Here is a 55,199-nt window from a genome sequence, read left to right as displayed (position 1 = left end):
CCTTTATCTCAGAGCCAGAAATATCTTCAATCCGGTTCCCATCCAAATCCTGAAGGGTATCGTAAAAGCACTGTTCGTCCGGATAATTGCTGAACAACGTTCCAGTAATTATTGTACCATCTGCCAGGTGTGCGGTGCAACCCTTGAATAAGGTATCTGGAGTAACCGTATCGTTTGTGAGGTCGATTAAAATCTCTGTACCGTAAACGACCTTATTTACAGCCATCTAATCACCCCGCAATCGTTACCGTAGTACCTCCTGCCGAATTAGCAGATTCGACGTAGGCAATCGGGTTTATCACGACTTGGGACAGATAATCAATACCGTTATCAGGAAGAACCGTTTGCTTTACTGTAGAAGGTGTTGCCGTCTTTGCCTGAGCCGTAACATCTGAAGAAGGTTCACAATCGCCTTCCACCCCCAAAACATTGACGCCTTTCTTAATGTTTCCAGGAATGAGTTTAGCCTTTTCCGTTGCGTCAAGCTGCACTGTTCCTGAGCCGTCATGATAGCCAATGGGAACCGTGTAGACAGAATCTTTATCTGCAATCGTCTCGGCAACGGCTCCGTTGTTTTTCATAGTGCCGGATATCTTACTTCCTCTCGCGTATGCGATTTGCCCGTTGAGGATTTCAGCGGCAGTCACAGTGGCGTCTGTAGAGTCCACGTCAAATGAACAAGCGCCTTCAATTACTTCACCACTCTTATCGTGGGCGGTGTACCCAGTCAGCAGTTTATCTTTCGTAACACTGTCCCCGGTTAGATCAATCAAAGTGTTGCCGCCGTAAATCACTTTATTTATTGCCATTTGTATCCACCTCCTTCGCAATATAAGCGGTTGTTCCGTTGGACTCATTGCTGGTTTCCCAATAGGGAATCTCCGTAACCAGAATATCATCCTTTAGCACTTTATTTGCTGTGTTCAAAATTTGGGAACCGGTTGCTTTTGGAACAACTTTGTAGTCGCCAGAATAAGTATCGTATTCCTTTGTCACGCAAATAGCCCCGTTCAGACTTTCGCCGCCGGAAAGTGTTCCCCGTAAAACAGACTCCCCAGACATCTTCCCGTTTAAAGAATCCAACGCCTGTATACCGCTCATATCAGCACACCTCCTCCGCTATTTTAATTTTAGAGGTAGTGATGAAAGTATCCACTTCACCAGATGCTTTCGTTAATTGGATATCGTATACATAAGTTCCGAAAGCGAGGTCTTTCGTATCTTCCGGATTCAGAATCAGTTTCATAGTATCGATCGGAATATCTTTTACCAGCAAAGTATCTTCATCCGTATAATTGGCTTTCATCGCAAAGCGAATGGAATCCCCTTCAGATGGTTCATACGGATTCCCCTTTGAATCGGCAACGGAAATCTGAGCCATGAAAGTATCGCCCCGCGTAAGAGTAATGGTTGTTCCGGAAACCTTATAGCTCATAGCTCGCCTCCATTTCTGTCGAGCAATCGAAAACGGCTATACCCGCTACAATAATAAAAGCCGCCCACATATATAGGCAGCGAATCATAGACGAGTATAGCCGTAAGGAGATTGCATTTGTGGTGTTACTTGGTATCCTTGTTGTAGCTTGCGGCGCTGATTCCCAGAAGAACACCCAGGAAAGTATCAACAGCCGTAATGGTGCCGACCACCTGCTCGCCATAAGGCAGATTCCAGATTCCAGCCAGCGCAAAATATAAAGTGCCGGCTGCCGGAAGCAGATACTGGGCAATCCATTTCAGAGTGTCATAGGTTTTGTTACTCATCTTCATGATTTGTTTCCTCCTTGTATTGTGACTTGTGTATGGGTAATTTGTTTACCTCGTTCATGATCCGCTTGGCGGAGCCATTTCCACCCATCTTCTCGTAAGGCTTATAAAGATATTCGTAGAGATTTTCGTACTCATCCGAGGTAATGTATCCTCTCTCGATATACGCCATCCCCAAATACATAATCCGGTCATGCCCAAGCCCTATGAGCATTTCAGTTTTCACGTCTTTTTTCTCAAGCCGTTTTGTTATGTAGGCCCACAGCCCAGAAGACGCAAGAACTGAGCTAAATATAGTAAGTAGTATTTGAAACCACTGTTCCATGTCATACCTCCTGTAAAATATTTTGTGGCGACCTATCAAATATAACCAGCTTCTTGTTTACGACTGTTACTGTCTTGTCGAATAGGTCTTCATATAGCCGCATAAGGTTTTGACGCTGCTGCCTGGATAGAATCTTGTAGAAACTTCCCATCCAACCACGGAACATATTCTCTACATTCTCATAGAGGACTTCTCCGTTTTCAACCTTAACAGCCAGTTTCTTCAATTTTCTGCGCATTGCTGTAACCCTATCCGGATTGATTCTTTTAATGATTTTTCCATCTTTGGTAAGTGTATATTTCACTTGCAGGAATTTGTATGTGCTGGATATCTTAACGATACGAGTCTTCTTTTCGTTAATATGAATGCCCAGCTCCTCAGCGATTGCCCGAATATGGTCAAGCAAATCCAGCAACTCCTCTTTGCTTGGGTTCATGATATACCAGTCGTCCATATAACGACCGTAAAATTTCTCACTTCTTACATACTTCACATAATTGTCAATACGGTACGGATAATAGATACCGATAACTTGTGAAAGCTGATCGCCAATATTTACCGATTTCGCCATCCACTTCTCGCCGGTTAATTGTTCCTTGGGTATTTCCCGGTAATTTAGCTTATTAAACGTATCAGTCATGCAACTGGCGTATTCTTCGTCAGTCATGTAAGAAACATCAATCTTGAACCCATCAAATATAAGTGTCAGAAGCCAGTCAATGAACTCATCATCGTCAAAGAGTTTTAACAATTCCCGCTTCGCTATCTCATGAATGATATTGTCGTAGAATTTTGAGAAATCTCCGAACAGAATCCATCCTTCATTGCCATACTGCTTGTAGTACCGCCGAAGATGCACCTCAAAACGCTCTCTTTGGTGCGAAATTCCTCTACCTTTGATGGAAGCGCCATTATCATAGATGATATGCTTCTTAACCTCTGGCAACAAAATTTCATCACATAAAGCATGGCGAACAATACGGTCTCTGATTCGGATACTTGTAATAGGTCTTACTCGGCCCCGTTCGGACAAAGAAAACTCCTCCACAGGACCATTTTCCAAAGTCCGATTGAGAAGGTCTTCCTGAATGGAGAAAATATACCTCAAGAAATTCATCATGAACTTCTGCGTCGTTTCTTTCCATTTGCTGCCTTTCACAGAAGCCTTGTAAGCCCTATACAAGTTGTTGGCGTCAGACAAAATCTCTTCATACGTCATAATTATTCACCGTGATAGCAATACTTACCGTAGTAAATTGCGTCCAGCTTTGTCATTTATCCTTGATGGAAAGGACAACGTCTCCTTCTCGGTTGGTTAGACTGAGAATCCGGACGAACCCCATTAGAGTTCGAAGCGTTGTTGTAGTTCGTATTGCCATTGTTGTTCACATTAGCGAAATTAGCCGAAGAAACGACGCGTTTTAGACATTGCCCTGCAAGTATGCTTTGATTTTGTTGTCGCGCTGACGCCATTTCTTTATCAAACCGATTTCTCGGTCGATAGCATTAACATATCTGCCATAGGTATTAACGTCCACCTCGAAGATTTCCACGATTCGCTGAAGCTCTTTGAGAATCTGCTCGCAATTTATAATCGCATTGTTCTGATAGTCCCGCCGCTGTTCATACTCACGCATAGAAGTGGGGTAGGTCGAATTAGCCGCTCTTACGTTGCTCGTCAATTGGGATGCCAACTGGTCGATTCGATTTTTGAAATTGGTCATCAAATATCGATACTTCGCAAAGTCTTCTGTCTCGTCCTTTCCATAGGCATAACGGACCCGTACCAGATGGTCTAAATCTTTTACCCCGAAACTTCTCTGCATGAAATCAAGCAGCATGTCATGTAAATCTATCGAGAAGGTAATGGCCTCAAATTTGGATTCCTTCCGTTTGCTTGCCAGGACACTCATCAATAAGCGGCTCCGGTAATCTCAGCAAACTCTTCCTCGGTAATCCAGCCCTTTACTACGGCATTACGAACGCGGGTTACATCCCACAGCTTCTTGTTGTAGTAACCTCTTACTTTGTCGTAATTCTTGCTATGTTCCATGGTGCTCTCCTTTCTTTACTTAAAGCTCGACATCGCACATCATCGCGATATACTCAACATCAGACTTAAGCTTTGCCTGTTCCAGTTCTTTCTGCGGAATATCCCGCAGGACAAACCACGATTTTTCATTGACGGTCGTTACCTGTACCAGATCCATATTCTCATGAATTTCTTCATTGGTTCCGTCACTGATGATAACCGGGGAACACGTTCCGTCAAAGATGGAAGCGTCAACGGCCTCCTCGGAAATGAAATTGTTTCCGTTCATGGTAAGGTTGTCAAGGACGGTTCCATCGGCAAGGGTGATTCTATAAGTTTTCTCATCCATTTTGATTCTTCCTTTCACTAATTTTTTCTGTTATAACACAAAAGCTCGTCACCTGAGTACGGTGTTTTCTTTCGGAGCGAGGGGGCACGAGGCCCCCCAGATTCAGCTAACCAACCAAACCGAAGACCGGACGAACCCCACGAGAGTACGAAGCGCCGGCGTAGACCGCAGTGCCAACGCTGCCCACACGAGCGAAATAAGCCGAAGAAACGACGTCTCTCAGCCACTGAGTCTGTCTCTGCGGATTGATAAATCTCGGATAAAGCTTCATCAATGCCAACTGGGTTTTGTCGATGGTGTAACGGTTCGGAACGAAAGAACCGTCTCCAGCCGGAGTAAATACCAGACTTCCGTACATCATAATCTCATTCGGAAGCTCAACCGTAGAATCGTACCAGGCGCCGGCAGAAGGATAACCGTTGGTCACGGCATTGGTCAGATATTCCCTGTGGGTGAGAATGTTGGCAGAACCGAAAGCTGAGTTCACCAAAGTCTTTGCATTGGCAAGATTGTCTGTGTACATCTGAGAGCCGACATAGCCGCCGGTAGTGATGTTAGTTTCGTTCATCTTTGCGCTATACAAAATGCCATCCGGCATAATCACCAGATGAGGGGTTGTACAGGCCGTATCACCGTCATTCAGCCAGTAGTTGATATCAACGATTCTCCAGATCCTGTCCCCGATAGTCCAGTAATCCCCGATAAAGAATCCTTTAAATGTACCAGCCTTAATCTGGGCTTTCTGAGCCGTTGTCAAAGCCGTTCCAAGATTCTTTCCGCGGAAAATATTCCGGCGCTGCTCCACAGAGATAACCGAGTCCAAAATCCCCCAGAAAGCATCGTTGACGGTAATACCCTTATTGCCGTCCGCAGCAGAAACCATCAGCCTATCCGTCGCGGAAACCGACGAAACCTGTGTGAGCTGCGAAACATCCATCTTGGCAAGATAGTCCTGGGAAGAACTAACTGCCACAAGTGCCGCAAGCAAATCCCTTGCAAGGATTGTTTTTGTCCCGCCGTCCCCGTCCACAAGTAAGACGTTGTTGGCGAGGAGCTGCGTTACTTTTTCGTAATCTGTAATTTTCATTACTTAATCCACCTTTCTTTTTAATCGGTAACAAATATAGCCTGACTGGAGATCGGGTTGTTCCCACTGTCAAGAATTTGTTCAGTTGAATAAGACCGACCGTTCAAACCTCTGGAACTACTGTCTTTAACAGCATCTTCAGTAGAGTCTAATACAGAATATAAACCTCTTCTTGCATTATCTCTGAGGTATCCAGACACCTGGAATTCTTTCGGTATGCCTTCCATGAATTTAGCTAACAGACCAGAGTAAGTCCGGCTCTCAATCGGATTTTCGTTGTTATCCATAACCGGGTTCTTCTCTGCATCTGTAATCGCCTGTAAAAATACGAAGATATTATCAAACATAGGCGCCTCCTTTACTTTGTGACAAATATGGTTTTGCCTCTGATAACATCACCTTTATCATCAAGGAGCTGCTCTGTCTGATCTGCATCCGGGTTGTTCACATACAGCCATGTACCGCCATCGGTCAGAATCTGATAAACTGTGAATTCCGTAGCGAGTCCGTCAAATGCCTGTTCGATAGCTTCCAACCGTCGTTTCACATCTTCGAGTTCCTTGCCAACGTCCGAATCTGTTTCAACAACAAATGTAACTCGTTTTCCCTCAATCGGCTTACTATCCCCATCCAGAATTGATGTGTCAGAAGAGTCGTTCAAGCCATCATAAATCGAGTGGGTGTTTGTAAGCTCATTTTGAAAATCTGCAAGCTTATTTATCCGCTCGTTGAGAAGGACAAGCTGATTAGCGAATGCCGAAACATCCTCGCCATCAATGAGATCCTTAATGGAGTCCCACCAGTCTCGAAAATCCTTGTCGATAGAGTTCTTCCAATCGGTAAACTCTTTGGTGTTGGCATTCACATAATCATAGAACCAGCCACTCCAAAGAGCTTTCCAGTTGGCGTTCGTCTCCTGCATTTCCGTAGTTTGACTGCTGAAAAACTCCTCCCACTGATGTTCCCAGTTCAGATAGGCTTCCTGAATCTCCGTTGTCTGAGCTTCAAACCATATCCTCCACTGATTTTTCCAGAAAGAGCTGTACTCTGTGAAATCATCTGTTACAAGCTTTTTCCAGTACGCCAACTCCCTGCTGCTATTGTTGACATAGTCGTAAAACCACTTTTGCCACATATCTTTCCAGTAATCAGCAGTATCGGTAATTTCATTCACATGCGCGTTATAAAACTCCTCCCACTGATGTTCCCAGTTCAGATAGGCTTCCTGAATCTCCGTTGTCTGAGCTTCAAACCATATCCTCCACTGATTTTTCCAGAAAGAATTTGTAGACTCCATGTCAGCAGTCTGAGCACCATAGAACGCTTTCCATTGATCTCCCCACTGCGCTACCAAAGCATCAATTGACATCTTTTCAAGCGGAGCCGTAACAAACGGGCACGCTGACGTGCCAACACAGTTTGTGATGTTTGCCTGTCTGATTGCTGTCACACCGGCATTTACACGGATATAGGCAAGCGGGTACTGCCAACGGTCATTCGTCTTTATCAGTGTCGGATTTTTCGGATTGGATGCGGGGGTGCCTTTGATAATCTTGATGGAATTCGCGCGCACCGATTCCCTGGCATCAACTTCCAGCACGATCGCGTCAATTCGGTTCAGAATCACTTCCGATAAGGGAAGGGTCAGAGGCAATAGGGCGTCATTCAATGTCCATGTGTGATTAAACCATGCTCTGCCGATTCCGACATTCACCATCATGCCTTCGGATTCCTTAACCATCATGGCGGTACCGTAATGCTGCAATACACCGTCCCGGATAATCCCATCAAAAATACGGGACATCTGAATTGCATCATATCTTCGGTCATGGTTTTTGGAATTGTAAAATCCATAGGTAACACTCATTATTCATCGCCTCCTTCCGTTGTTTTAAATGTTGGATATACGGATGCCCCTTCGGAATCTTCGGTCATAACGATTTCCACAATCCGGGCTTTCGTTTCATGCCCATACTCATTCGCAATCTGAACAACATCGCCGTTGAAGAAATCTTCACCATATTTGAACATGACGGTGGTTTCCACTTGACCCTCGAACGATGTGACATCCGTATTCTCCGCTAACTTTTCTCTCCCCCTTTGTTGCAGCAATGCCGTATACTCGGCATCGGTTAAAGTGACATCGTTGCCGACATCCGAAGAAATATCCCTTGCATCGGTAAAAAGCTCCCGGCGACTCAAGCCACTTCCGCCGCCAACTGTCGTGTATCTTCTTGCAGAACCCTCTCCCTCACCGCCAACCAGTGTAACATTTTTCAACGCTGACTTTGATTCAACATAATTGCTGTTGATGATGTTTTCGAAATTGGGGGAAAAGACCACATATGGATTTGCAGTCTGATCATAAGACCTGTCAACACCAGCATAGAGCTTGAACACGAATTGCTTTTTATCGTTCAGTGTAATCTTGAAACCGATATCACGTTCGCTGCAAATCTTGTTTATCACATCGTATAGATTGTCCCCCGTATACTGAGCATCAATTGTCAACTTTGTAATCGCCGGGTCCGTAGATGCTTCAAAAATGAAATTGCTGATACGACGATTGCTGTCGGAAGGAGAGATGATGTTTTCATTCAGGAGTGTCTGAATTCCATTTTGAAGATTTCCTCTTATGGTCCGTTGTCCCCAGACAATTCTCCTGTCTAAGATAGATTCCAGCGACCTACCGGTTACGGTGATATGATTTCCGTCCTCGGAATCCGAAGTGATTCTTATCTTTTCAATAATCATGCAATGCTCCGATTCCCGATTCTGCAAATAGTAATCCTGCCGTATGTAACTGAGAATGGTACTCGTCATGGATGTAAAAAGCTCGAAATCGCCATACTCATAATATCGGTCCGTCCAGATAAAGGACTCGTACACATCCACAATGGAGACCGCATCCAGATTTGTGTTTAAAACTATCAAATCCATCGCTATACCCCCTCGTAAATAATCCGATTCTCTATCTTGAACTGCAAGTTACTGCTTCCTTCTTCCGCGGTATACGCAAACACATTGTCGCCTTTCGCAAGCTGAAACCAATCAGCCGCTTTATCCAAACAGTTAAGAATGTTGGTTGTTTTTCCGTTCCGCAGAAGAGTAATGGACTTTTTCCCCTTGACGGTACAGATAGTGATTTCATCGCCTGCTACAATTCCAGAACCCGTAAAAGCCTTCATCTTATCAGTATCGATACGCATGATCTCACGGGTTCCGGTATTGTATATGGTGATGTTGCGGGCTTCGCCGATGGCGTGAATGGTAATCGTCACACCAATCTCGGCATCTCCGCTATACACAACCGTCTTTTCCATCTGGTTCTGAATCTCACCCATTTCCAGCAGACATTCGTACAAGGATTCGTTGCTGAAAGGAAACTCAAACAACGGCTCCACACCATAGAAAATCGTGGTGTTAATTCCGTCTTCCCCGGCAGAATAAAAGAAAGGATTCGGACACACAATAGAGACATCCGAACCCTCTTCTTTACTGAATATATCCGGTTCATTCGATTCGGTATACCCGTCAATTTCCGCTGAACGGTTATCTGTTTCAATCAGCAGCGTAAGTTTTTTCTTTATCGGAAAATACTTGTACGATAACTGACGTACATCCTCAATCGAATCTTTCCAAAGATACTTCAAAGAAATAACTATGTTCCGTTTCTGGAGTCTGGCAGAGTTGAACAAATCTCCGTCAGTTGTAGCGATTTCGGTTGTATTGATGTTCGCTTTTCCAGACCCCAGACCGGTTACAGAGGTAACCACAAAACCGGATTCCTCCGGCCTCGCAAGTACCAACTTAATACTATCGCCAAGATAGTTTGTAACAGTGATTGACTTAATCACGCTTTCACCATCCTTTCCATCGCCGAGAACTGATTCTTTGTCTGCCGATAAATCTCAACTCTCGACAGTGCCTTAGGCGAATAGTTATTTTGTGTAAATGTAAATGTGTTTCCTGCATTTGGAGAATTTTCTCCATTTTGAACATCCGCGGTCTCCTGTCGATTCATACCCGTACTGATGGATAATGCCCGTGTCCTGCTGAACATCGCATTCAACCTGCTTGTTCCGGCCTCTACATTTGACAAATCAAGAACTGGACGAATGGTCGGCTGAGTATCAATGTCGCTGTCAATAAAATCCTTGACCTTGGAGATTGCATTGCTAAGTCCCGTTCTCGCGGCTTTCGCCATTCCAGAACCGGCTTTGTACGCTTTCTCTGTGTAGTCGCCAATCGCATTTACAAACGCCACACCGAAGAAATCGCCAATCCGATAACCCACCTTGGAAGGGGAGTGTTCATCAAGTTCTTTCTCCGCCGCCCTAGCAGCCGCGGCCGCCATAGCTCTCGCCTTTGCTTCGGCTTTATATGTGTTCTCGCTGATACCTTTAGCAAACCCATCTACGAGATAGGAACCGGCATCATAGAACTGTCCATAGTAATCCTTGACCCCAGAGATGGCGCCGCCGAGACTGGAAGTAAATGCATTCTTTGCATCTGCATCTTTGCTCCTTACCCCGGCAATAAATTTCACCATGCACTGTTCTCCAGCGCTTTGGAATTCTGAATACTTGTTCTTGATAGCCGTTAAACAACCACTAATAATATTTGTGAATGTATTTCTGGCATCCGTATCCTTTGCTCGAACACCTGCGATAAATCTCACCATTGTCTGTGTTCCAACTGACTGAAATTCCGAATATTTGTTCTTAATCGCCGTCAAGCAACCGCTGATAATGTTCGTAAAGGTACTTCGGGCACTGTTATCCTGGGTTTTCACCCCGGCAATAAATTTCACCATAAGGGTAGAGCCGGCAGTCTGAAAATCTCGCTGCTTTGCATTGATAGCTGTAAGAACCGCCTGAACCAGTGTCGTGAATGTTGTTGTCAACGTTGTTTTCTTGGCATTTGCAGCATTGACGAATGTTGTCAGCATATTAGAAGCCGCTGCCGTTACCTTTGAATTTGCGTTATTAAACGCGTTGATAAAACCAGTAATTCCAGCTTCTCCAAGCTTTGTCAATGCAGAGCCGAAGGATGTCATTCCACTTGTATCCAATCCGGCCATACCTGTTGCCATATCAACCAGTCTATTTGTCTGTGTGATTACACTAGATAACAGACCAGTATCAATACCGCTGATATAGCCATAGTAAGAACTGAAATATGAGCCAAAAGAACTCATGTCCTTACCAAAATCGGCAAGCGTTTTATCATCGGAGAACCAGCCACCTTCTTTCGGCAAACTCTTTTGAAGCTCAACAATGGAAGTCGCAGCGTTTGTAGTTGATGTTACGATACCTGCATCAACGTTCTTCATGTAGTCCGAGTATTTCGAAAAGTTCTCGCCGAACAGCACTAAGCTCTCGCCAAATGCGCCAATATCATTGTCTCCCGTAAACCAGCTTACAACACCACCGGTATTTGGAAGTGTGTTTGCTAACTCGACCAGAGACTTTCCGGCTGTTGCTGAGTTTGTTATAGCATCTACATCTATTCCTGATATTGCATCGGAGTAAGATTTCATAGCCTTTCCAAACGGAACAAGCTGTTCGCCGAACATATCCATATCATTTTCGCCAGCGAAGAACCCAACTACTCCGCCACTGTTTGGAACTGTCTTTGCCAACTCTACTAAGGCTTTACCAGCCGTTGCTGAATTGACGATAGCGTCAGCATCCAATCCCTTTACAGCCGTTGAAAAATCCATCATAGCCTCGCCGAACGGAATCAATTGCTCGCCGAACGCCTTCATATCGTTGTCACCGGCAAAGAAACTTACCACGCCTCCTGTATTCGGAATTGTAGAAGCCATTTCGGTCATTGCTTTTCCTGCAATAGCCGCTTCCGTAACGGCGTTTGCATCAAGTCCTGCTATGGAAGCACCAAACGCCATCATTGCCTCACCAAAGGGAACAAGTTGCTCGCCAAATTCCTTCATGTCGTTTTCGCCAGTAAAGAAACCAATAACGCCCCCCGAATTTGGCAGCGTAGAAGCCATCTCTGCCAGTGTTTTTCCGGCAGTTGCAGCATTTGCCACGAGACCGGCATCCATACCAGCAATTTCTATCGAAAAGTCCTTCATCGCCTTTCCGAACGGAACAAGTTCTTCTGCAAACCCAGATAACGATGATCCGCCAGTCAACCAAGATGTCAAGCCCTGTAAAATATCAGCCGCTGTCAGAATGAGAATTGTCTCAGCAAGCGCTTTCACTCCATCCATCATAGAAGGCTCTATTTTAGATGCGCCCTCAATAAACGGCTGAATATTCGTCATAAATGCTGACAAATCCGCTCCGATTTGTGGGAACTGACTGGACACGCCGCTCATAAATCCACCGACAATACCGCCAATAAATTGACCGATTGCGGTACCAATGCCTTCCAGCAATTTTCCGCCTTCGCCAATCAGCCAGGACAGTCCAGGAATCTGTGCCAATGCACCAATAGCCGCCAGCACAAGCGCCAGCTCTGCGATAACAACACCCATTCCCAACACACCAGCCATCGCGCCCGGAACCAAAGAGGCAACCGCGCTTAACGCCAACATAATTGCTGAAAGCAGACCGATGCCAGCAATGCCTTTCACCAGTGTATCCACATCGATACCGCTAAGCGCATCAACAATGCCAGAGAAGAATGCCATAAGAACATCTATGGCAACCTTGATAAGCTCCGGCAGATTTTTTGCGATCCCCTCCAACACTTTAATCAGGAACTGGAAGATAGAATCAACAATTGACGGCGTATATTTCACAAGTGCTTCTAACACTGCGGCGATTAACGCAAGTGCGCCATCCGCAATCTGAGGAACACATTCCAAGAGAACATCAAGCAGTGACAAAACAACAGCCTTGATAGCCTCACCAATGGCAGGCGCGCTCTCCGCAATTACGCGGCAGAATGCGATAATACCTTCTCCGATTTTCTCAAGCACAGCAGGAATCAGCGCTGCTACTCCTGTAATAATAACCGTCAGAGATGCAACAATAGCAGTTGCCCCAGCAGCTCCAGCCGCAGCCAAAGCCGTAAAACCTACCGCCAAAGCGGATAACCCCGTTCCGGCTGCCAAAAGTCCGGCTCCGATGGCAAGGACCCCAACGCCGATAAGAGCAAAAGCACCGCTTAATCCCAAAATTGTCGGTACGAGTGGAGTAAGAACGGCTCCAGCAACACCAAGAACGGTAAAAGCCCCGGCAATGGTAACCAAGCCCTTTGCGATGGATACCCAACTCATAGCACCAAGAACAGAAAGAACCGGCGTCAATACTGCCAAAGCAGCCGCAGCTACAAGCATAGCAGCAGAACCGCTAAGAGTACCTTTCATAAAGTTCAAACCAACCGCAAGTTCTGTTAAAGCAACGCCCATAGTCACAAGACCTTTCGCGATCTGCTCCCATGAGAAATTCCCCATCTTACCAAGAGAATGCGCTACAATTTCAAGCGCTGCTCCAACGATAACCAGCCCAGTTCCAATACCGACCATATTCTTCGGCATCAGTTTTGTAGCAATGGCAACTTCCGCTAAAGCACCGCCCATGGCCGTTAAACCCTTCCCAATCTGCTCCCATGAAAACTGAGCGAAATCCGACATTGCCGAAGCAAATATCTTCATCGCCGCTGCAATCTCTATCAAAGCAAGACCGGAAGAAATCACATGTTTCGCATTCCCTGTAAGATTGGTAAATGCTGCGACTTCGGCAAGCAGTATGCCAACACTGGTAAGACCTTTCCCGATTTCTTCCCATTTCATCTCGCCAAAGTCTTTGCAAACAGAGGCAAGAATCTTCATCGCCGCTGCAAGAATTACCATACCCGTTGCTGTACTTATTGCTTTTCCGCCAAACTTTGCCGTGTTCAAGAAAATGTCTACTTCGGCAAGCAGTACACCTACTCCAACTAAACCTTTTCCCAACTGCTCCCATTCCAAATCTGCAAGATCTTTTACAACGGAAGCAAGGATTTTGACGGCCGCTGCAAGAATCACCATACCCGTTGCTGTAGAAGTGGCTTTCTTGCTAAATTTTGCGGTAGCCATAAAAGCATCGAGCTCGGCAAGCAATACTCCGACACCAACCAAACCTTTTGCCAACTGCTCCCAACTTAAATCTGCTAACTTTTTGACTGCGCTGGAAAGAATGAGGACAGCTCCAGCAAACACGATCAGCTTTGTAGAACCTTTCCCGGTAAATCCGCCAAGTTTGTTGAATACCGCCATCGCACCAATTAAATCGGCGAACATAACAGTCATCGCACCAAGCGATGCCGAAAGCTTCTCGCTGTCAATCAAAGAAATGACCACAATAGAAGCCGCCAAAATTCCTATTGCCGTTGCAATTTTAAGCAAGGTACCCGCTTTCAATTGCGTTTGATATGCTTCAAAACAGCCCCTGACACCATCAAGAATGCCGGTCACTCCGTCCAAAATCCCCTGCAAACCTTCAAGCGGTTCGGTAAAGCTTTTCAAGAATTTAGTTACAGCGAGCGCAATTCCGCCAATAGAAAGACCGTTCAGTAAGTCAATGGCACCGCTGAAATCGGCGTTGCTTACTTTTTCAATCAATGTATCAGCCAAACCGCTAAGAGCCTTTGCAATCCCTCCGCCAATCGCTTTAACGCCATTCCATAAAGCCTGAAGTAGCTGTAAAAACTTGCAGTTTGCCAACGCATTTCCCATCGCTTCAATAGCATTGAGAACTCCGTTTTTCATGTTTCCTGCGGACTCTCCAACATGAGACATCCGTTCGTGAATCCGTTCAAGAGTAGCGTGAATTAACTCCAACCCCGGAAGCTTGATTTTCTCTTTGACCAGATTCAGGAAATCTTTGAGTGATTCTTTTATCTCGTCCAAATCCGGAAGGTTGAATCTGTCTTTTATTTCTGCCGCAAAATCTTTGAACGCTCCGGCGGCTTTTCCAACAAATCCAATAACGCCTTGAATTGCCTTGTTAAAAATATCATTTTTCTTGATAAATTCATCAAGAGCCACAAGCCATTCGCCAATACCTCCGGTCACGGTCAGAATTCCGCCGCCAAGATCATCCAATCCTCCAAATAAGGGAACAATCGCATTGAATACCGCCGAAAAAGCCTGTTTCACAATATCCAGAACCGCAAACAGTCCTTTGAAGGTATTTTTCAGATTTTTGGATGCGGATTCGCCAAGCTTCAAATGAGAAGTGAACTCTTTCAATCCAACCGTAAGATTGTAAAGCCGCTCAGAAGTAATAGGCGGAAATATTTCACGAAATCCTTCGGATATTGGTTTAACAACACTGGCGAGACCCTCAAAAGCATTTTTAGCTGCCTCAATCAAAGCGGTACGCCCGCCCATATCTTTCCAGCCTTGCAACATGGAATTGCGGGCATCCGACTGAGCATCGATGAACCCGCCGATTGCGTTGCTCAAGCTTGTCCACAGCGTTTTCGCTTCCTCGAAGTCACCGAACAGAATCTCCCATGTCATAGCCCAGCCGGAACCAACCGCTTCTTTCAGCGTGTCCATCAACTGAGTAAAAGTTTTTACTTCCTGGGCAGCAGCAAAAGCCTTCTTACCGATTTCCGTTGTTTCATCAGCATAGTCCCGCAAGGTATTGACAAGAACATCCGTCGTCATCCACTGATACTGCAAACTATCGTTGAAATTCTTCGTGGCGTTGATTGCCTCGTCCATAGTGGAACCCTGATTATTCTCCGTTAAAACACGGTACATCCCATCCGCGGTCTTTTCCACTGTTCCGGCTGCAACAGCTGCTTCCAAAAGCTGTGTCTTGAATTCCACGGTCGCCATATTTGCGTTTTCAATGGATTTCCAGTCAATCAGCTTTACATAACCCGCCGATAAAGCCTGCGCGAAGTTATACATAGCTCTGGAAGCTTCATTCGCGTTTGCACCAGAAATGGCGGCTTCATTTGATATACCCTGAATCGCCATTACAGCATCTTCCAGCTTGACTCCGGCATTTGTGAATTTACCGATGTTTGAAGTCATATCCTGAAACGAATAAATCGTTTTATCCGAATATGTATTCAACTCCTGAAGATATCCGTTTACTTCTTCCAAAGAAGCACCGGTACTCATCATGATTGTCTGAATCGAACCCATCTTCAGTTCGTATTCTTCAAATCCCTGGGAAATCGGTTCTATAGTAAGCGAATGAAGCATCTGCTTTCCGGTATTGATAACCGAATTGGTAATGTTAGCGAGAGCGGTTACAGCCATGACTTCAAATGCTGAGAATTTGGCATGAACCGTTTCCACTGCACTGGTAAGCCCGGACATATTGCAGTTTTTTGCCGCGGAGTTCACATCCTCCAGGCCCTTTGCAGCACCGTCTAAATTTAGACTGCGCTTCAGCTTGTCAAGCGTCGAGAGGCTGGTCTGGACATTCTGCTCGAACTGTTTGTTATCGAACCGCATTTCGACAACTCTTTCGTCAACGGTCTTGCTCATAGCTTCGTAACCTCCCTCCATGCTTCATTTGCGATTTTGTCAAAAATAGGCTGGATAGCAGGATTGATATAATCTCGACCCTGTACCCAGCCGCCGTTTCTTGTTCCATGCCCGTATTGCAGAATGATGGCAATTGGAACTCCATTTTGAATGTTTGAGTTATAAAACGAAATCGTTACTGACCCGCTTTTATTGTTAATCTCGTATCGCCACGAACTGGCGGTTTTTCCGGAATCGACAGGTGTTGCAGACGCAAGGGCGGCTACTCCCTCTCGACCGTACTTATCAAGGTCTCCGAGTTTAACAACCTCTTTTGCCCTCTCTAAATACCTTGTCAATTTAGAGAAGTCGCCCTTTTGTCTGAACGTTATCATATGAAATTCTCCTCTACATAAGCGCATTTACCCGGCTCTGAACTGCGGAATAGTCATAGCCGGCCTTTTTCAGCCGGTTCTTCCGATCTTCACCGACGCCCCATTTTCCCTGTATGACTTCACGGGCCACAGCATCAACCGATTTCTTGGAAGAAGAGACGAGAGCGTTGACGCGGTTCTGGATCTCACTGTAGTTGTAGCCGGCCTTGGTTAGCGCCTCTTTGCGGGCATCTCCGTTACCCCATTTCCCGGCAATCACTTCCCGCGCCACTTCGTCTACGGACTTCTTGGAAACCCCAGCCTTTCCGGAAAGGATAGCGTTTACACGCCCCTGAACCTCAGCGTAATTGTAACCAGCCGCAGTAAGGGAATTTTTACGAGCATCGCCGTTACCCCAAGCTCCATGAATCACCTCGTTGGCAATCTCATCTATGGTCTTCTTCGTTTCCGGAGAAACAACGGTTGAAGTGCCGGCTGCATACTTCGGACGGGCGAACCCACGGATATACCCCCAGCCGACATTGATAGTACGGCGGTCAACCCTTTCGCCCTTATTACCCTCGATACAGACAATTGTGTCACCGTAGACCTGTTCCACATAACCAATATGGTCGGCATAACCATCATTCGGCTGTGTGGAATCGTCCCAGTTGAACAGAATTACGTCGCCGACCTCAGGCTTCACAGATCCGTCCTCAATCCAGATGCCTTTTTCCTCGAAGATTTCGATGTGCTTTTCGCAGCCCACTTCGGTCCCAATCAGGTCAACAGCTCCCGCCTTAATTGCACAGGCGGATACGAATGCGTCGCACCATTCGTCGGTAGTCTTTATTGCATAACCGCGAGCAAGCGGCTTGTGGGAATTGTAAGTATCCAAAATCTCTTTGAACTTCCCGTTTGCTTCGGAATAGCCAAGCCAGCCACGGGCAACATCCAGCACAGCATTTGCCGTTACCCCAGTTACAACTGTGCCGCTTTCTTCTACAAAGTAGTAGTTCATGTCAACATTTCCACTGATTCCCGGAACGCTGCCCTTACTGCTGTATTGATGGAAAGAGCAGGAATAATCAGCATCGCCGCTCCAATCGGCAAGCCACTTGACATATTTGTCAAGCAGATCGTGGTCATACCAGTTCCGGTAGTAATCGATGTTAAAATAAATCCCGGCCTTATATCCGAAAGATTCCACCGTTTCACAGAAAGCTTTCGTATGTGCGTTGCATTCAGCTCTCCCAAGTGTCACGCCGGAAGCCGCTGCCTTTGTGACTGTGTCATACTCGAAGTCGAAGAACACGATAGTGTCTTTGCCGAGGCCGGCTTTCTGGAGATTCGCGATACATGATTGCGCTTCCTGCTTCGCCTGTTCAGCATTGAGTGCATAAGAAAAGTGGTACACACCCATAACGGTAAGCCCCACTTCCTTGCATTTCCTTGCATTCTCAAAGAATCTGGAATCCGCTGTCTGTCTGTAGCCCTCTCTGAGAATTACAAACTCGATCCCGCTATTCTTAACCTTCCCAGCATCAATATTTCCTTGCCAGGTTGAGATATCTATTCCGCGTTTTTTAAACATGATTATCACCCCTTTGAATTTAATTGTTTTCTTCGTGCCGCATTCAAAGCAGCGTTGCGTTTCATGATTTCCCTTCTGCTTCTCTTTTTAGGCGGCGAATTTTTGATGTTGCACACCTTAATAAGAGTAAGAAGCCGGTTCAGATGCCACTTTTGACACTCAAACGGAATATTCAAAGCAATCATCCAGTAGTAAATAATCTCTGCCGTAACCTGTTCCCGGCTGGCTTTTACTGCCTTTTCCTCCGTAAAACGTGTGGCAGTCATCGGAGCGTCAATATACCGGTTAATCTGGTCGATACAAGATGTTGTCAGGTAGTTGTACACTTCCGGATTCACATTTTGCGTGAGTGTCATACATTGCACATAATCCAAAGTTTCCTCAAGCGTCTTTTCCTGCTTTGTAAGGAAAGGCTTGCACCATTTGGATTCCCATTTTGAAAGGGAGACAAGGGAATGCTCCAACTGCAATGTTTGCTCTTTGGGATAGATAAACATCTGATTTATTTCATCCCATTGCTCCTCGCCAGCAGGTATTGTAATTCGCAACATTCCCTCCACCTCCTCTTGCTTTCAGATTTAATTTGTTACCGGAGCCAACGCCGGTGCCGCTACACCCTGTCTGGAATTCGGGACGATGCCGTTCACAAACTTTGCCGCTGCATCCGCATTGGTTGCCAGCTCCATGAACAGGACAGAATAAGCCTCCGTTTCAGAAAAAGCCTTGGACAGCTCGTCAGACTTGATAAACCGTTTTCCATCCGGACTCTTTTCACCGTAGGCTTTAAGAATCAGTTCTTTGAAAATCTTGATAATGGCCGGGGTATCCTGTGCAGCCACAATTCTCCGAATCATCTCGGACAGCCCGCCGGTAGTTCCCATTTCCATCTCCATACACTCCGCTTCGGAAAGGTTGAAGTAATGATCTTCGGTACGCTCCGTACCGTTATAATCCGTATAGGTAATTGCTTTCTTTAACATGATAATTTTTCTCCTTTCAATAAAAAAAAGAGCCGCCAGCTTTTACACTGAAACGGCTCCCTTGTCTGTTTATATGTGCGATTGTAAATTAACCCGCAATCTGGGTAGTTTCCTGATAAAGCTTCAGGATTTCATCCGGCAGCGGCAGTCTTGCATCGACACCATCGTCTCCACCCTCAGTAGTAGGTTCCGTGCCATAAAGGATTTCCTCCAGCTTGGCCATGAACTTGGCATCGAACTTGGTGGAGTCGAACGTAAGACACGCCGTCGGTTTCAGCTTCTTGCCGTCGATGACCGTATTGATAGCCACCGGAGTCGTACTGATCTCCCAGGAAAGCGTGATCGGTTCCGGGCTGTCATTGATGGTGGAATAGCCTTTCTCGGACGGAGCCGCCAAAGCACCGTAAATCAGATGCAGCTTATAGCCATAGTCATTGTTGTCAACATCGTTGCCCAGAATCGTCCGGTAAGAGAGACCGAACGTCTTTCTGGACTGCTGTCCCGCAAACATGCCGGGCACAACTTCCACGGAACCATCGCACTCCGCAAATTCATCCGGATACATATACGCCTCGATAGTAGCTCCGAATTCCTCCGCCGACATGAGATTCAGATACTTAATATTGTCCGCGTAAATCGGAGAAGCCTCCGCTCCGGAAGGGCTTTCCGACACAGCACTCAGACCATTCCACGCAACGCCTTTATTGTAAACGCCACCAGTCTGAATAGGGTAAAGAACGCCATGATCGACACCGGTCTCATACAGACGCTCGCCAGTTTTATCCCAAACAAGTTTCATAGATTTGTTCCTCCTTTAAAAGAATATTTCAAAGACATCATGATTCAGATTGTCTTTTTCGTAATGCCGGTTATAGCCGCAAAGCGGCAAAGCAGCCACTTTACCTACAATCGGGCTATCCGGGTCTTTGTCAATGACTGTCACCAAATATTTTCGTTGAGATAAATAAACCCCGTCATTTGCATACTTCTTATCAATGTCTTCAAGACCGTATACAATGGCGGGGTATTTCATCTTAACAGAAGTGGGAGGCTGAAAATAAGCGCGACAGTCGAGACCTTCATTCGGACAACCCAAAATCTCACATAAAATATTATGTAGTTTCAGACGCCTGCTCATTATAAACACCTCCCACCGTAAGTATCAATCTCGGATACTGTACTTCCACGTTGGAAATTTTCCATTTCGCGCCCATAAACCCAACGTACCGCATAGCATGAAAATTCTCATTGGCAAACGGATCGGCGACAATACTAATCTCATTTGCGATGTTGATGTCATCGTTGAGTGTTTCGGTGCTTTGAAGCCTGCGCGTGTTTCGGGTCAGGTCGCCAAAGTACATATGCTCTGTAATCTTCTCGTCCCACACGCCGGGCCTTGTTTCCACCATTTCAGCGTAGCCGATTGGTCCGTAAAATTTCGCCATTTTGAATTTTCACCTCCAACGGATTGCTTAGCCGCTCACAGAAGGAGTTGTAGACTCGCTCCCGGAAGAAGTAGATTTAACCAGCTCCTCAATAACGATGGCTGATTTGATTCTGGTAAGCTGACCGGACTTCCTCGTTTCCAGCAGTGACTGAAGCTGATTGAACTTGATATCGAAATCGGTGAAATGCGTCACATCACCGCCCTTGGAGGCACCGTAACCATAGTCAGCCATATTCACACAAATTGCGTGAAGCGTATGCTTAGCTCCAGTGGCATCGGTACGAACCTTTCCCTCGAACTGAGTAACCTCATAAATATTGGCAACACCCAGCGCCGCAGCCAGTTCAGTATCGGTCTCGTAAATACGACGGCCGTTACGGTCACGGGCGAGAATCATGGTGTTGTGCATATCGGTAGTAATGAACAGATCAGGCTTGCCGGTACCGCGGAAGTCCTTGCGGGCTTTGCGCAGAGCTGTAACCATAGCTTCCGCATAGATGAAGCTTTCACCGAAATACTGCTCAGTATTGGCGCCCTGAAGTTCCTTAGCCATAGCAGCAAAGTCCACATCCTTGTGGATGGTATACAGCTCGTCATCAGTCCAGATAGGTCGGATCTTATCGGGGAAGATTTTCTCAGGATCGCTGTTGGGACGCTCATCACCCAGCATAGTAGCAACAGCCAGAGTTTCCTTCAAAGAAATCTGGTCGATGCTGTACTGGAACTGAACATAATCGAAATCTTCGATGTCCACCACATCATCACGATGAAGCTCAGAAGTAACATATACGGTCTGAGGGTCGGTGGTACGTCTTACCAGCTCATAGTTACCGGTAATCTTCTTCTCTTTTCCTTTCTGATAACCCTTAGCAGCCAGCGCATCGATGTTCCGAATGTCTACATGAGAAGTGCGAACCCGCCCGTGAGGGATTTTCTGAGTCTTGGCCATGATAGCATCAACCCATCCCATATCATTGGTGATGAGTTCGGGAGTGCGACTGGGATGAGCCTCAACATACTCCGGGAACATAGTGGTGATGTTTCCGTTGCCAGTCTGAACAAAACCGCTGATGTCAGCGTGCTGGAGTCCGTGCTCCTCACTGTAGATTTTCATAGCAAGCTTCAGAGAACCAACGTTGCTGGATTTGGCAAGCTCCAGAATTTCGCTCTGAGCCGCATGAGAGAGAACATTGTCCTGAGTCTCGCCCTTGTTGTCAAACACATTATGTTTCATATCTTCGTTTCCTCCTTTAGAATCGTCATTGTTATCTTTCTGCTCCCCGTTTTCACCGAGAGCCATACCGACCATAGCCAGAACCACATTCTGCTCTTTTTCATCGAGCTTCTTACAAATCCGGTCAAAGACTTCGCCGACAGTCTCATCGTCATCCGACGGTTTATCGTCCGGTTTCTTATCCTTAGATTCGCCTTTATCATCCGGCTTCTTGTCTTTGGGTTCGTCCTCATCATCCGAATGATAGAGCATGATGTTCTCGTTGTAGTTAATGATCAGCTCGTCCTCAACGGCAACGCCGTGATTCATAACCGTATCGATGTAGGCTCCGGGATTTGCGCCGGCCAAAACGAGGCTAACCTCACGGATAATACCGTGAACGACATCTTTTCCCATCTGTTTCAACTGATTTGCTGCGATAGACAAAGAGACGACATCTCCATGCTGAACCAGCTTTTTAGCAGTCTGACCGGATTCAGTATCATTGAAGGTGCAGTAGGCATAAACACCATCGTCCCTATTTTCCAGCAACGCATGTCCCAAAACATTATCCTGGGAATCATGCTGGTGGTTCCAAACCAGGCTTACAGTCTCGCCATCCTGCTGTTTAAAAGCATTCTTACGGATAATTCTTCCGTCGGCGCACTGTAAATCATTTCTTGTGGCCCAGCCACTGAAATCATATTTCGCCATTTTGAAATTTCCTCCTTACTTCTTTTTCTTTGATGATTTACCTTTGCGCTTGGATATCTTCGGCATCTCAGCAGCAATCTTATCAAATTCTCTTTGATAGATTTCCTCATAAGAAGAATCCAAAGACTCCTTTGCTGCTTTATATGCTTCTCTGGCCGCGGAGATTGCTGACTTCAGCTCATTAGCAACCTGCTTTCGCTCGGCTGAAGCATTTGCAGAATTATCCGCCCGTTCTTCTTTTGTTTGTTCCGACACCCGCTGCTTTTTCATAGTGGCATCAGAGCGAACATCTTCTTTACTGGACTGAGATTCTTCGCTTACCTTTGATTTTGCCGCTTTCGAATCCGAACGCAACTTAGCGATTTTCTCGTTACGCTCAGCTATCCGCTTTGCCCGTTCTGCTTTTGGCAAACTGTCCGGAATCTTTTCGGCCATAAGACGTTCTATAGCAGAATTAGTTTTGGACGTTATCCTTTCCTTCGCTGCCGTTGAAGTTTTTTCGATGTCTTCTAAATCAGATTTTTTATCCGAATCTATTGACTCCTTTTTACGAGATGCCCTTTTGGTTAAAGCATCGTTCAATTCCCTCAGGCGTGCGGAAATTTGTTCTCTTGTAGCCGATGCTCTTTCTCTAAGCGCTGTTATAGTTTGTTTTCGCTTTTCCTGTTCCTCCTCAACCTTAGCCTTCTTCTCGGCTTTGATTTCATTTTTGGTATAGGACCAGACTTTCTTTCCCTCATCCGAAAGCTTAGTAGCCGAACGTCGTCCCTTCAGTTCTCTGGTTCGCATATAATATTCGTGAGCTTTTTGAGGGTCATAATAGGGAGAAGCATAATGCTGAAGATCATTGTCCATCTACGAATCACCCTCCTCTTCCTCGTCATCAGAAATGTAATCGCCGATTATCTTTTCTATTTCAGCTTCAAGACTATCCAACAATTCATTTACAATGCGATCTTGCTCACTTTCACCAGTTGAAACTTCTTCATCGGTCGTTGTCGAATTTCCAGATTTGACCTCTGCTTCTGTCTGGTTAAGATTCTTATTCCGAAGTTCATCCGCTTTCGGGTCTTTCGATGGTTTCCACCCAATCGTCTGCCGCATCTCATTTGAAGTTGCAATCTCGTTGCGGGTCAACTTATCAGAAATCTCAGCCAACTCGGTAACAGGAACCAACTTGAACGGATCTCTAAAGAACATGATTGACTGCTTTTGAGAGCGTGCAGTTTTTGTCAGAAACTTTCGCTTCATTTCATCAACAATAGCAGAAACAATCGGCTCAATTGTCCGGTTATAGTAATTGAGCATCGTCGTTTCATCGGCGGTACCGTCTAATATACTCTGAGTGATTCCTAACTGGCTGTATAGCATACTCGTTAAGTATTCAATCTGGGTCATTAGATTGTTCCCGACAGAACGATTCAACTGAGTGATATGCTCGGTACCATCGGTATAAGCAATACCATACTTAGAACCCGACAATTGCTGTTCGATATCTTTACGCCGTTTTTCGGCCTGTTGACGCCTTGCTTCTGTCTTGATGACATACGGGAGCTGGATAATTAAATCCAGTTTTCCGGAACTGCTTTGCTCATCGACAACGTCCAAAAGATTCAACTTCCGGATTAACCGCTGCATTGTGGAATTTGGTTCATTGATAACTGCATACAGCGGATTTTCAATAATCGCAACTGCTTCCTTTGGCATGAGGATGTCTTCTTTTAAACCAGTATTCTCGTTGTAAACCTGAACACGAATATGCTTTGGATACCATTCGAGAATTTTTCCGGTTCGCATCTTGTCGATGTCAAATGAACCCGCTACTCCATCTTCCGGATCATCATCGGTATCGGTAGGCACAATAGCCACGCATCCTTCGTCCAGCATCGACATGACGACATCCTGAATAAAAGAACGCCCGGTCTGATCTATATTGGCTTCCAAAGAAAGACAATTGTTCAAACCGGACTTTATAACCTCAAGAAACCGTTCATTATCATCCAAACGGACATGCTGAATGTTAATCGCAGCCGCATCCAATGCGATACGATTATATACGGAAGTGACAATAGACCTCTCATTTCCTCTGGTAAGGCGGGGACGGTCTGGCCGGTAAGAATATCCGGTTCCGATATCGCGGTAATAGTTTTGCTGACCGTTACTTCGGAAAGCATTCCAGGCATGTCTAAACCTGGAACCAATCGCTACATCCATTTTTCTCATCACCTCCCTACGCCTTATCCAGCACTGTCTTTTTGTAAGCAACCCGCCCAGAAGCCCATACACCATTTCGAAGCTGCGCCATGTTATAACCTTCATCGGCGAGCGCCATCATAACGCCGATTTCCCCGCGTTTTGCTACGAACTGGACGACCTTTCCGGACGGAGACCGAATCTTTGAAGCTGACTGGCTCATAAGTTCAGCCATTTTCTTGTTATAGGCATTGATTGCCGATGAACTCAATTTTCCGGATTTATTTACAGCGCCGGGAGTTCGAAGTATTGCATTCGCGTATTGGCTCATTTCTTTTGAAGATTTTCGGCGAGCCTGCTCTGTAATCTTCTCGCTTTTCTTCTTGACCCAATTCGCATCTTTCTTACTGAGATTTCCGAGTTGAGCAGGGGTTCGGCGAACGCCCCATTTCTGTCCCAAAATCCCATGATGTTCCATCATCTCTGACAAACGCGCTCACCTCCTTTACTCAAACGCATCTCTGTTCAGTTTGTAAGCAATGTAGGCATCCATCATAGCTGCCACGGCATCAATCTTTTGGTCGCCACGCTTTTTGTAAAGCTTTCGGTTCCCATTAGTGTCTGTGATAGTAATGCAGTTGCCCATACAGAAAGACATTAGTTCTTCGTCAAATAAAAGCATCCGCTCCTCTGAAAGTTTCTTTAACTCTCCCAAAGGAACGGATTCTGTTTTTGCCCCCTGTATTACCTTTTCGATACCAAATGATCCGTTTTCAGATGCCCATCTTTCAACAAACTCTTTGGCGTTATAAGGGTCATACCCGAAACAACGAACATCGTAGCCTCGTTCAGCCACATGATTATCCAGATCTTCATATACCTGCATCATATCCAAAACAGTTCCTTCCATGACAATCAGGCTGCCTTCCGATATGAATTGCTCATACTTGCTGCGCATTGCAGAAGGAAGTTTCCGAAATGTCAGGTCCGAAATATACGCTCTGGTTTTGATTCCGAATGTCCCATTTGGCAAAGGGAACATAAAGGTAAAATCACAGAAGTCGTCGCCTCTTGATAAATCGCCGCCCATAGAACAAGGCATACCAGAAAAATCACGCTTACGATATTTCAAAGTTTCCTCATAAGTAAAGTAATAGGTATAACCTTCCATTGGTAGCCCGAACCGCTTTGCCAAAATATCATTCCTGGCGGCTGGGGCGTTCTCGGCTCTTTCCACATCTCGCTGATATACTTCAAACGTAACGGTTTTTCCAAGGTTAGGGTTAGCTTTCAGCCATTTGTTAGGCTCTGAAATCTCATCAATGGAATCGAGCTTATACCACCAAATGGACGTGTTAATTGCCGGGTATTCGCCCTTTAGGATTTTCATCAATTCCATTTTGATTGTATCGCCGCTGCCGTTCCGGACGGTTCCTTCGGAACTGGTTGCGATGATGAGGTAATCGTCGAGTTTCGAAGCGCCCTGCTCGATAGCGCCGACCACATCTTCCCTTACATCACCAGACAGCCATTCATCAATTGTCGATACTTTAGTTCTCAAACCTTGAAGTTTATCAATGGACATCGGACGAACCTCTATCAGAGAACCTGTGAAAAAATTTTCAATTCCCTTTTTAGTCGAGGCAAGCTTCACACGGTTCGCTTTAGCACCTGTGGTGTTCTGTAAAGAACCTTCCGTAAGGAACCGAAACAGCGGACCTTTTGCTCTTGTAATGGCTGTTTTTATTGGCTGTATCACTTCCTCCGCCTGTTTCATAGTCGGAGCCGTTGTTATTTGGTGAGTGGTAGAAGTATCAATATTTTCGAAATAGGATTGAATACAGGAATCGTACAAAGACTTGGCAGCTCCTCGCCCAACAATCAAATACTGTTTGTTAATAAGGCGCTTCTTGATAGTTTTTACTACAAAATGCCCGCCGGGACCATTCGGGTTCGGCTCCCATACCTCTCGCTCTTCAAAGTAATACCATCCAAATATCTGTTCGCCCCAGAGTTTGAATGTATCGAGCATGACAAGATTGCCCCCATCGGTTAAAGTAAGTTCTTCCTCGCAATATGCGATCCAACCCTCAACCGGACGGTCATCGTAATAAATTCCACGGTCTGCGATAAGTTCATCAATTCGGTTCATTTCCATCTCGATTTCACGGCAGACAGGTATTTCTCCGCGAATTACGGCATCTCTGAACGCGCCGTAATACTTCGGAACGGCAGTGTTCGACAATGCCATAATTTACTCACCTCGTTTCCGCTTTTAATCGGATGTGCCCGAAATAATTTTCTTAATCTTATCGTAGTTGTTGTAAATCGTCAGCGCAGTAGATGTTACAGTTGCAACGGTTGTGCCGGCTTTAATAACGTTGTTAAAATACTGCTTACCTTTATTTACATTGCTCGACGATAATTTGGAATACTGCTGTTCCATCTGAAGACGATTTAAACGGCTTCTAAGTTCTGCATCGCTCATGGTCTTAACAGACTTGGAACCGTGAGCTTTCTTATAATCCTCATGGGAATCATCCGAAGAACTCTTTTTTGCTGAGCTTTTTCCCCGTCCCAACTGTGCAGGGGTTCGGCGAACGCCCCATTTCATTCCGAGAATGCCATGGTGGGTCAAGGTATTATCCATTTTGAATTTCCTCCTCTCCACTCGGATCAACCGCAACGAGAATACGCCACTCAAGCTCTTTTATCTGCTGGTTCATACATTCGATAACCGCAGATGCAAGCGGTGGGTCAAAGAGAAGTTTAACCTTTAAATGCATATAAGATTTTATAAATTCAATCTTAGATTTCTCAGGAACGAAATCCGTCCACTCAGCGTCCTCGTCCTCGATGGAAAATCCATCGGAAGGACCGACGCCAAGCTGAGTTAAAATTGAAAACACAGAATTGATATGCATGATGAGGTCAGCATCATATACTTGGTATTCTTCTGCGATTCCGAGCAACTTTTTAATCGATGTCAGTATGCTTGGTATGCTCTTTTCCATCACGGTCCTCCTTCTTCATTTAAACCGTGATGAACTGTTTCATACAGAAGCCTTCTAATCCAGAGGCGGTAAAAACCTTGTAAAACTCGCTGGAAGGTTCGTCTTCCTCGATCATAACCTCTGTATCAACCGGAATAGTGCCAAGTACCTCAGCCTTGTCATCCGGCTCCTTGCGGACTCTGAGATTTGCGCAATTGCTTACCAGTCCGATTACCGATTCTTTCCGTGTTGCTGTCATTTCTTTAGATTCCATAATTTGTTTTCTCCTCCTTTAACGTCTCCATGGACAAGTGTCATTTTTTGTTCGTTCAGTTGGAATATGGGAAATTGGAGATTTGTCTCCATAGTGAATTGCGTTATGAGTTGAGAGTTTTGTAGATACAACATTATCCGGGTCAAACACACACGGGTTTCGGTTTAGAATATCCTCATAGGTTATAGGATTGATATGGTGAATAATAATTGAGCCAAAAATCTCAAATCCCTCCAAAGCCAAATCACAGCCATTATCCCGGATGATGATTTTATTTCTGAATTTCAGCCATTCGTCGGAATGATAGAATTCCTGATTAAGCCATCGCCTAAACCCAAAAGTTTCTTCTGCAACCTTTCCGGAAAGTCTGAGATACTGATACCGTTCCTCAAAAGTTGGAATTCGGATTAACTCACTATAAGTCTTCATCATCCAAATCCTCCTCGCCACTGTACCGTCGAAACGCTTTCAGCGCATTTTCATATAATTCCTCTGAACGATGTGCAGATTGCAGTGATTCCACTTTTGCTCTTAACAACTCATTTTCGCGTTCTATTTTCTCCCTCTCCAGACGCTCTCTTGTAGACCCCAGTTTTAAATAATGCGTTATAACCTGAGAAGAGGCAGTCCCCTCCATCAACTGTCTCTCAGCAAGATCCACTGCAAGAGAAATCATCTGATTTTCCCTTGCTTCGGGTGTCAACGCTGGTCGCATCTTTCTTGAAGAATCAGAAGAGCTTGCAGCCCTGGCTTTTCCCATACTTGCCGCCTCCTCTCGATTAGATTATTGCTTGTTTCCTATTTCTTTTAAAATAGTTCTCCTACGGTATTTAAAAGAACTCATGAAGCCGGCAAATATACTTTTTCGCTGAAAGGAGAAAAAGAGCAAAAGAACCACAGCTATTGCGACACCAGCCCCATGAGCTCGTTTAAATACCGTAGGAGAATAGAAGGGCAATCCTAAAATATACCCCCGGAGAATTTTTAAAGACCGCCGCGATGTGGGAGGGGGTGCCTTTTCAGCGACCCTCCCCCTATGTCTTTTATCCGCCAGTCTGATGGGCTATCCAAGCCCTATTTGTGTCGAAAAGTAATTCTAACACCAGAAACTTACTTTTTTATGTTTTCTTTTAAGCAGTTGCAACTTGTTGTGTCACTTTTCGGTAGATGTTGGTGAAGTCATACTTGATAATCTCATCAATTGCTCTTTCAATTTCTTGATTGTTTTCTTCATCTGAAAGCTGATCAGAAGTTCGAGCAATTCTTCCCAAGTAAGCACTGGAATGATACCCTTTTTCCTCATCGAACAGGAACCAAGAAGTGAACTGTTCAAATGGATTGAAAGGATTATCAACTGTTGTTAAAGCGCATCGTCTTGCCATAAATGCTTAGCTCACTCCTTTCATTTTAGGTATTTGTTTACGGTTGATGTGGATACTCCAAGAGCCTCGGCTATCTCGGCAGTGCTGTACCCAGAGGCACTCATAGATGCAATCTTGTTCACCTTGGCTGTGCTTAGAACTGTGGTGGAGCGAGGTGTTGCGCGTTGCCTAAGTGTATCGATATCTACGTTGTTGATGATCTGCGTAAGCCTGTTCTCGCTGATAGCGCCAGCCTGAATAGCTTCCCATTCACGGTCACTTATCGAAATCGTTTCTCTTGATGCCCCAACTGTAGTACGAGCTGCTGTCAATGCCTGCTGAGATGCTTTCTTAATCTCGCTTCTTGTCATATCGGGATTCTCCTGTTTCTTAGCAGCCACCGTAGCATTCGCAATAACTTGGGCCTGCCTTTCACGAGGAGCGTTCCTGAGTGCCACATTTAACTGGGCCATCAAATGATCTACCTCCTCCTGGTAGGTCTCTTTAGCAGAGGCGGAGTAGGCAATCTTACCGGTTCCAAGCATCTCTTTACGGGCACGATTAGCAAGAGACTTCATCTCGTTAGCATAAGTAGCATAAGCTCTTTCCTGGGGGGTATCTGCATCAGAAACAAGGGTGAATGCATCTTTGGTTTCAGCCATCTTTGTACTGGCCTGAGTTCTGACTCTTGTTCTTCCATTCTTGTCAGTGTATTCCTCATAAACTTCTTTGTAGGTCTGCTCACCTGTTTCCGGATTTATGATAGGACTTCCTTTTCTTTTAAGAACTGATGTCTCAGACTTGGCTCGCGAAATCAGAGTTGCAGCGCCTTCATGATACCGGCCATCCTCATCATAATTTCCCTGATACTTCTTTTTCAGAGATGCGATTCCATTATCAACTTCGCTCTGCTTGTAATCAAGATGATGTTTTTCGGCATCGATTACAACCATGCTGTGTCTAACCGCACGGGCAAGTTCATCTTCAGATGCTCCGCGAAGAGTCATATCAGTAATGAGATTTGAAATCTTACCCATCTCAGTCTGAGTATTTCTCATAGGCTTGAAACTTCCTTCAGGCTTTCCGCCATACTCAAGCTTAGGGTCAAATCCCTCCAGGCCTTCCAATGCACGAGTTGATGTGATCTTTACCTTACCGCCAGTAGGAATCACCATAACGGTATCACCATCGAAATCGGCACCGGATAATCTTTCTGCAACCTTACTATTGATACCAACAGCATCCATAGCATTGCCGAGAATTCTTTTGGCATCGGCTTGCTTATTGTTTACTGTAAGAACCGGAATCTCAAAGGTTCCGCCATGAGGAAATCGGATAAGAGCCACCTGTTCCCCATTCCGATAGTTAGGAGCGTACACCTCATTGTCTTTCATAGAAGTGATAGGCAGAATTACCTGATACTTTTGCCTTGGCAAAGCGGCTGCCTGTAAATGGACTGCCGCAGAATCGCAATCATCAGCAAAAGATTTTAACAAAGCTTTTTTGACGGTAGGATTCGTAAGGGAACAAATCTCGTCAAATTCTGCCTGTTTATCAGCGGTAGCCAAGCCGAGCTGCTTCTTAATCAGAGTCATACTCTGCTTTGACAAAAACTGTGACGGAAGATGATCGCTCCATTCTCCCCAGTCGCCTTCTTCTGCTCTTTTGTTAATAAGAGAAAGCTGTTTTTTACCATCTTTGTCGTAGTAATAACTCTGTCCACCCTTTTTAGAAGTCGGATCATCCGGATCGACAATACCATCTTTTATCAGAGAGCCAAAAGGATTGTCAGGATCTTTTCCGATAGGTTTCAAAACGGTATCATTCTTAGGACCGAGCATCGGAGTTCCGGTTTTTTTGTTCGTGTTAAACACAATATCCACACCATCAGGAAGATCGTCAGAATAGATAGCCATTCCTTTGATGTAGTGTGTGCCGTCAACAAGAATTCGAACCTGCGCATAATGAGATTCGCCAAGAGATAAATCGTCAACGCCTCTCCGAATTTCGACAACTCCATCTTTTTGAGTTCCTCCATCTTCGGCGTATCTTATCCGAATCCGGCTGGAATCCATGCTTTTCGGATAGACATATTTAGGGTCATAGGTTTCACCGCCATCATGAGAAACATAATCGCTCAAAGAATGAACATTCTCGAAATTGTAAATCTCTTTATGCTCCGTTCCAGGAGGACAAATAACCTTAATGTTGGTCTGTTTTCCTGGATTCGTGACCTGAGGGACGCCGCCTCCATAAACCGGATAGCCTTCTGACTCCAGTATGTAAAGTGCCTGATTCAGTTTTTCTTTTGAAATGCCGAGTTCTCGTTCAACACCAGTTCCAACGTCAATCATTCCCTTTTTCTCAATCTGCTCTTTTAAGAAATCTGCCGTTTTTCTAGCCTGATTCATACGAGCTTCTGAGTTCTCATTCAAAAGAGAACGAACAGAGGAATCATTTGAGAAACCCATGATTGCCGCGATTTCATTCAAGCTTTTTCCGTCTTCGCGCAGAGACCTCGCTCTTGCTACATCTAAAGCCCTTCTTTCATCTTTTGCCAAAGACTTCTGAGTACGGTACTGAGTCGTGGTAAGACCCATTGATTTTGCAATCTCTGTTTCGCTGAGTCCTTGGCTTTTTAATTCCTCAACGCGGCTTAGGAAATCTCCGCTATGTTGATAAGGGTTGTCTCCAGAACCCCAAGGATATCTTCCGGAACGTCTTGGCATCCCGTAATGCATTAACATATCTTCCACAATGGGATTCATGGCTTAGCCCTCCTGTTCTTTAATTTTGTTGATAATCTTATCAAAAGTGATAATCTTATCCATGATTGGAACGATTTCTTCAGCCGTTGGCGTGTGATACAAAATTTCATTACCCTGATACAGACGTAATTCAATTTCAATCTCGCCAGGCTTCACTTTATATTCCAAACAAAAAAGAGCAGCGTAAATCATAAGCTGCTCCATGTGTGCCGGAATCACGCCGGTCTTCAAATCATGAATCCTAAGCAAACCATTTCTAAACGCAATACTGTCTGCCGTTCCAAAACAATTCTCCGAATAAAAAAGAACCTGCTCTGGAACCATTTTGAATCCGATAGCATCGTTCACATACATATTTAATGTCTTTTGAGACTTCGGCAATTTCTGTCCTAACCTAATGCACTGTGCCGCGAACTCGTGAAGAACCGTTCCTTTTTGTGTTGCTAAAAACTTTGAATAGGATTCAGCAACTTTTGATTCATCATAGTTAATCCAATGATATTTACTGGCGCCAAGAAAAGCATGTTGTCCTTCAAGATTCAAATGATTGTTGAAGTTCATATAGCACCTCCTCCTTGTTCTCTGGACAGATGAATCTTGAAAATGACATTTCGTTCATCAATCCGACATAGTATTCTTGATTCGGCTGCTTTTTAGCTCTGGCGCTTTTTTTACATTCCAAGGAAGCCCACTTATCTTTGTAAAGAATCGTCAGGTCCGGAATGCCCTGAATGTAACTGGAATCATTTTTGGTAACGATACAGCCGGGGAACATTCTTTTCAGTTCCTTTATTAACTGCGCCTGAAAATTACTCTCCAACATTTTAGTGAACCTCCTTTCTTTGTTTTTTTCAGAAAACGAAAAAGAGAATGTAGTCTTTAAAAATGGCTATTTTATCCTCTCTCTTCATAAAAGGGAATGTTTTTTTCGCGAGCTAAAAAAGAGCAAAAGAAAAGACAGAGAAGCTTGAAAGCAACTCTGTCTCGATTAAATGATATGTATTTTTTTCTTAACTGTTATTTCTCAGATACCGTATCAGTATCCAAATAAGCCATAGACCGCCTGTAAAGAATGTGAGAAACACATCCAAAATCAGCCCCGCAGTGCTTCGTTTCTTTTTTCCATTCTTGCTCATCCGTGTAACCCCTTTCTATGTATTTTTACTTTCATAATCTTCACTATCTGTAATATCATTTTGCCTCGATGTAAGATTAACACCAATAGCAGTCCCAAGAATAGCGACAACCGCAGCGGCAACCCCACTGGCAATGCTTATTACTTTCATCCGAGCGTTTGTTTTTTCAAGGTCTTTACGTGAAACCTCGTCGGCAACTTGTTTCATCTCGGATAAAATATATGTCTTTTCTTCAAAAGAGAGGTTATCTTCTTCGAGAATTTTTTCAAGAGCTGCCATCACTCGGCCATACATATCATAGCAAATTTTAGCATTCTCTTGATCCTGCTCCATTGATTTTTCAAGAATGGTACGATACTCTTTCATGACATCCAAAGAGGTCGATGCAAAATTAGGAAACTGTTCCAACGCTTTCTTAGCAACTTCAGGATTCATTCTCGGAACCATTGTAGCAAACTCTATTACTTTATCTTTTGTAAGATGCCTGAAATCGGGAATATCCAGTTTTTTAAGAACCTGCATTTCTGTATAAGGTCTCGCTATACTTCGACTCTCTTTGCTCATATCATTGCCTCCATATCAAAAGATATAAAAGCGCAATAAAAAAAGTGCGCCCCAATGATGAGACGCACCCGCAAAAGTGAATCCCTCATTGTTGCGACACAATCTCATCCCGTTTAAGGCATAAGTAAAGAGAGAAAACACCCTTTGCCAAAGTGGTTCCCCTTAAACGAGATATATAAAATTGTGTCGCAGATTAAGTATAGCACATCCAGACAGAAAAAGAAACACTTTCCAAGAAATTTTGCGTCAATCGCTTGACATTTTCTAAAATTTGTGCTATAGGGGTTACGCCGTAATCAACCGGCCTCGCTGTTCCATATAATCATAGATCAGTTGGGTACCATCTCTGAAATATACCAGGATAGACAGATACCCATTCGGCTGGTAGCGGGCTGCATCTTTTGACAACCGTGGAAATCTTCTCTGAAAATCCTGATAGATTTCATACCATGTTATTTTCTTACTCATAAAACACCTCTTTTCTTGCTTGTGGCCATAAACCCACTTTTTCTGTCCCTATTTATATATACTATTAAACTTTCTATCATAATAGTTTAAGAAAAAAAGTGGGCAAGTGGGCTTTTCAAATTGCCAAAACCCGCAAACCCGCATAAATACTGGGTTTTTCGATAGTCAAAACGTCAAATTTATGGCCAAATCCATGTTTTAAAAGTGGGCAAAAAGTGGGCAAGTGGGCAGAAATCCGGGCAAAATCGTCCGAATCAGGCTCCAAAGAGCTCCAAAATTCTCCCCAGTTTTACCCCAAACCCACTTTTTCTGACCAAAAGCCCATTTTCAAAAACCAAAAGTGGGCACAGATTTTACTCATTTTCAGCCTTGTACGGACGACAAAATTATCTCCAAATCTTCCCCGTCTGCTCATCTCGTAAGACGATTCGCTCCTCCAGATGGAAGCCAGCCAACTCACAAATATCAAAGATTGTATGCAACAGCTTGTGAAACCGCTCATCATCCTTGTCCAGATTTTTCATCGCCTCATAAGCAGTTGGGTCGGAATAACCCTCTGCATTCTTTCGTAAATCTCTATCCGTCAAAAGACTTCTCACCTCCTTCTTCGCGCCATTTTTCCAGATCGATTCCATATTGCTTCAATAAATATGTACAGAGCCAAACTTTATCATCTTCATCCATAACATATCGTTCGAGAAGTTCTGCTATGGCCTTGTCGAATCGGTCGTAGAACCGCCGCAGCCTTTTTTCTCCAAAACCGAACTCTGAATGAAGAACCCATAAGATGAGCGCGTCAATTTCCGTCGCATGTTTTTTATCATACTCTGCGAGCTGCCTTTGAATTTCAAGATTCATAGCTTTTTTCTCAGCAACAGTCATGGCGGCTCCGTATACTTTCCCAGCAGCTTTCTTTATCCGCATCTCACAGCCCTCCTCACATAATCCAGTTCTCCTTTGCAAAGAAGAGCGGCAACCCCATTATCAGGGTAAATATAAAAGCCGTTGCGTCATACTCGATTGGGATGCTGAGAGCTCCCAAAGAGATAAGCGCAGCGGAATACAGCTTGTTCTTTATCAATTCACGCTTCCACATAATATCCTCCTTACGACGGCAACGGTGCACCTGATCTCTCTGAATTTGGAATATGCCCTGGCGGTTGCACAATGTTCGACACACTGACAAACCCTGTTAATCAAAGCGTATACACAAATATATAGAGCCAGAAAAGAAAGCATATACTGTACAAAGTTCATAAATTTTCTCCTTTCAATAAAAAAGAGCCAAGATTTCTCTCAGCTCTTAGACTCGTGTTCTTTTTCCATCGGGCACCATTTCCGACACTCAGGATATGATTTTTCTCCGCATTTATTGCAAATCATCGAGTGTCTACCGAGGTCAGGGATTTCTTCCTCAAATTCTTTTACTTCGGTGGTCCAGCTTCCATCAGACTGCCTGACAGGACAAATCATTCTTGAGTTGACTTTCACGGATATCGCCTCCTTTGCCTATTTTACCACAACTCACTGAAAAAGTAAAAGGCCATGTTACTGACCTTTTACCCGGAAACGAAGCTGATTTATGAAATCAGTATTTGATACCGTTCCCTAAGCTCCTCAAACATGTCAGGACTTGCCGCTATGCTGATATGAAACTCGATTTTGCCTTTCTCGTTCATCACGGTTTCGACAAATCCTCGAATCTTCTCAGCGTACAGCATTCTTAGACAAATGCCCAGTTGCTTGTCGTTTACAGCTAAAAAGTAATCCATAAACGCAACCTCCTTTCCATTATAGGAGATGTTTTTCACGCGCTTGTAATAATCTCGCTGTACGGAAGCTGCTCAATCCACTGGCAGAACTCACGCCACTCATCCAGCTTATGCTCTTTGCGCCAGCGATAAATACCGACAAGCACTTCGTAGTTCAGCATAACCGTCCGTTTCTGATTATAGGAAGAGGGAAGAAGCTGAATCATCTGCCACCAATATGCCTTATGATTCTCTAAACCAACTTCATTTATCGAGTGGTTATTAAACCCATTACGATTAACATTCAACTCCAAAATAATATTTTTTAATACTTTTATGGAAGCTGAGTTAAGATGTTCACATGAGAAATCCTCCAATGTGAATTCTTTCGCCTGAATCTTATGCATAGTAGAGCAGGAGTTGGCAACGGTGCCCACTTTATAAGTATCAAACTCCTTCCACCAATAGAGAGGGGCAGTAATGTCCAGATAAACTGTAATCATTCGACGGTACTTCGCATGAACTGGTCCGCCTGCTGCCAGCTTCATCATCAGCTCGTGATCGGCTTTACCGAGCTGGAAAGAGTGGTCGTATGTATGCTCGCAGGGAACTTCTTTGGCACAGTTCTCGCAGCCGATACCATCGTCACCGCCCTTACAAATCCCGCTGTCGGACTTATCCCAACTATTCATCGGGTTACGCATCCCTCTGATGGTCTCCTCCAGACCATGAATGCTTATATTTTCAATTTTAATCATCGTTTGTCCTCCTTATACCATTTCATATATTTCTTTTCCCAATACATAGAAGCGATTGCCATCATTTGCCACAGTTCCTCTTGCGAAGCATTTCGAAGCGCGTACTCATTCCATATCCATTTATCGCTAAAACGAGAATAGGTATATCCATATTTTTTAAATATTGGATAGACATATTCAATCCCAAGAGGCGGTACGACATGCTCTTGTATATATTCGCTAGTAATTCCATTTGTTAAATCGGCACCCAATGTTTTTGCAAGTTCTTCTGATATGGTCATCTTACATTCTCTCTTTCTCTCTGCAATTTCACATCAATAGCCTTTTGCAAATCATCCGGCTTGAGATCAAAAATGGACTCCAGAAAAGATAGACAAATATAAGCATCTGCTATCTCTTCCAAGAGTCCAAGTTTATCTCCGTATCCACGAATCTGTTTGCTGACCTGTTGTTGCAACTCAGCGAATTCCTCCATAGCAACAGTACATTTCAGTTTCCAAGGATACTTTTTGATGCTGTTCCGAATAATTCGTTTTCTTTCTTTTTCAGAAAGCTAGATGTCACTTTTCAGCCCCTGAATAAATCTACCTCGATTCATCTGCTCCTCCAATACAATCACGAGAGATGCCGATTACCTCTGAAAACCGATCAGCAAGATAATCATAATCATCGCCAAATATAATTGCAGCATCCTCTACACCCTCGCGCTCTTCATTCGGAATATTTTCTTCTGTAATTCCCTTTTCAACAAGCCAATCCTCCACAACATCGATCAACCTGCCCCATAATTCCATGCGGTCAGACTGAGACATATCTTCACTTATAAGCCCAACCGGTCTGTATCCAAAGTTTCGGTCGTCTATGTACTCATTCGCAAATATCTTTCTTGTGTCTGTCCCAAAAGATGCTACAATCTCCGGCAGATTTTCGTTGACAGCGTCAAATATGAGTCCCTGCTCGGCAGACCAGTCAATGGCATTTTTCAGCATATCGTCCACCCGGCATGTCCAAAGGATGAGCTTGTTTCCGTTTACCTGCCGGTCTTTCAGATATGTAATCATCTCCTTGTTTGCTTCTCCGATTTCCGGCCACTTGTTCTCGCACAAAGTACCGTCAAAATCTACCGCAATAATTTTGTTTTCCATCTCTTTTTTCTCCTTTCAAATACACAGATTACTCTGTTCTAAGTAGGCCACCCAAATGCTTTTGAATCCTCACGGTTCCAAATTCTGAGCAAATATCGTGATCGACATTTACCACATAAGCAATAGGAAGTCCAACCTCCAAAGCATTTCTCTCCATTTCCCATTCTTCTTCGACATTGGAAACATAAAGGAAAGTCAACATCTGGCCGATAGTCATATGATTCTGAATAACATGGTAAACCAGGCATTTAGTTTCTTCCTCAAATTTCTTAACCCTTTGAGTCTGCTCCTCGTTCAACCAATATAAAAATCCTTCGAGCGACATGTTCAGCTTTCCTTCATCTTTAAATTCGTTAATGGCTTTGGGATGAAGATTTAAGCTTACCATTCTGCCGATAGCTTCCTGTTTCATTTTTTCTTTTAAATTGTTCAAGACGGTGTCTCCTTTCAGAAAACCGATTAGTAATTACGCCGTTGATAGGGGAGATGCTTTTGAATTCTCCTTTCCGCCTTATATCTCGGCGTGTAGTTTTTTAGATACTGATTCTTTTTATAATGAGGTACAAACATTGCTTTTTCTTTGGCACGTTTTTCTTTCTCCTCATAAAGTTGTCCAAATATTTTTGTAAGTGCGTCCGCAGCCTGCCTAACAGTAACTGCAAATTGTTCCCATGCTTCCGTGAGCTTATTAAGTAACGCATTCCATTCATCCGTAGTCATCGAATCATCCTCCATATTGTAGTCCAAAATGAGAATATAAATGGTTGTACAGTTGCTTTTCTATCTCATCCTTATAGACCACCACCGGTTTTCCTGCTATATGAATTGTCATGGTTTCACGGAGCAGAGATTGTGCTGCATCTATACCCGCAGATTGAGCAGCATTCATTGCTATTTGCGGTTCTGGTAAATATGCCAGAGCTTCCATTCGTTTATGATTGCATGTATCAACAAAAGGACACTTCCGGCATTTTTCAGATAACTGTGATAGTCCCATTTTTCACCGCCTTCCTCTAAACTTATCTACACTCTTAATAGCTCCGGTTTTCTTATTGATAATGCGATAACAGAACTCGGTTTCCTCAACAAACATCCATTCCTTCCAATTAAGACTGTGTGCCGACAAACACCGTTTCTGCTCGCAAGTTAATCTTTTCGGTTGTTTCATGCTTCTCCTTTCTTCGTTGTGAGCTCCTGATACAGTTCCTTTGCCTCATCATCCTTGAAAGCGTTGATAATCTCCATTTCATCTTTTTTCTTTCTTCCGACAATCAGCACCGGAATATCTCCATGCATATAGTCGAAACTTACCAGGATGGTATCAGATTTTCCTTTCATCAAATTCTCCTTTCTACCATTTCACATATCCACTTTCATTGAAGTCCTTTTTATCTTTCAATGCCCGACTGATAGCTAGGTCAATCCCAGACCGAGACTTTAAGTGGTAATAGTACAAATCTTTATAAGGTGTATTTAGCCTGTCAATTCGCCCCGCTGACTGCTGCATAATCTTGTAGGAATAATTCTGAGAGTAAAATATAATCGTGTCAGTCTTGATACAGTTCCAACCCTCAGCCCCTGCATTGTACTGAACCAAATATACCCAGCTCTTAGCTTCCGGAACCGGCTGATGGAAATGTCCATTCCACTCTGCCATTTCAAAATCCCCGGTATCTCCGCAATCTGCACGACCGAGAAACATCTCCCTGAGAATTTCCAATTCGTAGTCAAAATTGTAGAAGATGATAGCTCGCGGATGCTTTTCAACAATTTCCAGCAAGGCCACCTGTCGGGCTTCTGATGTATTTACAATCTTTCGCCAAACATAGCAGAGTCCGCCGGCATTCATGATAGGTTCTTTTTTGTAGGGGTCCCATCTAGTCCGAGACACATCTTTATATTTTTCGACATCATATTTAACGAAAACGTCCTCATGATGTGAAACGGTAGCCCTCTCAAAATCCATGTTCACCAGAATATCATTTCGCTGTCGAATCAATCGACCAGTATTCAGATATCTGTCCACTTTGGGGTACTTGCTAAATCGGCTGTAAACAATATGCTCTCTGGTAAACTCGGTTCGATTCTGATAAAACCCATTTGCGATAAAGACCGGAATATAATCCTGCCAAGTATCTCCCGGAGTAGCAGAGAGAAGAACCCACTGATTATTTTTTGCTATCCGTAGAAACGACTTTACCCATGTTCCAGAGCCAACTACCCGTTGCTCATCGAATATAAAGAAAGCATCCGTCACCTCGGCATATTTTTTTATGTTGTTCCACGAATCTACAATTACTGTATTAGAATACAAACTCACCTTATGATCGGTGGACAGAAGAAAGGGCGAAAGTTCGCCCTCCCATTCTTTTGTATCTCGCTTTCTTGCAGTGGTAATAATATATAGGTCTCGCGGTGGATCTTCCATCGGCATATAATTGTCTCCCGCAGCGTTTCCCAAAAGTTCACCGCCTTCCTGAAAAAAGTAATAAGCAAGAGCGGTTCTCGATTTTCCAGACCCCACTCCACCACAAAGAATGCAACCATTTTTCATTTGATTAACTGCCTTTTTTTGATAGTCATACAATTCGAGACCCATCACCTCCATCTCCTTTCAAAAGTTCGTCCATTTTATGAACCATTCTTCGCATTGTCCACACATCAGAAAAATACATCATCGTGAACCAGTAATTTTCTGTCGAATCTCCATCTGCAATTGGCTCTGTAAATGTATTACCCACCTTGATATAAGCTGCTACTCCAAGGAGCGAAAGCTGAATATAGCACATCAGAGCCACAATCTCGTCAATATCCTGCGCGACCACCAAAATATGATTCTGATAATTCAGATTTTCCTTTTCCAATTGCTTTCTTGCGGCATGAATACCAGCAATCAAAGTGGCTCCCGCGCCACAGCATGAGTCACAGATAGTTATGTAGCCCTGTTCATTAACCTGCTGAGCTACATTATTACCCAAGGCAATTTCCGCCATAAGTTCACAAACGTAATACGGTGTAAAGAATTGCCCTCCGGACTCATTGCCTAAATTGAGTTCCATAAAAATACTGCCCAGAAAGTCCTGTTCCTGGTTTTCTTCCAAGGCCACGACCGTCTGAGCAGCAAGTTCAGGAAATATCGCTTGTTCCTGTTTATTGTATTTCTTGATGATTTTCATGTATCTGGATTCCCGCTCATCATAATGGAATTTATCCACTGGATTCGAGAGCGAGCAGGCAAACATGATTACGAAATCCCTCCAAATATCCCAGGGTCTATGACGATAGGTAAGTTTTCTGAAAGAATCCATAAACTCCTTTCTGGCATCGTTTTTCTTAGGAATTGTCTTTGGTTTCGGCTCCGGCAGCTTTTTGGAAGCCTTTGAACCTATATCTTTTTCCGGCGGTTTGTACATCGGAGGCGAAATAGTGGGCTTCCATTCAGGAACCGGCTTTGCTTTTGGAGAGTGTGTTTTTGGCGAAGCAGCATTTGTTTTCTTTTTAGCTGTGGTCTGCCGCTTCTTTTTCTTCCAAAATGCCATGGCTTCTCCTTTCATCAAAAATATAAATCTTTAGTTGAACGGAATCTCGTCCGGACCCTCCATGTCGGCATACTTCTCAGCGAATTCATCTTCCTCGATCGTGACATACATCGTCTTCAAATATGCCTTGACCCCCGATTTTTCGTTCTTCGTCCCCTCCTGGATAACCCAGTTATAGGGGCGGATGGTCAGATCCACATTGCGAATCTCCGCATAGTCCAGGGAATCAATCGATTCCTCGTCCAACTGCGTTTTTGCCCGCCTAGTAATCATGAATACCTTGGGCGGAATGTTTTCAAAGCTTACCGCAACCTGAAGATAGTGCCTGGGTTCATCGTCCTCGTCACGCGGGGTAAGAACACGGATGTTCCACCCCTCTTCGGCCAGCCGCTGAGCTAATTCCGGGTCGTCGATTACCACGCAGAAATTCCGGCTTCCAAGTCGGTTGTACCTGCTTTCTTTGCCAGAAAAGTTCCGAAAGATGATACGGGCATTCTCCATGATGATGTTGTCGTTTACTCTTTTAGACATAATGATTCTCCTTTTCTTTTATTAAAATGGTAAATATTCTTCGTCTGTTTCGCTTTCCGGCGGATTCATAATCACGTCCGAGATATCGTATCCAAGACCGCAGTCCATATGGAACATGTCCTCGTTGAAATGTGGACAATCAAAACAAGTCGCAAATTTCGCATCTCCGCAAGGCGGCATCCACGGCGGAACTTCGGTATCGACATCCGCATCATTAGCGCCAAGTTCCTTGATATACGGGTCATCCGAAACGAACCACTCGAAATCGCCATACTCCGAAATGGTCTTAACCGCGTCATCAACCAGCTTATCGTAATAGCTGTGGTCAATATCAGCTTGCTTGTCTAACTCCCGAACCATTTCAGATTCCAGCCACCTGTACCCTTTTGAACCGGTTGCCGCATAGTATTTGCCATCTTTCTCCCGCATCAAAAGTCCGCCACCGCATCCATCCTTAATCGGACAAAACTGACCGATTTTTCCTATGAAGCGGTAATTGTGAGTCGCTGCGTCTTTTTTACAAAGCTCGCTGTATCTTGCTCCTATTTCTTCGTATGTATATCCATATTTAGTCGCGACATCTTCAAGAGATTTCCCGCCAACCTGACTATGCCAAGCCTTGTCGATAGCACTTAATTCCCTTTCTTCTTCGGTTGTAAGTTGCGGTAGACCCTCATTCATGTCCAAATATAAGGCGCTGCTTACGGATTTGGTTTCGCACATATCCTCAAAAGCGATCTCTTCTCCGCTGAATAGCTTCTTGAACACATAAGGAACGGCAAATTGCGTACCGGTAGCTGTCCATTCTCCAGCGTGTTTACCATCCTTGTACTTGGCAATATAAACGGCATCGTTCACCAGACACATCCGGTCATATGTAGCCTCGTGCTCAAATGTGTACCCATACCGTTTGCCGTAGTCCATAACAAACTGGATAATCTCCGGCGTAGCGTCAGGAATCTTGATGGAATCCGTCTTAATATGGGCAACAGTAAAGCCCCGTTCCTGCACCTCATGTTTGAGGTTAATCATGAACAGAGCTCCTCGTTTGGCTACAATATTATCTTTGTTTCTCGGATCGCGGAATGCATTCTCGAACGAAGCAGAAGTGAGACCATATACGGAATTGATTGCCGTCTTCAAAGCATCAGCGAGCTGCTTTGATGTCATTTCGCCATCGATTACTTTCTGAATATAAGGTGTAAGTTTGCCATCCAGCATCGTGTTGACAATATCCCATGCCTCATGCTTGATGCTTACACGTCCCTCAACAATATCCCGGAACGCTGTTGTAAACTTCACCCCAAACAGAACCTCGGCAATAGCGCTGTGCGGATGCATGGATGAAACATCTAGCAACGCCACATTCCCATACATTCCAGGTTCGGCATAGACATATCCGCCTTCTCCGACTTCCTCACCACGATAGGTGGACTTTCCATTTTCGAACTTGTACCCCGGAAAATAGGGCAGAAGACTACCCGCTTCACCGTGTGTCTGCTCCATCATCTCCGGGCACGCTTCTGCAAGGAACGAATATGTTTCTTCGTCTATAGCCGATGCTGGTACCGGTTCTGCCAGATTACGATAATGGAACTGGTCCTGCGGTTTCCGGTTGTTTCCAAATATAATTCTGGTAGTCAGGCTGTTGGTTGTATCATTAACCGTCATGTCTGCCAAATCCGCCAGAATCTGTCTTGCTGTCCAGTCAGCCTTCAGATAAACAAAAGATGCCTCGGTAGCAATGACATCGTTATCGCAATACTCCGCAACCTTTGTCCAGAGTTCTTCCGGTACAGGCTGGTCCCACGGTAAGCCAAGTTCCTGATGATGGGTTCCAGCTTTGATGATTCTGATTTCTGCGTCGGAAAATCCCTTCTTTTTCAGTTCCTTTTCTGTCACGTTTCCCATTTCGATTTCCAGCTTCTTCAGGCTCTTTTTGTTTCCGGCAGAAGCGAAGTCATAAACGTCCGTATAAGAAACATTGTAGGCTTCCCCGAAGAAGCAATTTGCACTGCCATTGATAATCTTCTGGGAAAGGTTATAGAGTTGCTCATTCGAGTAACCCATAAGTCTTGCATATAAAATATGATTATCATACCGGCGACAGTTAAACCCGACCAAACGAAACCGCATCAAATCTTCGATTTCAGCCGGCGTCGGGTTAATCATTCGTACAACCGGCTTTCCCTCGCCTTCGATTTTCCAGTTTACAAGAAACAGGTTAGGGAAGACCTCAACGTCATAAAATATCAGCTTCGCATTCTCATTTTTCACGGCTGTGGACGTGTCGGCGGATTTAAACTGCATCTTATTTACCAACTTGATACAATAATCGGCCTGGTGAGAACTATTCGCTGCAAATGCCAATACCGCATTCCGCATATCTGTGACATCATATTTCAAGTCGCTGGAATATGCATCCTCCAGTATTTTGTAAATAAAGTCGATACTGGGCTTAGTACCTGGATGAATCTCTTTACCCAGATTACGTTTTATCAGTGTTCTAAGCCCTTTCTCGCTTTGAACTGCTTCAAAATTTACCATTTTATTTTCTCCTTTCAGCGGTAAACCAGAGCTAATTGTCGCGATAGGCAGGTTGTTGCATTTCGACAATTTTCGTCTTAATGAACTGTTGCCTGTGAACACCTTAACTTCTATGTGGTCGTCATAAACACGGCTCAGTTTTGCCGGATCTCCCGTATAAATATAATGTAGATGCACTCCACATCCGCTTTTACTGAGTTCCGCGTAAGTAGGCGGCCATTTGCTTGCTTCTGCGATATTCCTCTCTAAAGATTTGTTACCTTCTTCATCGGGAATATCAAAATCGATTACAATATGGTTTTCGGGAACTTTAACATAGTGCAACTGCGAAGTATCCAGAGAGGACAGAGTGGTTTTGACATTCGCCCACTTTTTTCCAGGCGTACCAGCATCCGTTCCGTACTGGGCCGGGCAGGTTTCGCATTCCTTGTCAAAAACGGATTCCTGCTCTTTGAAGTCTATGGATTCCGGTTTGGTTTCCAGATTTTCACCCGCCGGATTTTTTTCGGTTTCGAATTTCTCAGTCCGAAAGCCGGAGTAGTAACTGCGAACTCGTGAGCCATCCTCCAGATTAAATCGCTCCTTGTAGTCCCGAAAATAGTTTTTCAATTCCTCCTTAAAGATTCTTTGAGAGAATGGAAAAGACACCTTTGCTTCATCGCAGTAGGTTTTATACATCTCCCATGCAGCTTTCATCGTCGTTCCGTCTTCTTTCTTGAAAACGTGATACGAATCAACAATAAAGTTGTAGAAATCGTTGGAAGCCCCAAGCATGGCAATCGGAATATAATCGTCATACATGCCCGGAGCGGCTAAATATACTTCCTGACAGTGGTACGCAATCGCCCCCAATTCAAATCCCACCCGTTTTACGATGTCTTTATAATCGTTCGGGTTCAGTTTATTGCCCGTTGGCGAAACATCTATCAACCGCCGAATCAGACCCGATTTCGCGTCCGTAATCTTCACTGGTTTGTTTGTCCCCATAAAGAGAAAACATTTGAACCGATTGGAATAGGTCGATTTAAACTTTTCGTTCACGGTCATAAGTTCATGAGAAACCAGACTGTTGAGTCTCGTGTTATCTTCAATCCTGGACAGGTCGCCATCATGTTGGATTGCCACAAGCGGATTACTCTTGAACGCTTCCAGCGCAAAGGAATTACTGGACGAACCTAATGCTTTGGCATCAAATACCGAGTAATATCCTTCAAAGAGCTGCTGAATGATGTTCAGCACTGTGGATTTACCAGTTCCCGCGGCTCCATACAGCACCATGAATTTCTGCAACCGTTTGGATTCTCCCGACACAATCGAACCAATTGCCCATTCAATTTTTTGCCGCTCCTCCTCAGAATATAGAGTAGACATCAGCTTTTCATAGGCAGACAAATCGCCAGCTTCAAGCGGATAATTCAGCTTTTTACTGGCGTAATCTTTTTTATTGGTCTCTGTGTTGGAAAATATAAGTTTTTCGTCCAGCATATGAAATGAATCCCGCATCTGTTTTTGACAATACTTATGCCAGGAATCAATCATTCCGGATTCCGCGTCCCACATATGCAGGACTTTTATATCGGAGTCAAAGCGCCGGCGGTTTTCTTCTGCATATCTATCCAGTTCGCGGTCAATGAGCTGCAAAGCATCCTGCTCGTCCGTAGACCATAAACCACGTTCCTCAATCCAGATAGCGTAGAAGTCACCACCTCGAATCATCAGATCGGAGCTTTTTTTAATAATGAACTTCGGATAGATTTCTATTACACCACGCTTTGTACTACGTGTTGAAATCATCAAAAAGTCGATCATCGCATTTTTTACTCTCCTTCCGAGCGCTTTAATTCCTCAATCTCATTTCTGAGTTCCTTTATTTTTTTGTTCTGTTCCCGGCGGTCCAGTTCCGCAATAACCACATAAGCAGTGATGGCGCCGACCCAAAGCCCAACATTGCGATTAAACCTGCTCTGATACTTGAGTGTTCTGCGAATTTCTTTAATCGCCGTTTCCGATGACCGTAAATTTCCAAAAATATAACCAAGCATTTCGCGCATCAGCCTTTTCCTCCTTTCATGTCCTTGATAAAACTTTTAACGGTTTCAAACCGCCAATCATCTTTGCCGCCATAGGTGAATATAAACTCCGCTCCATTGGTCTGTCTGACCCGAATGCTGTTTTTACCGTTTGGAAACCATGCGGCGGCGTTCTCGCCCGCATAAAGCGGAAAATATAATTCAAACCATTTATATACTTCGTTGTGAGTCATACGAAACCTCCCAAATTACACGATTTCGTCCAAGTACCAACACATCTGATACCAGATTTCAACCGTCCTTAAATCCCGTCGGCAATGTTCCACCGTAAACAGGCCGCCCTCTCCATTTCGCTTGTATCTCCGGTCTAAGAATCTTTGAACGATTTCCTCCGCATAATCCTCATCAAATCTTGCATCGGTCAGTTTCCTTAAACCAAGATTCTCAATCATACCCCAGAACCATTGTCCGGTCCGATTCCCGATATCCGGGTCGTCCATAATATGTTCTTCACAACGAATAGCGAGGGCGATCATCATCTCCAAAATGCTACAAGGACTATTATCCAAATAGCTTGAAATCATGGCGTTTTCGTATGAATTCTCGTAGCCAAACCGATACCGGAGATCTATCCCATCTTCTTCCCGATTTCCATCCATTTCAATCGTGTAATTAAAATCCACGTTATGAAGAAACCGCAAAAGTTTTTGATAGGACAGACCTCTGGTATACCGGCGGTTGCATACGAGCCGACACATCCAATCGAAGTATTCGCTATTCAGCTCGCTCCTTGTCATCATACCTCCATCTGATGCGGCCTCTGTTTCATAACGTCCGAATAAGTCCTCTGGTCCAGAAGAATTTCATAGTCGCATTTCAGCCTGTCATTTCTGACAAATACCGAATCGTCCTCAAACTCCCCGAAATGGGTCAGAGATTCAAGACCTACAACATTATCCACATCGTCTACTTTTTCATCGTCTTCATCTGCCAGAACCTGGTCCGCATAGTAACTGAGACTGATTCTCTCATAATCCTCAAACTCGCCAAATTCTTCCGGTGAGATTACATAGGGTTTAATCTCCATCGTTTCCTGCTCCTCTTTTTTCTGTTCGGCGCCCACGTTTGAATAGTTGGTATACCCATCCCGTTCCAGCCTTGCAGCATATTCGGTAATATCCGGTTTTTCCTCCGGCTTACCAATCTTTGCCGTCTGCGGCTCAGGAGATATAATCTCAACATCCGTAGCCGATTCCCGTCTGGAAAATATCTCCTTTACCGAATCAATTTCCTCCTGGGCAATCTGTTCATATTTTTTCCTGGTATATTGCCAGGTTACTACGGAGCCAACAGCCGCGCCCAAAACAAACATCACGAACCCTGTTGCTTTACTCATTTTCTTCGTCCTCCTCGTTTTTGATAGTCATTACCGTAAGCGCCAGTCCTCCGAAGAGTAAGGAAACGCTCAGCAGAATACCGCCGGTAATGTGCCTTTTTCTTTTTGTATCCAGCACATAATCGAGCATGGATATCAAATTCCCAATACCATCCACGATTACTGCTCCTTTCCGCCGGATAATACGGCAAGCCCACCGACAAAACAGATTCCGGCCATAGCAGCCAGTGTATAAGATACCAATGTTAAAAAACCGTTCATAAGAATCTCCTTTCATTCATAACTCGAAAAATAATGGTTTTCTACCTGAAACATGGGGACTCCGTAATCGCTGTAGCAACCAGCGGTAAAGAATATAACATCGTAGTTTGTCCGAGTTTCCAGTTCTTCTTGAACAAGCTGACAAATATCCGCCCTTACTTCACAGCGGTCTACACGTCCGTTCCACATTGAAGAAAACTGATACGGCTGATAAATAACATCATAGGCTGTATCAGGAAAATACTCTGAGTCCATACGGTTAAGTATGGTGTCAATTACCAATCGCTTTCCTTTTTCGCATTCTCCTTCAGCCTCTGCCATCGTTACTAACGCTATCAGCGAAATATCTTCCTCCGATAAAAGTTCTTCCTTTGTAACTTCTTCCACATTTGACTCTGAGATTCCCTCTATCGGAATATAACTAACCACCGGCATAGATACCGGAATGATTTCTATTGCCTGTGAATCAGCAGGGATTTCACTTCCGGCAGAGTGTGTAGTGATTGAAAATATCAGAATCATACACAAAGAAAAAGCCGTAGCTATTGCAGTTATTTTTTTCATGTACATCTCCTTAAAAATATCCGGCTGCCCTCCGCCAGTCTTTAGAACCAAACCAAGGGCAGTCAGTCATGTCCTGATATGGATTTCCTGAGCCAAAACCATCCAATCCATCTGTCAGTCACATCAATTCCCAGATGTTTCCGTCCACATTAAAGTCGAGAAGGATAGCCGGATCAGCGCCGTTTACAAAGTCCGAGTAGCTCAGATTATCCGCATACAAACCAAAATCAACATAGTTATCACCGATGGGATGTTCAGCGTCATAAACCCATCCAACAACCTGGCCGGCCTTTGTCGGGGGCAGTCCCAGCATGTCATAAACATCGTTCAGGAAAAGGCGCTTCTTTGCCCGGAGCAAATCGTTGGCATACTTCTCCTGTGCTTTTAGGAACATCAGATTGTATTCATTGTTGTTTTCCCAATGGGGGTTCAGGACACTGTTTCCGTCTTCGTCCATTGTGTACTTCTCAAAGAACCGGGCGTATCCGCTTACATCGGACGGATTTACAACAAAAGCGGTCTTCTTCACTTTCTTTTCCTTGCCGGTTTCCTCGTCAATAACGGTTTCGCTTACCTTTTCCGCCTTGATGTTATACTTCAATTCCCGGTCAATCTCCTTGCCAAAGCGCTCAATGACCCGTTTCCGGTATTCCTTGAAGCTCTTGTCCACCGTCGCATAGGCCGCTGCCAGCGCCACATTCCGTTTACGAAGAATATTGTTCGACGCCAGAATGCTGGTGATGGATAAAGTCCCAAGAGCTATAGCCGGAGCATACAGCTTGGCCAGTTTCACCCCGGTCTGAAGATAGACAACCGACAGATCCTTTTTAGAATCCTCAATCGAGTAATCCTCGCCGGCCTTGGTTATGCCCTTTGCTGTTGCATCGTGGATCTCATCCACATCGTTCTTCGTCTTGTCGATGATTTTTCCGACCTTCGTTGTCGCCCGGCACGCCATAACCGTACTTGCCACAGTTCCAACAATGCCCGCCACAATGAGAATCTCCGGGCTGTGCTTCTTCAACTGAAATCCGACTTTATTGAAGGTTCCGCTTACCTTCGTCATAATCTCTTCTTTTTTCATGGTTAAATAGTCTCCTTTTCCAAATTTTTAAGATGATCGATAAGATGTTGCGTGTACCACATGATTTTCTCCAAATCCTGGATTCCGTTCTTTTTCTTCCAGCGGCACGCATATTTGATGATGTTACCGGTATCCACTGCTTCGATACCCTTGAGGTCAAATGTAAAAGCCTCTATCGCCTGAATCACTTCCAGACCTGTTTCCGACTGATAGTGATCCGGATGGGATACCATTTTATCGTTTGATTCATACATGATAACCCCTCCTTAATTCAGCGGCAGTGCCTTGGGTAATTTGAGAATATAACCATCCCTCACCCGAACAGGCTTGCATCCGCTGATATCCGTCCAGCCGTACTTATTCACGGCATAATTGTTTGTCGATACATCAGCGAGGTCATACAGGTCTCCAACACTGACAACTCCGTATTGACTGATAATGTCGTTCATGGCATCGAGAACGGACTCCGCATCCCCACGGGTTTCAAATATAATGTCATCATAGTCATACCCGCTTCGGGTTCCAGATGAGCGATAATCCCGCCTCCGGTCTGATTCCCTGTCATAGAATTTTCCGTAGGATACCTTGGAAGCGGTTGAATTTTTCTTGGTGCGGCCCGTTTCTCCATACAGAATCATGTCAATCCCGTTTGTCACTATATCAGAGATGGCTTTTTTTACCGCCGGTACCAGCACCTCCATAATGATATAAGATTTGACGTTCCCGACATCCTCGGAGATAAAGACATCTGCGAACTTCTGCATTTCACCTTTCTTTTTTGATTTCGCAGAGCCGGTGATTACTTTCCCCACTTTTTTCTCAGGCAAAGCATCGGATTCTCGCTGTTCCTCTTTTGATTTATGAGAATTCGGCTTGTACTCCTCCATTTACTTTCTCCTTTCCTTAGACAGCAATCAGCTTCCCAGGTAACGTAATTTTCGTATTAGGAAGCCTGTTGTGCTGCTTTTTAAATTGATACACAAGGTTGCTCCTTGCTTTTTTCTCAGACACGGCATAGGTGGTTGATTTCCAACGATGCGCTACACAGTTTTCAAATTCCATAACCGGTCCGTCATACGCATACTGGTTCATATGGCACCTCCTTGCAAAAAGGAAAAGGGAAAGCACCTTGTTTCAGGCACTTTCCCTCGTCCGAACCCTGTTTTCTAATCCTTATTCCGGATTTCCAACACTTTCTCCGCTTACGATAGCTGCTTCCTCGAAGTCATCGAAGTCGTCCTGCATAACCGTCTGCTTGTCCAGCTTGCGGGCCTTGATACGTGCTATCGTCGGGTCGATGATGTACTTACCAGCCACATAGCCGGCGATAAACACCAATCCGAAAACAGCCGCGGTCTTAAATCCGCTCGCGGAACTTGCTTTAACGATTTCCTCAGTAGTGGTTTCCATAACCTCTTCGTTCGTCATTATTTCATTAGCTTCCATTTTTTGTTCTCCTTTCATAGTTAGAAAAATAGGTGGTTCTTCCATTAAAGACATTGTTTTTTTCGCGTATTAGCCGTTGCTGAAATCGTATCTCGGAGCAATATGATACTCGATTACGAGGCAAGGCGTTCCATCGTCAGCCAACTGAGAACTGAATGACACGTCAATATATCCCTGGTCAATATTCCAGCCGAGTTCATCGCCAATGAGAGTCCCGTTCAAACCGATTTCATAATAGAACTCATTCAAAGAAATATACATCTCGTCCCGCATCCGGAGATTAAGCTCGTTGACGGCCTTCTTAATCTTGTCAATATCGGACTTAAAATATCGCCCGGACACCGTATCGTAACAGAGGGTGTTTCCCCGTTCGACGATAACCACTTCGCGATTGCTCACTGGGTTCTTCTCGATTTTGTCCTTGGCGACCGCGTCCCGTATACTCTGTTCTTTCTTCTCTCCGATGGTCTCTACTACTTTCTCCTGATACTCTTTCAAAGCGGACTCCGAGAGTGTATAAGCCGTGGCAAGAGCAGCCCGGCGCCTCATATTTACCGAACTGGCTCCGATTAAACAAGCTATCGAAACGGTTCCTATGACAGCCGTCGGAATATAACAAGCCCATGCAGCCTGAACGGTTTCTTTCGGTGTAAGTTCATTTACCTCCAGCTCATCTTTCTTTTCTTCAATGAGAATTAAAGCCTTTGGTGTAGCCCGGACCGCCAGTACGGTTGTTGTAATCATTCCGGCAATCCCGATTCCGGTTAGAATTTCCGGACTGTGTTTTTTCACGGCAGTTTGCATGTTTCGGATAGTTGCCGCTATTGTTTTTTTGTCCATTGATGTTCTCCTTTCGATTCTGGTCGCACATAAGCGCATCCCCTTTCAAAAATATAAAACCGCCCACAAGGGGCGGCGATTATTTAACCAACCAGAACTCCGGACGAACCCCAAGAGAGTCCGAAGCGTCGCCGTAGCTCGCAGCGCCACCGGTGCTCACAAGAGCGAAAACAGCCGAAGAAACGTTTTTCTTGGCAGCATTACGGAGCCACCACCAACACCAGTCATCTTCAAAATCGCAGACTCTGTTTCCACGCCGCTTCATAAGCTCAAACTGCTCATCGTTATCCGGCTCAAAGTTTTCATAGAAATCGTCGTGACCGAAAATCTCTCCGTATGTAGGAAGCGTAATCTCGCGGATTCTGGTTCTCAGCTTTTCGGGGAATGCCGGCAGAACCGTTTCACGGAGCCACCTGCACATATCCGATTTATCGAAACCGCCTTCGTTGGTATTGGTCTCATTCATTGAATGCCGGGCGATGACCTCGTCAAACAGGAAAAGTATTCCCTTGTCAGTCACTTTCTGAGCCGTAGCCGTAAATTTCCCGAAGCCGCTCAGCCTCACCGTAATCTGATCTCCTACACAAATTTCGTTTGTCTTGAACTGCACCTTTCTTGTTACCTTCATGATTTTTTCTCCTTTCAAATATGCATGTGTTATTTAATTCATAGCTCGCAGAATGTCCAGGATATCTGTGGCTACGTCATGTGCAACTGAAAATATAAAACTGTCGTTCCGTTCATCATGTTCGATACCCGAAAACTCATCTGTTCTCCGGACAAATTCTTCTACAATCTGCATTGGCGGAATATCTGCATGATGTTGTATACTTTTAAGAATTTCCTCGGCCGCCCATCGTCCGTAGCTTCTTTTGCGAAACTCATATTTGGGCCAATTCCTTCCGGGTTCAAATAAATCGAACATATACTCTTCAATTGCTGAAACAACTCGACTATCCATAGGAACCTCTCTCGAATAGAAAAGAAGAGCCCTTGTTAGGACTCCTCAATTTCGTCATCTCTCTTGGCAAGTGCTTCGTTTACCTTTTCTTCAATTTTTTCATCCATCTTCTGTTCGTTGACCCAATCGGTTACAAGCGTTGCCGCCACTCCGATCACAGTCGCCGCCAGACCCAGAACTTTAATCAATTTACTTTTAGTAGTCATAAAGCGATTACCTCCTTTTCATAATAGCAGTTGCAATTTTTGCGAACTACTCAAATTTGTTAAGTGCCATCGTGTCAATGGTTATGCACTCTAGGCCATCTTCCAGAATCGTTTTCTGATTATCGAAATCCAACCAATAGCAATTCATTTCTTCAACCATGTAGCTTATATCCCAACCCATTTCATCGCCTTTGTCTATCCCGTCAATACCAAGAAACGATAGATATTCATTTAAGGAACAGTCGCCTCTTAATGCGAGGTTTCGATTTACATGGTATTGGGCATTTAATACGGCGGCCATCGTCGTGGTAAAATATTTCTTTGATGCAAGGTCGTAGAAAAGTAGCTGCTCGCTCTCAGGGTCCATGTCCATGTTATAAACCTGATAACCCCAATCCTCTGAAGCAACTTTTGCATCTTTAGCCATTTCAGCATGGATTTTGTTATCAGCATCTTCACCATAAACCTTTTTGGCTGCTTGACGGTACTGCTTATAAGATTCATTAAGCATGGCGTATGCGCTCGTCAAAGCCGCCTGATTGCGCTTATCCATTACACCTATGCCAATAATACAGGTTATTGTACCAACCCCTATCAAAACTGAGGGAACATAGCATCGCCAAGTTGTCTGTACAAGTTCCATAGGAGTAAGTTTATCTGTTTCCAGTTCATCCTTTTTGGCTTTAATAAGTTTCAAAGCTTTAGGCGTCGCTCGCACAGCCATCACAGCCGTACCAACAACGCCGACGATTCCTAAAGCAGTTAAAATTGTAGGGGATGATCGCCGTAACCCCGTTGAAAATTTGCTCATTTTCTTCTCCTCTCAAAAGGGGCACAAGGCCCCCAGATTTATTTAACCAACCAGAACTCCGGACGAACCCCATCAGAGGCCGAAGCGTTGCCGTAGCTCGGACGGCCATCGCCGTTCACACTAGCGAAATAAGCCGAAGAAAACTCCCGGTTCATGGTATTTCTGAGCCAACCCCATTCCCATTCATTATGGAGGTATGCTACACGATTTTCCCGTTCTTTCATAAGCGGAAGCTGCTCGTCCGTATCCGGTTCAAAATGTTCATTATCCCATTTGTCCTCGTGACCGAACAACTCGCCAACGGTCGGAATAGATAAATCGGCGATTCGGTTTCTGAGTTCCTCCGGAAACGCTTCCAGAAGCACAGAATCAATCCACTTCTTTAAGTCAGATTTCTCATAGCCGCCTTTGTTAGTGTTTTTGCTGTTCATCGGCCTGCTTGTTACATACTCGTCAAAAATAAACAGAACACCTCTGTCTGTAATTTTGTGAGCCGTTGCGGTAAAGTCTCCGAGTTCTGCCAGAGATACCAAAATCCGATCCCCGACAATGATTTCTTTTGTTGCCATTTCCTGTCTCCTTAATACATTGATGTTTTCCATTTCTTTTTCTCCTTTCAATTTTGTTTTTGATGGAAAATATAAGAGCCGTTGCCGACTCCAAACTTAAGAGAAGCAGATAGGACTCGAACCTATAACTTCCACGGGTGTGTGGCGCTCTACCAATTGAGCTACTGTCTCTCCATAATATAACTTGTAAATTTCGCGCAGAAAGAAAAAGAGCCGTTGTCAGCGGCCCAATTTCCTTTAATTCAAACCAATTTTCTTCAGAATATTCATGAGTTCTTCCTTTTCCAGTTCGGCATCTACATCCAGATGAACATGCGTCTTACCATCGGTAATCGTGGTTTTTATCTCATTAACCTGAATATCAATATTGTATCCGAGCTTTTTTCGTAACACCATCTTTACCAGTTTTGAAATCATATTCGTTGTGAATTTAGACACGATCTTCATTTCGTCCATACTCCTTTTACTCCTTTCAAATTTCATTGATTTTTCCATAAAAGGAGCTGTAAATTTTGCGTCTAAATATCACGTCGGTCAAAGACCGTTTCCCATCGTTCCCTCACGATTGGCTTCATTTTCAGTGCCCACATGATTTGACGAATGGTAACAGTAGGATAAAGGCCGTCTTTACATTCTTCCGCTCGTTCGTCAAAGTATTTCTTAAATCCCGGATGCAA

The 55,199-nt window shown here is 44.4% G+C and carries 75 protein-coding genes and 1 tRNA gene (2 of these 76 cut by a window edge); all 76 read right to left on the bottom strand.

The window, feature by feature from the left end; translation table 11 throughout:
- Positions 1-226, bottom strand: the 5' portion of a protein-coding gene (locus EV209_RS12750) for a histidine kinase (protein ID WP_130435847.1). The gene continues 26 nt to the left of window position 1, outside the view; 226 of the gene's 252 nt are visible here — the first part of the coding sequence; its start codon is at positions 224-226; its stop codon lies beyond the left edge, outside the window.
- A gap of 4 nt (positions 227-230) precedes the next feature.
- Positions 231-809: a hypothetical protein gene (locus EV209_RS12745; protein ID WP_130435846.1), complete on the bottom strand. Its 579-nt coding sequence runs from the start codon at positions 807-809 to the stop codon at positions 231-233.
- Positions 796-1,101 carry a hypothetical protein gene (locus EV209_RS12740; RefSeq protein WP_130435845.1) on the bottom strand — a complete coding sequence of 102 codons (306 nt, stop codon included), beginning with the start codon at positions 1,099-1,101 and terminating at the stop codon, positions 796-798. Before EV209_RS12740 ends, EV209_RS12745 begins: the two co-directional genes overlap by 14 nt.
- Position 1,102: 1 nt before the next feature.
- A complete protein-coding gene (locus EV209_RS12735; RefSeq protein ID WP_130435844.1) occupies positions 1,103-1,435 on the bottom strand; it encodes a hypothetical protein in 333 nt (110 codons plus the stop codon).
- A 125-nt stretch (positions 1,436-1,560) separates the two neighbouring features.
- The gene (locus tag EV209_RS12730) at positions 1,561-1,767 is read right to left on the bottom strand and encodes a phage holin (protein WP_130435843.1); all 207 of its coding nucleotides are present in this window, start codon (positions 1,765-1,767) and stop codon (positions 1,561-1,563) included.
- On the bottom strand, positions 1,754-2,089 hold the full coding sequence (locus tag EV209_RS12725; RefSeq protein WP_130435842.1) for a hypothetical protein: 336 nt from the start codon (positions 2,087-2,089) through the stop codon (positions 1,754-1,756). Before EV209_RS12725 ends, EV209_RS12730 begins: the two co-directional genes overlap by 14 nt.
- 1 nt (position 2,090) lies before the next feature.
- Positions 2,091-3,308, bottom strand: coding sequence for an RNA-directed DNA polymerase (locus EV209_RS12720; RefSeq protein WP_130435841.1), 1,218 nt, complete (start codon positions 3,306-3,308; stop codon positions 2,091-2,093).
- A 202-nt stretch (positions 3,309-3,510) separates the two neighbouring features.
- The gene (locus EV209_RS12715; RefSeq protein WP_120484336.1) at positions 3,511-4,002 is read right to left on the bottom strand and encodes a hypothetical protein; all 492 of its coding nucleotides are present in this window, start codon (positions 4,000-4,002) and stop codon (positions 3,511-3,513) included.
- Positions 4,002-4,142 (bottom strand): XkdX family protein, encoded by a 141-nt coding sequence (locus tag EV209_RS12710; protein ID WP_130435840.1) that lies wholly within the window; start codon positions 4,140-4,142, stop codon positions 4,002-4,004. Before EV209_RS12710 ends, EV209_RS12715 begins: the two co-directional genes overlap by 1 nt.
- A 19-nt stretch (positions 4,143-4,161) precedes the next feature.
- A complete protein-coding gene (locus tag EV209_RS12705) occupies positions 4,162-4,470 on the bottom strand; it encodes a hypothetical protein (protein ID WP_130435839.1) in 309 nt (102 codons plus the stop codon).
- 106 nt (positions 4,471-4,576) lie between these two features.
- Positions 4,577-5,557: a hypothetical protein gene (locus tag EV209_RS12700; protein ID WP_130435838.1), complete on the bottom strand. Its 981-nt coding sequence runs from the start codon at positions 5,555-5,557 to the stop codon at positions 4,577-4,579.
- A 20-nt stretch (positions 5,558-5,577) separates the two neighbouring features.
- Positions 5,578-5,904, bottom strand: coding sequence for a hypothetical protein (locus EV209_RS12695; protein ID WP_130435837.1), 327 nt, complete (start codon positions 5,902-5,904; stop codon positions 5,578-5,580).
- An 11-nt stretch (positions 5,905-5,915) separates the two neighbouring features.
- Positions 5,916-7,424 carry a hypothetical protein gene (locus EV209_RS16715; RefSeq protein WP_243647592.1) on the bottom strand — a complete coding sequence of 503 codons (1,509 nt, stop codon included), beginning with the start codon at positions 7,422-7,424 and terminating at the stop codon, positions 5,916-5,918.
- On the bottom strand, positions 7,424-8,497 hold the full coding sequence (locus tag EV209_RS12685; RefSeq protein WP_130435836.1) for a siphovirus ReqiPepy6 Gp37-like family protein: 1,074 nt from the start codon (positions 8,495-8,497) through the stop codon (positions 7,424-7,426). The genes EV209_RS16715 and EV209_RS12685 overlap by 1 nt, the downstream gene beginning before the upstream one ends.
- A 2-nt stretch (positions 8,498-8,499) precedes the next feature.
- Positions 8,500-9,414: a phage distal tail protein gene (locus EV209_RS12680; protein ID WP_130435835.1), complete on the bottom strand. Its 915-nt coding sequence runs from the start codon at positions 9,412-9,414 to the stop codon at positions 8,500-8,502.
- Positions 9,411-16,025 carry a tape measure protein gene (locus EV209_RS12675; RefSeq protein ID WP_130435834.1) on the bottom strand — a complete coding sequence of 2,205 codons (6,615 nt, stop codon included), beginning with the start codon at positions 16,023-16,025 and terminating at the stop codon, positions 9,411-9,413. The genes EV209_RS12680 and EV209_RS12675 overlap by 4 nt, the downstream gene beginning before the upstream one ends.
- Positions 16,022-16,399, bottom strand: a complete 378-nt coding sequence (locus EV209_RS12670) for an HK97 gp10 family phage protein (protein WP_130435833.1) — start codon at positions 16,397-16,399, stop codon at positions 16,022-16,024. Before EV209_RS12670 ends, EV209_RS12675 begins: the two co-directional genes overlap by 4 nt.
- A gap of 13 nt (positions 16,400-16,412) precedes the next feature.
- Positions 16,413-17,972, bottom strand: a complete 1,560-nt coding sequence (locus EV209_RS12665) for a GH25 family lysozyme (RefSeq protein ID WP_130435832.1) — start codon at positions 17,970-17,972, stop codon at positions 16,413-16,415.
- A gap of 5 nt (positions 17,973-17,977) precedes the next feature.
- Positions 17,978-18,523, bottom strand: coding sequence for a hypothetical protein (locus EV209_RS12660; RefSeq protein WP_130435831.1), 546 nt, complete (start codon positions 18,521-18,523; stop codon positions 17,978-17,980).
- Positions 18,524-18,550: 27 nt separating this feature from the next.
- A complete protein-coding gene (locus EV209_RS12655; protein WP_130435830.1) occupies positions 18,551-18,952 on the bottom strand; it encodes a hypothetical protein in 402 nt (133 codons plus the stop codon).
- Positions 18,953-19,040: 88 nt separating this feature from the next.
- Positions 19,041-19,751 (bottom strand): hypothetical protein, encoded by a 711-nt coding sequence (locus EV209_RS12650; protein WP_130435829.1) that lies wholly within the window; start codon positions 19,749-19,751, stop codon positions 19,041-19,043.
- A 15-nt stretch (positions 19,752-19,766) separates the two neighbouring features.
- On the bottom strand, positions 19,767-20,090 hold the full coding sequence (locus EV209_RS12645) for a hypothetical protein (RefSeq protein ID WP_207220614.1): 324 nt from the start codon (positions 20,088-20,090) through the stop codon (positions 19,767-19,769).
- Positions 20,065-20,361, bottom strand: a complete 297-nt coding sequence (locus tag EV209_RS12640) for a DUF7253 family protein (RefSeq protein WP_243647591.1) — start codon at positions 20,359-20,361, stop codon at positions 20,065-20,067. Before EV209_RS12640 ends, EV209_RS12645 begins: the two co-directional genes overlap by 26 nt.
- Positions 20,362-20,424: 63 nt before the next feature.
- Complete coding sequence (locus tag EV209_RS12635) at positions 20,425-22,326, bottom strand: HK97 family phage prohead protease (protein ID WP_130435827.1); 1,902 nt, start codon at positions 22,324-22,326, stop codon at positions 20,425-20,427.
- A gap of 15 nt (positions 22,327-22,341) precedes the next feature.
- Complete coding sequence (locus EV209_RS12630; protein WP_130435826.1) at positions 22,342-23,181, bottom strand: hypothetical protein; 840 nt, start codon at positions 23,179-23,181, stop codon at positions 22,342-22,344.
- Positions 23,182-24,540 (bottom strand): phage portal protein, encoded by a 1,359-nt coding sequence (locus EV209_RS12625; RefSeq protein ID WP_130435825.1) that lies wholly within the window; start codon positions 24,538-24,540, stop codon positions 23,182-23,184.
- Between the two features lie 16 nt (positions 24,541-24,556).
- Positions 24,557-25,000, bottom strand: a complete 444-nt coding sequence (locus EV209_RS12620; RefSeq protein ID WP_130435864.1) for a hypothetical protein — start codon at positions 24,998-25,000, stop codon at positions 24,557-24,559.
- 24 nt (positions 25,001-25,024) lie between these two features.
- Positions 25,025-26,770, bottom strand: a complete 1,746-nt coding sequence (locus EV209_RS12615; protein ID WP_130435824.1) for a terminase TerL endonuclease subunit — start codon at positions 26,768-26,770, stop codon at positions 25,025-25,027.
- Positions 26,771-26,794: 24 nt separating this feature from the next.
- The gene (locus EV209_RS12610) at positions 26,795-27,169 is read right to left on the bottom strand and encodes a DUF7211 domain-containing protein (RefSeq protein ID WP_130435823.1); all 375 of its coding nucleotides are present in this window, start codon (positions 27,167-27,169) and stop codon (positions 26,795-26,797) included.
- Positions 27,162-27,533 (bottom strand): phage head-tail connector protein, encoded by a 372-nt coding sequence (locus EV209_RS12605; protein WP_207220613.1) that lies wholly within the window; start codon positions 27,531-27,533, stop codon positions 27,162-27,164. Before EV209_RS12605 ends, EV209_RS12610 begins: the two co-directional genes overlap by 8 nt.
- A 19-nt stretch (positions 27,534-27,552) precedes the next feature.
- On the bottom strand, positions 27,553-27,786 hold the full coding sequence (locus EV209_RS12600; protein WP_130435822.1) for an SH3 domain-containing protein: 234 nt from the start codon (positions 27,784-27,786) through the stop codon (positions 27,553-27,555).
- Positions 27,787-27,804: 18 nt separating this feature from the next.
- The gene (locus tag EV209_RS12595; RefSeq protein WP_130435821.1) at positions 27,805-28,218 is read right to left on the bottom strand and encodes a hypothetical protein; all 414 of its coding nucleotides are present in this window, start codon (positions 28,216-28,218) and stop codon (positions 27,805-27,807) included.
- Positions 28,202-28,546, bottom strand: a complete 345-nt coding sequence (locus tag EV209_RS12590) for a hypothetical protein (RefSeq protein WP_130435820.1) — start codon at positions 28,544-28,546, stop codon at positions 28,202-28,204. The genes EV209_RS12595 and EV209_RS12590 overlap by 17 nt, the downstream gene beginning before the upstream one ends.
- A 370-nt stretch (positions 28,547-28,916) precedes the next feature.
- Entirely contained in the window at positions 28,917-29,168 is a 252-nt protein-coding gene (locus EV209_RS12585) for a hypothetical protein (RefSeq protein WP_130435819.1), read from the bottom strand.
- Positions 29,169-29,188: 20 nt separating this feature from the next.
- Positions 29,189-31,915, bottom strand: a complete 2,727-nt coding sequence (locus EV209_RS12580; RefSeq protein WP_130435818.1) for a helix-turn-helix transcriptional regulator — start codon at positions 31,913-31,915, stop codon at positions 29,189-29,191.
- A gap of 3 nt (positions 31,916-31,918) precedes the next feature.
- A complete protein-coding gene (locus EV209_RS12575) occupies positions 31,919-32,476 on the bottom strand; it encodes a PD-(D/E)XK nuclease family protein (protein WP_130435817.1) in 558 nt (185 codons plus the stop codon).
- The gene (locus EV209_RS12570; RefSeq protein ID WP_130435816.1) at positions 32,448-32,738 is read right to left on the bottom strand and encodes a hypothetical protein; all 291 of its coding nucleotides are present in this window, start codon (positions 32,736-32,738) and stop codon (positions 32,448-32,450) included. The genes EV209_RS12575 and EV209_RS12570 overlap by 29 nt, the downstream gene beginning before the upstream one ends.
- A 328-nt stretch (positions 32,739-33,066) precedes the next feature.
- The gene (locus tag EV209_RS12565) at positions 33,067-33,615 is read right to left on the bottom strand and encodes a hypothetical protein (RefSeq protein ID WP_243647590.1); all 549 of its coding nucleotides are present in this window, start codon (positions 33,613-33,615) and stop codon (positions 33,067-33,069) included.
- Positions 33,616-33,900: 285 nt separating this feature from the next.
- Positions 33,901-34,083 (bottom strand): hypothetical protein, encoded by a 183-nt coding sequence (locus EV209_RS12560; protein WP_130435815.1) that lies wholly within the window; start codon positions 34,081-34,083, stop codon positions 33,901-33,903.
- Positions 34,084-34,469: 386 nt separating this feature from the next.
- The gene (locus EV209_RS12555; protein ID WP_130435814.1) at positions 34,470-34,670 is read right to left on the bottom strand and encodes a hypothetical protein; all 201 of its coding nucleotides are present in this window, start codon (positions 34,668-34,670) and stop codon (positions 34,470-34,472) included.
- Positions 34,660-35,007, bottom strand: a complete 348-nt coding sequence (locus EV209_RS12550) for a hypothetical protein (protein ID WP_130435813.1) — start codon at positions 35,005-35,007, stop codon at positions 34,660-34,662. The genes EV209_RS12555 and EV209_RS12550 overlap by 11 nt, the downstream gene beginning before the upstream one ends.
- Before the next feature lie 13 nt (positions 35,008-35,020).
- The gene (locus EV209_RS16390; protein WP_165388925.1) at positions 35,021-35,179 is read right to left on the bottom strand and encodes a hypothetical protein; all 159 of its coding nucleotides are present in this window, start codon (positions 35,177-35,179) and stop codon (positions 35,021-35,023) included.
- A gap of 484 nt (positions 35,180-35,663) precedes the next feature.
- Positions 35,664-35,855, bottom strand: a complete 192-nt coding sequence (locus EV209_RS12540) for a hypothetical protein (protein ID WP_130435811.1) — start codon at positions 35,853-35,855, stop codon at positions 35,664-35,666.
- A 35-nt stretch (positions 35,856-35,890) separates the two neighbouring features.
- Positions 35,891-36,592, bottom strand: a complete 702-nt coding sequence (locus EV209_RS12535; RefSeq protein WP_130435810.1) for a hypothetical protein — start codon at positions 36,590-36,592, stop codon at positions 35,891-35,893.
- Positions 36,589-36,873, bottom strand: a complete 285-nt coding sequence (locus tag EV209_RS12530; RefSeq protein ID WP_130435809.1) for a hypothetical protein — start codon at positions 36,871-36,873, stop codon at positions 36,589-36,591. Before EV209_RS12530 ends, EV209_RS12535 begins: the two co-directional genes overlap by 4 nt.
- The gene (locus EV209_RS16710; RefSeq protein WP_243647589.1) at positions 36,870-37,067 is read right to left on the bottom strand and encodes a nucleoside triphosphate pyrophosphohydrolase family protein; all 198 of its coding nucleotides are present in this window, start codon (positions 37,065-37,067) and stop codon (positions 36,870-36,872) included. The genes EV209_RS12530 and EV209_RS16710 overlap by 4 nt, the downstream gene beginning before the upstream one ends.
- A 109-nt stretch (positions 37,068-37,176) precedes the next feature.
- Positions 37,177-37,737 carry a Cof-type HAD-IIB family hydrolase gene (locus EV209_RS16705; protein WP_243647588.1) on the bottom strand — a complete coding sequence of 187 codons (561 nt, stop codon included), beginning with the start codon at positions 37,735-37,737 and terminating at the stop codon, positions 37,177-37,179.
- 28 nt (positions 37,738-37,765) lie between these two features.
- Positions 37,766-38,170, bottom strand: a complete 405-nt coding sequence (locus EV209_RS12515; RefSeq protein WP_130435808.1) for a hypothetical protein — start codon at positions 38,168-38,170, stop codon at positions 37,766-37,768.
- Positions 38,171-38,196: 26 nt separating this feature from the next.
- Complete coding sequence (locus EV209_RS12510) at positions 38,197-38,457, bottom strand: hypothetical protein (RefSeq protein WP_130435807.1); 261 nt, start codon at positions 38,455-38,457, stop codon at positions 38,197-38,199.
- A 4-nt stretch (positions 38,458-38,461) separates the two neighbouring features.
- Positions 38,462-38,734, bottom strand: coding sequence for a hypothetical protein (locus EV209_RS12505; protein WP_130435806.1), 273 nt, complete (start codon positions 38,732-38,734; stop codon positions 38,462-38,464).
- 3 nt (positions 38,735-38,737) lie between these two features.
- Complete coding sequence (locus EV209_RS17100) at positions 38,738-38,905, bottom strand: DUF6906 family protein (protein WP_408609017.1); 168 nt, start codon at positions 38,903-38,905, stop codon at positions 38,738-38,740.
- On the bottom strand, positions 38,902-39,075 hold the full coding sequence (locus EV209_RS16385) for a hypothetical protein (protein WP_165388924.1): 174 nt from the start codon (positions 39,073-39,075) through the stop codon (positions 38,902-38,904). The genes EV209_RS17100 and EV209_RS16385 overlap by 4 nt, the downstream gene beginning before the upstream one ends.
- Positions 39,076-39,088: 13 nt before the next feature.
- Entirely contained in the window at positions 39,089-40,336 is a 1,248-nt protein-coding gene (locus EV209_RS12500) for a DEAD/DEAH box helicase family protein (RefSeq protein ID WP_130435805.1), read from the bottom strand.
- Positions 40,317-41,276, bottom strand: a complete 960-nt coding sequence (locus tag EV209_RS12495; RefSeq protein ID WP_130435804.1) for an N-6 DNA methylase — start codon at positions 41,274-41,276, stop codon at positions 40,317-40,319. Before EV209_RS12495 ends, EV209_RS12500 begins: the two co-directional genes overlap by 20 nt.
- A gap of 30 nt (positions 41,277-41,306) precedes the next feature.
- On the bottom strand, positions 41,307-41,807 hold the full coding sequence (locus tag EV209_RS12490; protein ID WP_130435803.1) for a hypothetical protein: 501 nt from the start codon (positions 41,805-41,807) through the stop codon (positions 41,307-41,309).
- A gap of 21 nt (positions 41,808-41,828) precedes the next feature.
- On the bottom strand, positions 41,829-46,163 hold the full coding sequence (locus EV209_RS12485) for a DUF5906 domain-containing protein (protein WP_130435802.1): 4,335 nt from the start codon (positions 46,161-46,163) through the stop codon (positions 41,829-41,831).
- 8 nt (positions 46,164-46,171) lie between these two features.
- Positions 46,172-46,405, bottom strand: coding sequence for a hypothetical protein (locus EV209_RS12480; protein ID WP_130435801.1), 234 nt, complete (start codon positions 46,403-46,405; stop codon positions 46,172-46,174).
- Positions 46,405-46,617: a forkhead box protein gene (locus EV209_RS12475; protein WP_130435800.1), complete on the bottom strand. Its 213-nt coding sequence runs from the start codon at positions 46,615-46,617 to the stop codon at positions 46,405-46,407. The genes EV209_RS12480 and EV209_RS12475 overlap by 1 nt, the downstream gene beginning before the upstream one ends.
- Before the next feature lie 15 nt (positions 46,618-46,632).
- Entirely contained in the window at positions 46,633-47,181 is a 549-nt protein-coding gene (locus EV209_RS12470; RefSeq protein ID WP_130435861.1) for a hypothetical protein, read from the bottom strand.
- Positions 47,181-47,780, bottom strand: a complete 600-nt coding sequence (locus tag EV209_RS12465) for a hypothetical protein (protein WP_130435799.1) — start codon at positions 47,778-47,780, stop codon at positions 47,181-47,183. The genes EV209_RS12470 and EV209_RS12465 overlap by 1 nt, the downstream gene beginning before the upstream one ends.
- On the bottom strand, positions 47,773-47,937 hold the full coding sequence (locus EV209_RS12460) for a histidine kinase (RefSeq protein ID WP_130435798.1): 165 nt from the start codon (positions 47,935-47,937) through the stop codon (positions 47,773-47,775). Before EV209_RS12460 ends, EV209_RS12465 begins: the two co-directional genes overlap by 8 nt.
- 116 nt (positions 47,938-48,053) lie before the next feature.
- Entirely contained in the window at positions 48,054-48,605 is a 552-nt protein-coding gene (locus EV209_RS12455; RefSeq protein WP_330521210.1) for a cell wall hydrolase, read from the bottom strand.
- A gap of 118 nt (positions 48,606-48,723) precedes the next feature.
- A complete protein-coding gene (locus tag EV209_RS12450) occupies positions 48,724-49,689 on the bottom strand; it encodes a DUF6353 family protein (protein ID WP_130435796.1) in 966 nt (321 codons plus the stop codon).
- Positions 49,690-49,691: 2 nt separating this feature from the next.
- Positions 49,692-49,943: a DUF3310 domain-containing protein gene (locus EV209_RS12445; RefSeq protein WP_130435795.1), complete on the bottom strand. Its 252-nt coding sequence runs from the start codon at positions 49,941-49,943 to the stop codon at positions 49,692-49,694.
- A gap of 12 nt (positions 49,944-49,955) precedes the next feature.
- A complete protein-coding gene (locus tag EV209_RS12440) occupies positions 49,956-50,576 on the bottom strand; it encodes a hypothetical protein (RefSeq protein ID WP_130435794.1) in 621 nt (206 codons plus the stop codon).
- A gap of 16 nt (positions 50,577-50,592) precedes the next feature.
- Positions 50,593-50,781 carry a hypothetical protein gene (locus tag EV209_RS12435; protein WP_130435793.1) on the bottom strand — a complete coding sequence of 63 codons (189 nt, stop codon included), beginning with the start codon at positions 50,779-50,781 and terminating at the stop codon, positions 50,593-50,595.
- Between the two features lie 81 nt (positions 50,782-50,862).
- Positions 50,863-51,153, bottom strand: a complete 291-nt coding sequence (locus tag EV209_RS12430) for a hypothetical protein (RefSeq protein ID WP_243647587.1) — start codon at positions 51,151-51,153, stop codon at positions 50,863-50,865.
- Positions 51,154-51,204: 51 nt separating this feature from the next.
- Positions 51,205-51,927, bottom strand: coding sequence for a DUF6353 family protein (locus EV209_RS12425; RefSeq protein ID WP_330521208.1), 723 nt, complete (start codon positions 51,925-51,927; stop codon positions 51,205-51,207).
- 127 nt (positions 51,928-52,054) lie between these two features.
- Complete coding sequence (locus EV209_RS12420; RefSeq protein WP_130435790.1) at positions 52,055-52,603, bottom strand: DUF6273 domain-containing protein; 549 nt, start codon at positions 52,601-52,603, stop codon at positions 52,055-52,057.
- A gap of 33 nt (positions 52,604-52,636) precedes the next feature.
- A complete protein-coding gene (locus EV209_RS12415) occupies positions 52,637-52,936 on the bottom strand; it encodes a hypothetical protein (RefSeq protein ID WP_130435789.1) in 300 nt (99 codons plus the stop codon).
- A 35-nt stretch (positions 52,937-52,971) separates the two neighbouring features.
- A complete protein-coding gene (locus tag EV209_RS16380; protein ID WP_165388923.1) occupies positions 52,972-53,142 on the bottom strand; it encodes a hypothetical protein in 171 nt (56 codons plus the stop codon).
- 46 nt (positions 53,143-53,188) lie between these two features.
- The gene (locus EV209_RS12410) at positions 53,189-53,953 is read right to left on the bottom strand and encodes a DUF6353 family protein (protein ID WP_130435788.1); all 765 of its coding nucleotides are present in this window, start codon (positions 53,951-53,953) and stop codon (positions 53,189-53,191) included.
- A 38-nt stretch (positions 53,954-53,991) separates the two neighbouring features.
- Positions 53,992-54,555 carry a DUF6273 domain-containing protein gene (locus tag EV209_RS12405; protein WP_130435787.1) on the bottom strand — a complete coding sequence of 188 codons (564 nt, stop codon included), beginning with the start codon at positions 54,553-54,555 and terminating at the stop codon, positions 53,992-53,994.
- A 68-nt stretch (positions 54,556-54,623) separates the two neighbouring features.
- A tRNA-OTHER gene (locus EV209_RS12400) sits at positions 54,624-54,693 on the bottom strand.
- 66 nt (positions 54,694-54,759) lie between these two features.
- Positions 54,760-54,969: a CTP synthase gene (locus tag EV209_RS12395; protein ID WP_243647586.1), complete on the bottom strand. Its 210-nt coding sequence runs from the start codon at positions 54,967-54,969 to the stop codon at positions 54,760-54,762.
- A 71-nt stretch (positions 54,970-55,040) separates the two neighbouring features.
- Positions 55,041-55,199, bottom strand: the 3' portion of a protein-coding gene (locus tag EV209_RS12390) for a hypothetical protein (RefSeq protein ID WP_130435785.1). Its footprint extends 201 nt past the window's final position; the window shows 159 of its 360 coding nt (coding positions 202-360); its start codon lies beyond the right edge, outside the window; the stop codon is at positions 55,041-55,043.

The sequence above is a fragment of the Cuneatibacter caecimuris genome (assembly GCF_004216775.1).
In the GTDB taxonomy this organism is placed as follows: domain Bacteria; phylum Bacillota; class Clostridia; order Lachnospirales; family Lachnospiraceae; genus Cuneatibacter; species Cuneatibacter caecimuris.
Note: the sequence above shows the minus strand (reverse complement) of the source record. Positions and strands in the feature narration are given on the sequence as shown.

Bases quoted from the DNA above. Each gene is read 5' to 3' on its own strand.
- EV209_RS12745 (WP_130435846.1), bottom strand. From the start codon at position 809: ATGGCAATAAATAAAGTGATTTACGGCGGCAACACTTTGATTGATCTA.
- EV209_RS12740 (WP_130435845.1), bottom strand. From the start codon at position 1,101: ATGAGCGGTATACAGGCGTTGGATTCTTTAAACGGGAAGATGTCTGGG.
- EV209_RS12735 (WP_130435844.1), bottom strand. From the start codon at position 1,435: ATGAGCTATAAGGTTTCCGGAACAACCATTACTCTTACGCGGGGCGAT.
- EV209_RS12730 (WP_130435843.1), bottom strand. From the start codon at position 1,767: ATGAAGATGAGTAACAAAACCTATGACACTCTGAAATGGATTGCCCAG.
- EV209_RS12725 (WP_130435842.1), bottom strand. From the start codon at position 2,089: ATGGAACAGTGGTTTCAAATACTACTTACTATATTTAGCTCAGTTCTT.
- EV209_RS12720 (WP_130435841.1), bottom strand. From the start codon at position 3,308: ATGACGTATGAAGAGATTTTGTCTGACGCCAACAACTTGTATAGGGCT.
- EV209_RS12715 (WP_120484336.1), bottom strand. From the start codon at position 4,002: ATGAGTGTCCTGGCAAGCAAACGGAAGGAATCCAAATTTGAGGCCATT.
- EV209_RS12710 (WP_130435840.1), bottom strand. From the start codon at position 4,142: ATGGAACATAGCAAGAATTACGACAAAGTAAGAGGTTACTACAACAAG.
- EV209_RS12705 (WP_130435839.1), bottom strand. From the start codon at position 4,470: ATGGATGAGAAAACTTATAGAATCACCCTTGCCGATGGAACCGTCCTT.
- EV209_RS12700 (WP_130435838.1), bottom strand. From the start codon at position 5,557: ATGAAAATTACAGATTACGAAAAAGTAACGCAGCTCCTCGCCAACAAC.
- EV209_RS12695 (WP_130435837.1), bottom strand. From the start codon at position 5,904: ATGTTTGATAATATCTTCGTATTTTTACAGGCGATTACAGATGCAGAG.
- EV209_RS16715 (WP_243647592.1), bottom strand. From the start codon at position 7,424: ATGAGTGTTACCTATGGATTTTACAATTCCAAAAACCATGACCGAAGA.
- EV209_RS12685 (WP_130435836.1), bottom strand. From the start codon at position 8,497: ATGGATTTGATAGTTTTAAACACAAATCTGGATGCGGTCTCCATTGTG.
- EV209_RS12675 (WP_130435834.1), bottom strand. From the start codon at position 16,025: ATGAGCAAGACCGTTGACGAAAGAGTTGTCGAAATGCGGTTCGATAAC.
- EV209_RS12670 (WP_130435833.1), bottom strand. From the start codon at position 16,399: ATGATAACGTTCAGACAAAAGGGCGACTTCTCTAAATTGACAAGGTAT.
- EV209_RS12665 (WP_130435832.1), bottom strand. From the start codon at position 17,972: ATGTTTAAAAAACGCGGAATAGATATCTCAACCTGGCAAGGAAATATT.
- EV209_RS12660 (WP_130435831.1), bottom strand. From the start codon at position 18,523: ATGTTGCGAATTACAATACCTGCTGGCGAGGAGCAATGGGATGAAATA.
- EV209_RS12655 (WP_130435830.1), bottom strand. From the start codon at position 18,952: ATGTTAAAGAAAGCAATTACCTATACGGATTATAACGGTACGGAGCGT.
- EV209_RS12650 (WP_130435829.1), bottom strand. From the start codon at position 19,751: ATGAAACTTGTTTGGGATAAAACTGGCGAGCGTCTGTATGAGACCGGT.
- EV209_RS12645 (WP_207220614.1), bottom strand. From the start codon at position 20,090: ATGAGCAGGCGTCTGAAACTACATAATATTTTATGTGAGATTTTGGGT.
- EV209_RS12640 (WP_243647591.1), bottom strand. From the start codon at position 20,361: ATGGTGGAAACAAGGCCCGGCGTGTGGGACGAGAAGATTACAGAGCAT.
- EV209_RS12635 (WP_130435827.1), bottom strand. From the start codon at position 22,326: ATGGCGAAATATGATTTCAGTGGCTGGGCCACAAGAAATGATTTACAG.
- EV209_RS12630 (WP_130435826.1), bottom strand. From the start codon at position 23,181: ATGGACAATGATCTTCAGCATTATGCTTCTCCCTATTATGACCCTCAA.
- EV209_RS12625 (WP_130435825.1), bottom strand. From the start codon at position 24,540: ATGGATGTAGCGATTGGTTCCAGGTTTAGACATGCCTGGAATGCTTTC.
- EV209_RS12620 (WP_130435864.1), bottom strand. From the start codon at position 25,000: ATGATGGAACATCATGGGATTTTGGGACAGAAATGGGGCGTTCGCCGA.
- EV209_RS12615 (WP_130435824.1), bottom strand. From the start codon at position 26,770: ATGGCATTGTCGAACACTGCCGTTCCGAAGTATTACGGCGCGTTCAGA.
- EV209_RS12610 (WP_130435823.1), bottom strand. From the start codon at position 27,169: ATGGATAATACCTTGACCCACCATGGCATTCTCGGAATGAAATGGGGC.
- EV209_RS12605 (WP_207220613.1), bottom strand. From the start codon at position 27,533: ATGGAAAAGAGCATACCAAGCATACTGACATCGATTAAAAAGTTGCTC.
- EV209_RS12600 (WP_130435822.1), bottom strand. From the start codon at position 27,786: ATGGAATCTAAAGAAATGACAGCAACACGGAAAGAATCGGTAATCGGA.
- EV209_RS12595 (WP_130435821.1), bottom strand. From the start codon at position 28,218: ATGATGAAGACTTATAGTGAGTTAATCCGAATTCCAACTTTTGAGGAA.
- EV209_RS12590 (WP_130435820.1), bottom strand. From the start codon at position 28,546: ATGGGAAAAGCCAGGGCTGCAAGCTCTTCTGATTCTTCAAGAAAGATG.
- EV209_RS12585 (WP_130435819.1), bottom strand. From the start codon at position 29,168: ATGGCAAGACGATGCGCTTTAACAACAGTTGATAATCCTTTCAATCCA.
- EV209_RS12580 (WP_130435818.1), bottom strand. From the start codon at position 31,915: ATGAATCCCATTGTGGAAGATATGTTAATGCATTACGGGATGCCAAGA.
- EV209_RS12575 (WP_130435817.1), bottom strand. From the start codon at position 32,476: ATGAACTTCAACAATCATTTGAATCTTGAAGGACAACATGCTTTTCTT.
- EV209_RS12570 (WP_130435816.1), bottom strand. From the start codon at position 32,738: ATGTTGGAGAGTAATTTTCAGGCGCAGTTAATAAAGGAACTGAAAAGA.
- EV209_RS12565 (WP_243647590.1), bottom strand. From the start codon at position 33,615: ATGAGCAAAGAGAGTCGAAGTATAGCGAGACCTTATACAGAAATGCAG.
- EV209_RS12560 (WP_130435815.1), bottom strand. From the start codon at position 34,083: ATGAGTAAGAAAATAACATGGTATGAAATCTATCAGGATTTTCAGAGA.
- EV209_RS12550 (WP_130435813.1), bottom strand. From the start codon at position 35,007: ATGCGGATAAAGAAAGCTGCTGGGAAAGTATACGGAGCCGCCATGACT.
- EV209_RS16390 (WP_165388925.1), bottom strand. From the start codon at position 35,179: ATGTGGAAGCGTGAATTGATAAAGAACAAGCTGTATTCCGCTGCGCTT.
- EV209_RS12540 (WP_130435811.1), bottom strand. From the start codon at position 35,855: ATGGATTACTTTTTAGCTGTAAACGACAAGCAACTGGGCATTTGTCTA.
- EV209_RS12535 (WP_130435810.1), bottom strand. From the start codon at position 36,592: ATGATTAAAATTGAAAATATAAGCATTCATGGTCTGGAGGAGACCATC.
- EV209_RS12530 (WP_130435809.1), bottom strand. From the start codon at position 36,873: ATGACCATATCAGAAGAACTTGCAAAAACATTGGGTGCCGATTTAACA.
- EV209_RS16710 (WP_243647589.1), bottom strand. From the start codon at position 37,067: ATGGAGGAATTCGCTGAGTTGCAACAACAGGTCAGCAAACAGATTCGT.
- EV209_RS16705 (WP_243647588.1), bottom strand. From the start codon at position 37,737: ATGGAAAACAAAATTATTGCGGTAGATTTTGACGGTACTTTGTGCGAG.
- EV209_RS12510 (WP_130435807.1), bottom strand. From the start codon at position 38,457: ATGACTACGGATGAATGGAATGCGTTACTTAATAAGCTCACGGAAGCA.
- EV209_RS12505 (WP_130435806.1), bottom strand. From the start codon at position 38,734: ATGGGACTATCACAGTTATCTGAAAAATGCCGGAAGTGTCCTTTTGTT.
- EV209_RS17100 (WP_408609017.1), bottom strand. From the start codon at position 38,905: ATGAAACAACCGAAAAGATTAACTTGCGAGCAGAAACGGTGTTTGTCG.
- EV209_RS16385 (WP_165388924.1), bottom strand. From the start codon at position 39,075: ATGAAAGGAAAATCTGATACCATCCTGGTAAGTTTCGACTATATGCAT.
- EV209_RS12500 (WP_130435805.1), bottom strand. From the start codon at position 40,336: ATGGGTCTCGAATTGTATGACTATCAAAAAAAGGCAGTTAATCAAATG.
- EV209_RS12495 (WP_130435804.1), bottom strand. From the start codon at position 41,276: ATGGCATTTTGGAAGAAAAAGAAGCGGCAGACCACAGCTAAAAAGAAA.
- EV209_RS12490 (WP_130435803.1), bottom strand. From the start codon at position 41,807: ATGTCTAAAAGAGTAAACGACAACATCATCATGGAGAATGCCCGTATC.
- EV209_RS12485 (WP_130435802.1), bottom strand. From the start codon at position 46,163: ATGATCGACTTTTTGATGATTTCAACACGTAGTACAAAGCGTGGTGTA.
- EV209_RS12480 (WP_130435801.1), bottom strand. From the start codon at position 46,405: ATGCGCGAAATGCTTGGTTATATTTTTGGAAATTTACGGTCATCGGAA.
- EV209_RS12475 (WP_130435800.1), bottom strand. From the start codon at position 46,617: ATGACTCACAACGAAGTATATAAATGGTTTGAATTATATTTTCCGCTT.
- EV209_RS12470 (WP_130435861.1), bottom strand. From the start codon at position 47,181: ATGACAAGGAGCGAGCTGAATAGCGAATACTTCGATTGGATGTGTCGG.
- EV209_RS12465 (WP_130435799.1), bottom strand. From the start codon at position 47,780: ATGAGTAAAGCAACAGGGTTCGTGATGTTTGTTTTGGGCGCGGCTGTT.
- EV209_RS12455 (WP_330521210.1), bottom strand. From the start codon at position 48,605: ATGAAAAAAATAACTGCAATAGCTACGGCTTTTTCTTTGTGTATGATT.
- EV209_RS12450 (WP_130435796.1), bottom strand. From the start codon at position 49,689: ATGAAAAAAGAAGAGATTATGACGAAGGTAAGCGGAACCTTCAATAAA.
- EV209_RS12445 (WP_130435795.1), bottom strand. From the start codon at position 49,943: ATGTATGAATCAAACGATAAAATGGTATCCCATCCGGATCACTATCAG.
- EV209_RS12440 (WP_130435794.1), bottom strand. From the start codon at position 50,576: ATGGAGGAGTACAAGCCGAATTCTCATAAATCAAAAGAGGAACAGCGA.
- EV209_RS12435 (WP_130435793.1), bottom strand. From the start codon at position 50,781: ATGAACCAGTATGCGTATGACGGACCGGTTATGGAATTTGAAAACTGT.
- EV209_RS12430 (WP_243647587.1), bottom strand. From the start codon at position 51,153: ATGAAAGGAGAACAAAAAATGGAAGCTAATGAAATAATGACGAACGAA.
- EV209_RS12420 (WP_130435790.1), bottom strand. From the start codon at position 52,603: ATGAAGGTAACAAGAAAGGTGCAGTTCAAGACAAACGAAATTTGTGTA.
- EV209_RS12415 (WP_130435789.1), bottom strand. From the start codon at position 52,936: ATGGATAGTCGAGTTGTTTCAGCAATTGAAGAGTATATGTTCGATTTA.
- EV209_RS16380 (WP_165388923.1), bottom strand. From the start codon at position 53,142: ATGACTACTAAAAGTAAATTGATTAAAGTTCTGGGTCTGGCGGCGACT.
- EV209_RS12410 (WP_130435788.1), bottom strand. From the start codon at position 53,953: ATGAGCAAATTTTCAACGGGGTTACGGCGATCATCCCCTACAATTTTA.
- EV209_RS12405 (WP_130435787.1), bottom strand. From the start codon at position 54,555: ATGGAAAACATCAATGTATTAAGGAGACAGGAAATGGCAACAAAAGAA.
- EV209_RS12395 (WP_243647586.1), bottom strand. From the start codon at position 54,969: ATGAAGATCGTGTCTAAATTCACAACGAATATGATTTCAAAACTGGTA.